Source organism: Stenotrophomonas sp. (genome assembly GCF_032103445.1).
GTDB lineage: Bacteria > Pseudomonadota > Gammaproteobacteria > Xanthomonadales > Xanthomonadaceae > Stenotrophomonas.
In genome coordinates, this window is record NZ_DAMDFR010000031.1 from 1 (window position 1) to 49172 (window position 49172).

Genomic DNA, 49172 nt, shown 5'->3' on the forward strand with positions numbered 1-49172 from the left:
CCGTATCGGCCTGGGCCGGGGTTGGCGCTGCCGCCACCGGGGCCGGAGCGGGAGCCGGGGCCGGCGGCGGAATGTAGCGCTTGGGCGCGCTGCGGTCCGGGCGGTAGTTGCTGACCACGCTGCAGGTCGCTTTTGGCACGCGTTTGCTGACGTAGCTGGGGATGCCGTCGTCGCCAACACACTTGTACAGCGTACCGGCACTGGCCGGCAGAGCGGTCAGCGCAGTCAAGGCCAGCGCAGCGATTGTCCCCACAATCCCCTTCATGGGGCGGAGTGTCCCCGTTTCGCGCCCCGTTAACAAGGGGGTAAACTACCAGGCTACCCCTGCCCGCCCACCCGACTGGAATAAGCGCCATGACCGGGACGCCAGCGTCACCCTCCGAACCCGTCGCCCGCCCCGACCTGATCCCCCTGCCCGGCTCCCGCCCGCAGGTGAATGGCCCGGTGCGCGGCAAGCTGTACATCAAGACCCACGGCTGCCAGATGAACGAGTACGACTCGACCAAGATGGCCGACGTGCTCGCCGCCGAGGAGGGTCTGGAACTCACCGACGACCCGGCCGAAGCCGACGTGCTGCTGATGAACACCTGTTCCATCCGCGAAAAGGCGCAGGAGAAGGTGTTCAGCCAGCTCGGCTACTGGAAGGCGCTGAAGAACAACGGCCGCGGCGTGATCATCGGCGTCGGCGGCTGCGTGGCGTCGCAGGAAGGCGAGGCGATCATCAAGCGCGCCCCGCACGTGGACCTGGTGTTTGGCCCGCAGACCCTGCATCGCCTGCCGGAGCTGATCCGCCAGCGTCGTGAATCGGGCAAGTCGCAGGTCGACATCAGCTTCCCGGAAATCGAGAAGTTCGACCGCCTGCCCGAGCCGCGCGCCGAAGGCGGCTCGGCCTTTGTCTCGATCATGGAAGGCTGCTCCAAGTACTGCTCGTTCTGCGTGGTGCCCTACACCCGTGGCACCGAAGTGAGCCGTCCGTTCGAGGACGTGGTCGTGGAAGTGGCCCAACTCGCCGGCCAGGGCGTGCGCGAAATCAACCTGCTCGGCCAGAACGTCAACGCCTACCGCGGTCCGTATGGCGACGGCGAATTCGCCGACCTCGGCCTGCTGATCCGCACGATCGCGGAGATTGACGGCGTGGACCGCATCCGCTTCACCACCTCGCACCCGCTGGAGTTCAGCGACTCGCTGGTGGACGCTTACCGCGACGTGCCGCAGCTGGCCAATTTCCTGCACCTGCCGGTGCAGGCGGGCAGCGACCGCGTGCTGTCGGCGATGAAGCGCGGCTACACCGCGCTGGAGTTCAAGGCCAAGATCCGCAAGCTGCGCGCGGTGCGCCCGGACATTTCAATCAGTTCGGACTTCATCGTCGGCTTCCCCGGCGAAACCGAGGCCGATTTCGAGAAGACCATGAAGCTGATCGAAGACGTGGGCTTCGACCAGAGCTTCTCCTTCATCTATTCACGTCGTCCCGGCACTCCGGCCGCGGATCTGGAAGACACCATCAGCGATGCGGAAAAGCATGCGCGGCTGTCGCGCCTGCAGGCCCGGATCAACGAGCAGGCGGCGGCGATCTCGCAGGCCATGGTCGGCACCGTGCAGACCGTGCTGGTGGAGGGGCCGTCGCGCAAGGATCCGAACGAGCTGACCGGCAAGACCGAGAACATGCGTTCGGTGAACTTCCCCGGGCAGATGCGCCTGGTAGGCCAGCTGGTGGATGTGGAGATCACCGAGGCGTACAGCAACTCTTTGCGTGGGCGGCTGGTGGTCGCCTGAGTCCGGCATCGCAGCCGCGCATGGCGCGGCTCTACGCGATTGCATCGATATTCGTAGTGCCACGCCATGCGTGGCAGAACGCCCGGACAACCGTCAGTCAAGACGTTTGCGGAACCGCGTGATCGCCACGACCATCATCACCACGATGAAGGCCAGCAGCGCCAGCACCTCCGGCCACAGTTCCCACCAGCGCGCACCACGCAGCATGATGCCGCGCACCAGCCGCAGGAAGTGGGTCAGCGGCAGGATCTCGGCCAGCCACTGCACCACCCGCGGCATGCCGGCGAACGGAAACATGAAGCCTGACAACAGGATCGACGGCAGGAACACGAACATCGTCATCTGCATGGCCTGGAACTGCGACCGGGCCTTGGTGGAAATCAGCAGCCCCAGTGCCAGGTTGGCGAGAATCAACAGCATCGCAACCAGATAGACATCCAGCACGCTGCCGCGCACCGGAACCTGGAACAGCCACAATCCCAGCACCAGCACCAGGCTGGTCTGGATCAGACCGATCACCGCGTATGGCAGCACTTTGCCGATCATCAGCTCGCTGCTGCTCAATGGCGTGGCGATCAGCAGCTCCATGTTGCCGCGCTCGCGTTCGCGCACGATCGCCACGGCGGTGAACATCACCATGGTCATGGTCAGGATGATGCCGATCAGGCCAGGCACGATGTTCACTGCCGAGCGCCGCTGCGGGTTGTAGAACGCCACCACGCTGACCTGCCCCGCCGCCGCCGAGGCACCGGCGCGCAGCGGACGGTCGTTGCGCACCGGCACGCCGTCCAGCGGTACCTGCGCCAGCTGCACCGCCGCACTCTGCACCACCGTATCGCTGCCATCCACCAGCACCTGCACCGCCTCGCGTCCTTCAAAGCGACGTCGCTCGAAGTCGGCCGGCACCACCACCCCGACACTGATCCTGCCCTGCCGCAACGCCTGCATCAGCTCCTCGGGCGTGTCCACGTGCAGGACGGGGTGGATCACGCCGGTCGCCACCATGTCCATCACCAGCGCGCGTGAAGCGCTGGTCCGTGCCTGGTCGGCAATACCCGCGTCCAGGTTGCGCAGGTTGAGGTTGATGGCGTAACCGAACAGCACCAGCTGCATCACCGGAATTCCCACAATCATGCCCAGGGTGATCCGATCGCGGCGCATCTGCCGCAGCTCTTTGATCACCACCGCCCACAACCGGCGCAGGTTCATGCAGCCTCCTCGTCGGCAGGCTCCCGACCACGCGTAGCAGACACGAACACGTCCTCCAGATTGGGGGTGCTGGCGACCACCTCCGCGGGCAACCCGGCGCTGTGCAGTGCCTGCTGCACGGCCGCCTCCCCCCCATCGCCCGCGTCCAGCAGCACGCGCAGGCTGTTACCGATCTGCGCGACGCTCAACACACCCGCCACTTGAGCCAGTGCCCGCTGCGCCTGCCGCGGCTGATCGGCATGCACTTCCAGCGTGCGTCCGCGCAGTCCGCCGGTGAGCTCGGCAGGCGTGCCATCGGCCACCAGCGCGCCCCGATCCAGAATGGCAAGGCGATGGCAGCGCTCGGCTTCATCCATGTAGTGGGTGGACACCAGCAGCGTGGTGCCCGCATCCGCCAGGTCGAACAGCTTTTCCCAGAAGTCGCGCCGCGACTCGGGGTCGACCGCACTGGTGGGCTCGTCAAGGAACAGCAGTTCCGGCTGGTGGATCACCGCGCCGGCCAGGGCCAGGCGCTGCTTCTGTCCCCCGCTCATGGTGCCGGCCAGTTGCTTCTGCCGATCCTGGAAGTGGTAGTGCTCCAGCAGCTCGTCGATGCGCGTGCGCGCCTGCGCGCGCGGCAGGTTCTGCACCGCGGCGAGGAACTCCAGGTTCTCGCGTACGCTGAGGTCCTCGAACAACGAAAACCGCTGGGTCATGTAACCGATGCGCTGGCGCAGCGCTTCGGCCTGCTCGGGAATGCGCAGGCCCAGTACCTCGATCTCCCCTTCGGTGGGGGTGAGCAGCCCGCACAGCATGCGGATAGTGGTGGACTTGCCCGACCCGTTGGGGCCCAGAAAGCCGTACACATTGGCCCGCGGCACCTGCAGATCGACGTGGTCCACCGCCGCCAGCGCGCCAAAGCGCTTGGTCAGTCCGCGCGCCTGGATGGCCAGGTCGTTCAAAACGTGACCCGCACCGGGACGCCGGCCGGGAGATCCGCCAACACGGTCCCGTCATCCGCCGGCTCCAGCTCGATCTCGGCCAGCCAGCTCAAGCGCGACGCGTCATCGCCGCTGAGCGCATAGTACGGATTGAAGCCCGGATCGCTGCGGATGCTGCGCACCCGCGCGCGCAGTGCACCTTCGCGCCCTTGCAGCGTGACCTGGGCGGATTGGCCGACCCTGACCTTCAGTCGCAGCGGCTCAGGCAGATAGACGCGCGCGTAGGGATGATCGCCCACCAGCATGACCACCAGCGGCGCACCGACCGGTGCCTGGTCGCCCTGCCGGTACGGCAGCGCGTCGATGCGGCCGGCGCGCGGGGCCACCAGCCCGAGTTTGTCCAGCGTGACCACCTGTGCCGCCACCTGGGCCTGGGCCGCCTGCAACGCGGCCTGCCCTTGGCCGACCTGTTCGATCCGGGTGCCATGTTCCAGCGCCAGCAGCGCCTGTTCGGCCGCGCGTACGGTTCCCTGCGCATTGCCAGCCGCCGCGCGCGCACGGTCAATGTCGGCAGCGGCCACCAGTTGCTGTCGGCCCAGCGGCTGCAGACGCGCAAGATAGGCGGTGGCATCAGCGGCCTGTGCCCGCGCCGCCGCCAGTGTGGCCCGCGCCTGCTCGATGTCTTCGCGGCGAGGACCGTGCTTGAGCTCGAGCAGCGCCTGCCCGGCCTGGGACGTCTGCGCCTGCAACGCGGCCAGCTGGGCGGCGGTGCGCGTTGTCTCCAGCTGCATCAATGCAGCGCCCGCCTCGACCTGCTGCCCTTCGCGGACCTGGATCGAGGCAATGGTTTCAGCGGCCGGGGCCGGCACGGTGATGCGGTCCCACTCCAGCGTCCCCAGGGCCGTCTCCGGTTCGCGACTGCAGCCAGCCAGCAGCACAAGCGCCACCAGCAGCAGACACTGCCCCGGTCTGACCGCGATCTCCCTCCAACTGCACACTGCGGACATCGGCACGACTCCGTCAGGCAGAACGCGCGGCAGTGCGCGCTGGTCATGAAATGATCACCTACCTGCAGGCACTGCGGCAACTGGCGTGCACGCGGTTATCCACATGTTTCTCCCGCAGCCGCCCACAGTGCATGTGGAAAACCCCACCTGACCTTGACGCTTTTTTGACCACGCCTTCATCTTCATTGCGGCACTAGGGCTGCAGCCGGCTATCCACAGGTTGCTGCACCGCCCCTGCACAACGGCTGTGGAGAACACGCGGCAGCCGGGAAACGCGCTACCCTGTCATTCCTTTCCTGATCCTGCGGCACCGTCACTGCGTGCCGCCGCATGCAATGACCGCACTGGCACACCGCGACTTCACCCTGGCCCCGGAAGACAATGAGCGGCTGGCCAACCTGGCCGGCCCCTTCGATGAGCACCTGCGCCAGATCGAACTCAAGCTCGGCGTCGAAATCGCCAACCGCGGCCACGTGTTCCGCATCAGCGGCCCCAAGGCGGTCGTGGCCGAGGCGCAGAAGCTGATTGAAGCGCTGTACGAAGAAGCGGCCGACACCGTGTTCGACAGCCACGCCATCCACCTGCGTCTGAACCAGGCCAATGTGGAACATGTGGCCGAGCGCGCGTACGAGGCGCAGGAAGTCAGCATCAAGGTCAAGCGCGGCACGGTGCGCGGGCGCGGTGCCAACCAGGCCCGCTACCTGCACCAGATCACCACCCACGACATCAATTTCGGCATCGGTCCGGCCGGTACCGGCAAGACCTTCCTGGCCGTGGCCAGCGCGGTCGAGGCACTCAACGAGTCACGCGTGCAGCGCCTGATCCTGGTGCGCCCGGCCGTGGAAGCCGGCGAAAAGCTGGGCTTCCTGCCCGGCGATCTTACCCAGAAGGTCGACCCCTATCTGCGTCCGCTGTACGACGCCCTGTATGAAATGCTGGGTGTGGAGAAGGTGGTCAAGCTGCTGGAAAAGAACGTCATCGAGATTGCGCCCCTGGCCTACATGCGCGGCCGAACGCTCAACGATGCCTACGTGATCCTGGATGAGGCGCAGAACACCACCATCGAGCAGATGAAGATGTTCCTGACCCGCCTCGGCTTCGGCTCCACCGCCGTGGTCACCGGTGACCTGACCCAGACCGACCTGCCCAAGCACGTGAAGTCCGGCCTGCGCGACGCCATCGAGGTGCTGCGCGACGTGGACGGGGTGAGCTTCACCTTCTTCGAAGCCCGCGACGTGGTGCGCCACCCGCTGGTGGCACGGATCGTCAGTGCGTACGACCGCCGAGACCTTCAGCAGGTCAAACCGGACGCATGATGGCGGCGGCGGGTCGCACGCGCGATACTGTTCCCCTTATTGCAGATACACCGGAAATACCATGACCAAGGGCCCCGTCCGCCTCGATGTCGCCGTCAGCTACGCCCTGCCCCGCACCGGCCTGCCGGCGGCGGTGAGCTTCCGCAAATGGGTGGCGGCGGCGCTGAAAGGCCGCATCCGCGAGGCCGACCTGGCCATCCGCGTGGTCGACGCCAAGGAAGGTCAGTCACTGAACCGGCACTACCGGGGCAAGGACTACGCCACCAATGTGCTCAGCTTCCCCGCCGAAGTGCCCGAAGGCCTGCCCAAGGGGGTGAAGTTCCCGCTGCTGGGCGACCTGGTGATCTGTGCCCCGGTGGTGGCCCGCGAAGCCGACGAACAGTCCAAGACCCTCAACGCCCACTACGCGCACCTGACCGTGCACGGCGTGCTGCACCTGCTGGGCTGGGACCATGAGGACGACAAGGAAGCCGAGGCCATGGAGCAGCTGGAACGCGAGATCCTGGCCGACCTGGGCATTTCCGACCCCTACGCCGGCGAACGCTGAGCCCCGAACGGACCTGCCCGATGACCCTGCTCCGCACCGCCAGCCTGACCCTGACCGGCCTGTTGCCCCTGACCAGCATGGCCGCCCCCGCGCCTGCCCCGCTGGACCTGCCGGCACTGATCGAATGCCGCCAGCGGGTGGCCGACTACGACGCCGTGGCCCCGGTGGTCGCCGATCCGCTCAAGGCCGTGGCCAACGGCCTGCAGCCGCTGGAACAGCGCAACCAGTTCATGGCCGAGTACCGGCTGGCCAGCCCGATCACCGTGTTCGGCCAGCGCGCCGAGTACATCACCGTGTCCGGGGCCAGCATCATGGCCATCCTGGACGTGGCCGACCCGCGCCCGCTGGCCAAAGGCCTGAAGCTGGAGGACGGCGTGGACAATCCGGACAAATTCATGGCCGGCCGCGAGGTGGTGGCCCGCGACGTCACCGACCCGCGCACCGGCGAGCCGATGATCGAGTCGATCATCCTCAGCGTGTCCACGGTCCAGAGCCACCCGGGCAAGACCCTGGCCGGCTGCACCTACAGCCTGGACCTGCCCGCCGAGGACGAGGAGGAGGAGGAGGCGGCACCGGCCCCTGACGCCTCGCTGCCCCCGTCCGTGAATACGCCCGACGGCGGTCACTGACAGCGCCTCACATCCTGCTAGACTGGCCGCAACGCCCGGTTCGCCGGGTGCCTTTTTTCCAGAGATGTCAGAAGACGACAGTAGTGGCTCCCAGACGGAGCAGAACGAAAAGAAGCGCAGCTGGCTGGAACGCCTGACCTCTGCCTTCTCCGGCGAACCCCACACCCGTGACGAACTGGTGGCGGTGTTGCACACCGCGCAGGAAGACGGCCTGATCGCCGCCGACACCCTGCGCATGATGGAAGGGGCCATTTCGGTCGCCGAACTCACCGTGGGCGACGTGATGATTTCGCGTTCGCAGATGGTGTCGCTGCCGGTGCAGGCCCCGTTCCTGGAACTGATGAAGCAGGTGGTCGAGTCCGGCCATTCGCGCTTCCCGGTGCACGGCGAGAACAAAGACGAAATCCTCGGCATCCTGCTGGCCAAGGACCTGCTGCGCGGCGTGGTCGCCGACAACGGGCCGGCCAATGTGCGCGAGCTGCTGCGCCCGGCGGTGCTGATTCCCGAGGCCAAGAAGCTCAACGTGCTGCTGAAGGAATTCCGCCTGTCGCGCAACCACATGGCCATCGTGGTCGACGAGTACGGCGGTGTCGCCGGCCTGGTCACCATCGAGGACGTGCTGGAACAGATCGTCGGTGAGATCGACGACGAGCACGACGAAGCCGAAGACCACACCGCGCAGATCGCCATCCAGGCCGATGGCCAGTACGTGGTCGATGCACTTACCCCGATCGGCGATTTCAATGAACGCTTCGGGGCCAGCTTCGCCGACGACGACTACGACACCATCGGTGGCCTGGTCACTGAAGCGATCGGCCATCTGCCCGAAACCGGCGACGAACTCACCCTGGACCGTTTCGTGTTCCGGGTCGCGCGCGCCGACGCCCGCCGCGTGCAGGCATTCCATGTAACCGTGCTGCCACCTGACAGCACCGACGAAGGTTGAACCACGCCATGCGGCCTCTGCTGATGCGGTGGCCGCTGTGCCGCCTGTTGTTCCTGTTAATGCTGTGTGCCCTGTCCAGCCTGCCGATGGCAGCGCTGGCGCAGGAAACAGCGCCTGCGCCTGCAGCCGAAGCGCCCACCGTCGAGGCCCCTGCCCCGCGCATCGGCATTGTCACCATGCAGCCGGGCGAGATTTTCTTCGAGCGCTTCGGGCATGACGCCATCGTGGTCGAGGACCCGGTCAGCGGACAGGCGATCTCGTACAACTTCGGCTATTTCGATCCAAACGAGCCCGACTTCATCGGCCGCTTCATCCGCGGCGACATGATGTATTACCTGGTGGCGCTGCCACTGGAACAGGACCTGTCGTACTACGCGGAAACCGGGCGCGGGGCCAACCTGCAGTGGCTCGACCTGAGCCCGGAGCAGGCACGCACCCTGGCCGCTTCGCTGGCCGAGCGGGCCAAGCCGGAAAACGCGCGCTACCGCTACGACTACTACACCGCCAACTGCGCCACCATGGTCCGCGACGCCATCGACGAGGCACTGGGCGGCGGGCTGCATGCGCAGTTGTCCGGGCGCTCGCGTGGCAACACCTATCGCAGCGAGTCGGTGCGGCTGGCCTCGCCGGCCCCGTGGATGTGGCTGGGCTTCGACGTCGGCCTGGGGCCGTATGCCGACCAGCCGCTGTCGCGCTGGCAGGAAGCGTTCGTGCCGATGCGTCTGGCCGATGCGCTGCGCCAGGTCAAAAACACCGAAGGACGTCCGCTGGTACAGGCCGAACAGGAGCTGCTGCCGCACCGGATTGCCCCGGAACCGGCCGAGTTCGCCCGGCGCTGGTGGCCGTGGCTGCTGTGCGGGCTGGTGCTGGCGGGCGGCGTGCTCGCACTGCGCCAGCGTCGCCGCCTGCTCGGCGGGCTTGCCCTTCCGCTGTGGCTGCTGTGTGGCATCGCCGGCGGGCTGCTGACCTTCCTGTGGGGCTTCAGCGCACACCATGCTGCCTGGGCCAACCGCAACCTGCTGCAGCTGTCGCCGCTGTGCGTGCTGCTGCTGCCGGGAGCGATCACCCTGCTGCGCGGGCGCACGCCGCGCGCGTGGTTCCGTGTGCTGCTGTGGAGCATCGCGGTGCTGTCCGGCCTGGGGCTGGTGCTGCATTGGCTGACCCTGCAGCCGCAGATCAACCTGCAGTGGATCGTGCTGCTGCTTCCGGTGCACGTTGCGCTGGCTTGGGTGCTGGGCCGCCGTGACCCGTCCGTCACGGCCGGCTGACGCACCATGACCGCCATGGAACATAAAGATTCAAGCAACCCTGCCTGCGTCATCAACTGCGTTCATTACGACGACCAGGGCAAGCGCCACGACATCGCGCTGGATGCGATCAGTGATGTGATCGCCAGCGGCAATGGCTTTGTGTGGGTCGGCCTGTATGACCCGGCTGACGCCGTGCTTCTGAAGCTGCAGGAAGAATTCGGCCTGCACGACCTGGCCATCGACGATGCCCGCAACGCGCACCAGCGCCCCAAGGTGGAGGCGTATGGCAACTCCCTGTTCGTGGTGGTGACTACCGCGCAGAGCGTGCAGGACCGCATCGAGTATGGCGAGACCCATGCCTTCCTCGGCCCTCGTTTTCTGGTCACGGTGCGACACGGTGCGTCGCTGTCCTATGCACCGGTGCGCGCGCGGGTCGAGCGCGAACCGCAGTTGCTGAAGATGGGACCGTCGTACTGCCTGTATGCGGTGATGGACTTCGTGGTGGACAACTACCTGCCGATCACAGTGGGTTACCACGACACGCTCGACGCGCTGGAAAAGGACATCTTCGCCGAGAACTACAAGCGCACCACGATCGTGCGCCTGTACGAACTCAAGCGTGAACTCAACAAGATGCGGATGGCCGTGGCCCCGCTGCAGGACGTCCTGGCGCAGCTGCGTCGCTACCCCGGCGACCTGATTCCCGACGAGGTCAAGCTGTACATCCGTGATGTGCATGACCATGCGGTGCGGATCAGCGATGTGATCGACACCCTGCGCGAGATGCTGGGCACCGCGTTGAGCGTGAACCTGTCGCTGGTCACGCTGGCGCAGGGGGAAACGGTGAAGCGGCTGGGTGCGTGGGCGGCACTCCTGGCCGCGCCTACCTTGATCACCAGCTGGTACGGAATGAACTTCGCGCACATGCCCGAGCTGGACAAGCCGTGGGCGTATCCAGCGATGATTGTCGGTGTGGGCGCGGTATGCGTGGGGTTGTACCGGTTGTTCAAGCGCGCGCGGTGGTTGTAACCGGTAGGTCACGACCGTTGGTCGTGACATCCGTCACGCCACGTAAACCGTTTTGATGTTCATGAACTCATGAATGCCGTGGTCGGCCAGCTCGCGTCCGAACCCTGAGCGCTTGCTGCCCCCGAACGGCAACCGCACATCGCTTTTGACGATGGCATTGACGAACGCCGCGCCGCACTCCAGCCGCTTGGCCATCGCCTCGCCGCGCACCGGGTCGCCTGACCAAACGCTGCCGCCCAGTCCAAACGTGGTGTCATTGGCCACCTGCAGCGCCTCCTCTTCATCGCGCACACGCAGGATCGCCGCCACCGGCCCGAACAGTTCCTCTTCGTAGGCCGGCATGCCCGGCACCACGTGGTCGAGGATGGTGGACGGGTAGCCGGCGTGCGTACCCGGCACCGGCTCACCACCCAGCAGCAGTTTCGCGCCCTTGTCCACGCTGGACTGCACCTGCTTGTGCAGTTCCTCGCGCAGGTCGGCCCGCGCCATCGGAGCCAGCGTGGTCTTCTCGTCCTGCGGGTCGCCATACACACGCTGCGCGGCGGCCGCTACGAACTTTTCGACAAACGCATCGGCAATGGCGTCCACCACGATGAAGCGCTTGGCCGCGATGCAGGTCTGGCCGCTGTTGTCGAAGCGCGACTTCACCGCGGCCGCCACGGCTTTGTCCAGATCGGCGTCGTCCAGCACCACGAAGGCATCGCTGCCACCGAGTTCCATCACGCACTTCTTCAGCTGGTCGCCGGCATTGGCCGCAATCGAGCGCCCTGCCCGCTCGCTGCCGGTGAGCGTGACCGCCTTCACCCGCTTGTCGCGCAGCACCTCGGCGGCCTGCTCGTTGTTGATATGCAACACATCGAACACGCCCTCCGGAAGCCCACCATCACGGCACACGGCCAGGATCAGATCGGCGCACTGTGGCACGTTGCTGGCGTGTTTGAGCACGGCCACGTTGCCGGCCATGAATGCCGGTGCCAGGAAGCGGAACACCTGCCAGATCGGGAAATTCCACGGCATCACCGCGAACACACAGCCGATCGGTTCGTAGCGCACATAGCTGCGCTGGGCTTCGGTGTCGATCAGCTGCGGCTTCAGATAGTCGGCGGCGTGGTCGGCGTAGTACTCGCAGGCCTGGGCGCATTTTTCAACCTCGGCGAGGGCTTCGGTCTTGAGCTTGCCCATTTCGGAGGTCATTGCCTGCTGGAGGTCATCCTTGCGTGCACGCAACTGGGCGGCGATCGCGCGCAGCACGCTGCCGCGTTCCTGCAGCGAGCGTGCCGCCCAGAGCGGGAAGGCGGTGGCGGCTGCGGCCAGGCGCTGCTCGACGTCGGCGGCGGTCAGCAATTCGTGGCGGTAGGTGACCAGGCCGGTGGCGGGGTTGGTGATTTCGACGGTCATTGGCGCATTCCGGAAGGCAGACGTGTAGTGTGCGCCTGCGACTGTGAGCCGGATGTTGCCGGCACATCGTAGAGCCGGGCTTGCCCGGCTGCTCTTTGCGCCGCGAAAGGCAGCCGGGCAAGCCCGGCTCTACGGGTCCACGTCATCGGCGGCCAAACAACACCGTTCCACGGGTCCACGTCATCGGAGGCCTGGCGGCACCGTCCCACGGGTCCACGTCATCGGCGGCCGGGCAGCACCGTCCCACGGGTCCACTTCATCGGCAACCGGGCGGTGCCCGGCGGCCATTTACCCCTTCTGCGCCAGCTGCATGTCGCGCTGGCGGCGCTTCTCGCTGCGCGCGGTGACGAACCAGCCGACCACCGCCGCAATCGACACGGCCAGCACCATCAAGGTGGCCAGCGCGTTGATCTCCGGCTTGATGCCCATGCGCACGGAAGCGAACACCTTCATCGGCAGCGTGGTCGAATTCGGTCCAGCGACGAAGCTGGCAATCACCACGTCATCCAGCGACAAGGTGAACGCCAGCAGCCAGCCGGCCACCAGCGCCGGGGCGATGATCGGCAGGGTGATCTGGAAGAACACCTTCAGCCGGCTCGCCCCCAGGTCCATTGCCGCCTCTTCCAGCGACCGGTCCAGTTCACGCAGCCGCGAGGACACCACCACAGTGACGAACGACAGGGTGAAGGTCACGTGGGCGATCCAGATGCTGCCCACGCCGCGACTCGGAAAGCCGGGTATGCCGCCCATCGCCACCAGCAGGGTCATCAACGAGAAGCCCAGAATCACCTCCGGCATCACCAGCGGCGCGGTGATCAGAGCACCGAACACGGTTTTGCCCGGGAAGCGCTGGAAGCGGGTCATCACCATCGCCGCCATCGTCCCCAGCACGGTGGCCGCAGTCGCCGTCCAGAATGCCACCTTCAGGCTGACCCACAGCGCATCCAGGATCTGCCGGTTGTTGAACAGCTCGCCATACCAGCGCGTGGAAAAGCCCGACCACACCGTGGCCAGCTTGGAGGCATTGAACGAATAGATCATCAGCAACAGGATCGGCAGGTACAGAAAGCCGAAGCCCAGGACCAGCACCGACCACCCCAGCCAGCGGTTGCTGCGCACCATGCTCATGTCAGCTTCCCTTCCAGCTCGCGCTGCTGCACCCGGTTGAACAGCAGAATCGGCACCATCAACAACAGCAGCATGACCACGGCCACCGCGGAAGCCGTGGGCCAGTCACGGTTATTGAAGAACTCGCCCCACAGCACCCTGCCGATCATCAGCGTGTCCGGCCCACCCAGCATTTCCGGAATCACGAATTCACCCACCGCCGGAATCATCACCAGCATGCAGCCGGCGATGATCCCGCCCCGCGACAGCGGCAGCGTGATCTTCAGGAACGCCTGCCAAGGCTTCGCGCCCAGGTCATACGCGGCCTCCAGCAGACGATGATCCAGCTTGACCAGGTTGGCGTACAGCGGCAGTACCATGAACGGCAGATAGCAGTACACGATGCCGATATAGGCGGCCGTTGGGGTGTACAGCAGATTCAGCGGCGCATCGGTGATACCGATCTTCTGCAGCAGCTGGTCCAGCAGGCCGTTGCGGTCCAGGATGCCAATCCAGGCATAGACCCGGATCAGGAACGAGGTCCACGACGGCAGCACCACCAGCATCATCGCCACATTCCGCGCGGCCGGCGACATACGCGAGATCACGTAGGCCATCGGGTAGCCGATCAGCAGGGTCAGCAGCGTGGCGATCACCGCGATCTTGATCGAGCTCAGGTAGGCCAGCACGTACTGGCTGTCCTTCACCAGCGCGACATAACTGCCCAGGTTGAGCTTGAGCGAGAATGCCCCGTCCACGTACTCCAGCAGCCAGGTGTACGGCGGCGAGCCGACCTGGGTGCGGGCGAAGGAGATCATCAGGATGATCGCGAACGGCACCGCGAAGAACAGCAGCAGCCACAGGTAAGGCGCGGCAATCACCGCACTGCGGGTGCCCGGCAGCCAGCGCTTGAGCCCGGTGGCGTTCATGCGGTCAGCACCACGCCGTCATTGTCGCGCCAGTGCACCCACACCGCGTCGCCCCAGGTCAGGCCATCGCTGGCCCAGCGCTGCGAGTTGGCGAAGTTGGACAGCACCTTGGCTCCGCTGGGCAGACGCACGTGATAGACCGAATGGCTGCCGAAATAGGCGATGTCCTCGATCACGCCCTGGGCCTTGTTGGTCGCGCCTTCCGGCTCGTCCTTGCCGATCATCACCTTCTCCGGCCGCAGCGCGAACGCCACTTCCTGCCCTTCATAGCAGGTGATGCCGTGGGCCACGTAGATCGGGGCCGGGAACAGCGGCGTGCGCACGGTGACGTACTCGGGCAGGTCCTCGTCGATCACGCCCTCGAACAGATTCACCGAGCCGATGAAGCCGGCGACGAAGCGGTTGGCCGGCTGCTCGTAGATTTCATCGGGCTTGCCGACCTGCTGGATCCAGCCGGCGTCCATCACCGCGATGCGGGTGGCCATGGTCATGGCCTCTTCCTGGTCGTGGGTGACCATCACGCAGGTCACGCCCGAGTTCTCGATGATCGAGACCAGCTCCAGCTGCATCTGCGAGCGCAGCTTCTTGTCCAGCGCCCCCATCGGTTCGTCCAGCAACAGCAGCTTCGGTCCCTTGGCCAGCGAGCGGGCCAGGGCCACACGCTGCTGCTGGCCGCCGGACAGCTGGTGCGGCTTGCGCTTGGCCAGCTTGCCCAGCTGCACCAGGTCGAGCATTTCGCCAACCCGCTTGCGGATGGCGTCCTTGGCCAAGCCGTCCTGCTTGAGGCCGAAGGCGATGTTCTGCTCCACGGTCATGTGCGGGAACAGCGCATAGGACTGGAACATCATGTTGATCGGCCGCTGGTACGGCGGCAACGCGTTGATGCGTTGCCCGTCCAGGTCGATGCTGCCGGCGGTGGGCGTTTCAAAGCCGCCCAGGCAGCGCAGCAGGGTCGACTTGCCGCTGCCCGACCCGCCCAGCAGGGCGAAGATCTCGCCCTTGCGGACGTCCAGATTGACGTCGTCGAGGGCCAGGAAACCGTCGAATTCCTTGCGCAGCGCGCGAATGGACAGATAACCCGGCTCCAGGACCGGGATGACCTCGCCTTCCGGCTTGGCTTCAAAGGACATGGGCAGCAGCTCCAGACGCGGCTACGGGACGTGGGCAGCCCATTCTAGCGGCCCCGGGCGGCCGGGAGGATGACGGAACCGGGCGGTTGGGCTGGTTGGGCTGGTTGGGCTGGTTGGGCTGGTTGGGCTGGTTGGGCCGGTTGGGCCGGTTGGGCCGCCCGGGACGCCCGGAACACCCGGAATGCCCGGAACACCCGGAATGCCCGGAACACCCGGAATGCCCGGAATGCCCGGAATGCCGGTAGGGTCGCACGACAGTCGACCGCCGATGACGGTCGGTACTTCATTGGGGCATGACCATCGAACGAAGGCTTCGCTCGGTTTATCGGTCATGCGTTGCCGGAAGACGCAGATCCGCACAGAAAGCTACATCCGCCATCGTCTTTCAATTTGACGGAAATGCGCTTGAGAGATCTCAGAAACTCGCCATTCCCGACATCAAAGTTCACCCAACACATTTCAAACTAATACGAAAACCCAGTTATCTGGACGCCAATCACAAAGAAAGATACCTGCGTTTCGCATTCCAAGTAACGGGTCACACATCCAACTTCGGCATGATTGACGCAACAATCTCGCAGATCGAGAGTGGATCATCACCTCATCACCGAGAGAGAAATGAAACACCCAGCAACTGCCTTCTTCATTGCAGCAACAGCACTGTCGTCAAACAATGCGCAGGCCCATGTTTCGGCCAGCGTTCAACAAGACCACACAGAACGTCATGCAGTCGTGGTCACTGTCACATACAAGAACGCGGGGCCACATGACGCCTCCATAAGAGAGGCGGACATGCCGCACAAGATGCGCGACGGAAGACTCTGGAGCAATGCATTCCGCGCCACGTCCAAACAGGGTGATAGCGCGCGATACAAAGGCGTCATCGTCAACCTGACACCAGAAGCGCAAAGCTCCCGCATCACACTTCGCCCCGGAGAGGTGAAGGCGATAAGCGTCAATCTCTCCCAGAACTATGACCTTCACCCATCGACAGAGTACGAAATAACCTTGCGCGGATTTGAGCATTACGACCCTGAAAGCACCCCAACCTTCACCACACCGCATAGCATCAGAGTAAGAACAGGATCAACAAGGGTACAAAGCCAAGGGCAAGCGCAGACAGAACTACCCTATCCCGGCACACTCTGCCCTCCGGAGAAAATGCTGGGAATCCTGCAAGCCCTGCCTGCCGCCTCAACGATGGCGCAAGATGCCAGCGACTACGTGGATGGTCTTTACGAGCGCGTCCATGCACCGGGGGAGATCAAGTACAAGTTCAAGCAAACTCCGCGATACACCACATGGTTCGGAATTCATGGCGATCCAAATGTGGAGAACAAGACCAACACGAGGATTCGCAAAGTACTTTCCGCAACAGCGAATCGTGTCCGCTTCCTGAAACCATCTTGCGAATGCGCCGACGAAGACGCCGAGCGCGTGATCGCATGGGTCGACCCAAATTCAGACCACGTAGTCAACTACTGCCCAAAGTTCTTCAAACTGCCGGTCGGCCCCGGCGTAAGAGGAGGTTCGCGGGCGCGCACGATCTACCATGAAGCAAGTCACTTCAACGATTCTTTTGCCAAAGGCACGGAAGACCATGATGCGTACTTTGCCCTGCCGGAAGATGCGCGAAAGCTGGCCGTTGATGCTCGAGACGTCGCTTCTGATCACGCATACAGCTACGAGTACTTTGTGGACAATCTAGACAATCAGGAGTAGCCGACCTGGCTCCTGATGCCAAATCATGCAATCGAAGGCCCACAGGAGGTGGGCAGTGCATTCCAGCGAGCTGCGGCTACAACGGTGATACCGGAACCGGGCGGTTTGCCGTGCCCGTGCTGCCCGGTTCGGGAGCCTGCTCCCAGCCCAGCCCCAGGCTCTTCTGCAGACCGGCATAACGCACCAGCAGCTGCAGCCGGGCCTGGGCCAACGCGTCCTGCGCCTGCAGACGCTGGCGCTGCACATCAAGCAGGTCGATCTGCGATGCGGCTCCGGCCGCCCGGCGCTGCTGCATCAGCGCGTCGGCGCGTTGCGCCGAGGCCTCCGCCCGGGTGGTCACCATGACCTGCTGCCGGGCGCTGCCGAACTGGGCCAACGCGGTGTTGGCGTCCTGCAGCGCGGCCAGCACGGTGCCTTCATACGCCGCCAGACGGGCCTCGTTGCCGGCGCGGGCCTGCGCCACCTGGGCGCGGGTTTTGCCGAAGTCGAATACCGACCAACGCAGGAACGGGGCCACGACCGTGCTCACGGCGTCACTGTTGAGGTCAGACGGCGAACTGGCCCCCATCCCGACCGCGCCGAGCAGGTTCACCTGCGGAAAGTACGCTGACAGCGCCTGGCCGATCTGCGCCGAGGAGGCCGCCAACTGGCGCTCGGCCTGGCGGATATCCGGGCGGCGCCGGATCACCGCAGCAGCATCGTCGACGGGTACCACCGCGGGCAATGACGGCAAGGGGCGGTCGGTGGCCAGCAGGCTGTCCAGCGCACCGGGCGCGCGACCGGTCATCAGGGCCAGCTGGTCGCGTGCTTCCAGCGCCTGCGCCTGCAGGTCGGGCAGCTGTGCGCGCTGCTGCTCCAGCTGGCCCAGCGCGCGTTCCACCTGCAGGTCGGAATCCGCGCCGCCAGCACGCCGTTGCCGGGTCAAGGCCAGGCTGTGCTCGGCGGCGGCAATGTTGTCTTCGGCCAGCAACTGGCGCTCACGCGTGCTGCGATATCCCAGATACACCTGCGCCACCTCGGCCGCCAGCTGTACCTGCGCATCGGCGAGCTCGGCCAGGCTGGCGTCGGCCTCGGCATTGGCCTGCTCCGCCGCACGTCTGCGGCGCCCGAACAGATCCAGCTCCCAGCTGGCGTCCACGCCGGCGATGTACAGCTCGGTGTCGAGGTTGACGTCACCGAGCTGCTGGCGGATCTGCGCGGCCTCCTGCGGGCGGCCATTCGCTTCGGCCGCCTGGGCCACGCCTTCGCCGATCCCGCGCACGCTGTCGTTCAGCGAATCGGGCATCTGGATGTTGGTATAGGCCGCGACCGCACCCACGCTGGGCAACTGCTCGGCGCGGCGTTGCTTCACCAGCGCGCGCGAAGCCAGCAGGCGCGCCTGCGCAACCCGCAGGTTCGGGCTGTTGCGCAGCGCCTGATCCACCAGGCCATCCAGCACCGGGTCCTGCAATTCCCGCCACCACTGGCTCGGCGGCGCAGCGGCGGTGACGCCGGCATCGGCGGCGCGCGGCAACTGCGGTTGCTCGACGGCGTCCTTTGCCACGTCGGGCCGGACGTAGTCCGGTCCCAGCATGCACGCACCCAGCGCCAGCGGCAGCCCCAGCGCGAACAGCCCACGGATCGGTTTGAAAGGGGTCACGGTCATCAATGCATCGCCATGGGAACGCCCTTGGGCAAGGGCTTGAGGAGGAACACCAGCGGGAAGGTCAACACCACGATCCCGCCGAAGATCCAGAACAGGTCGTTGTAGGCCATCACCAGCGCCTGCTGCTGCACTTCCTGGCCCAGCACCGCCATCACCTGGGCTCCATCGCCCAGCTGCTGGCCATATTGCTGCAGCGCATCCTGCGCGATCGGCGAGTTCGCGGTCACACTGCTGCCGATGGCATCCACATGCAGCGTCATGCGCCGCTCCTGGAAGGTGGAGATGATGGCCAGGCCAATGGAGCCACCGAGGTTGCGCGCCGCGTTGAACAGCCCGGAGGCGTCGCTGGTGTACTCGCGCGGCACCGAGGTGATCGCTGCCTGGTTGAGCGCCATCATCGCCAGCGCCAACCCGCAGCCCTGCAGCAGCTGGCCCACCACGAAATGCGGTCCGATGCTGTCCGGGGTCAGGCCCAGATTGACGAAACAGGCGGCGGCAAAACACAGCATGCCGGCAAATACCATGATGCGCACATCCACTGTTTCCAGCATCTTCGGCATCAACGGCATCAGCAGGATGGTGGGCAACCCGGCCAACAGCAACACGTAACCGGCCTGCTCGGTGTTGTAGCCGGCGATCACTGCCAGGAACTGCGGAATCATGTACATGACCCCGAACAGGATCATGCCCACCGCCATCACCATCACAAACACCGCGCCAAAGCTGCGCTGGAACAGGATACCCAGGCGTATCACCGGTTCGCGGCTGGTGAACTGCGCCAGTGCAAGCAAGGCAAAGCCCATGATCGAGACGAAACTGAGCACGATGATCAGCGTGGACTCGAACCAGCGCTCGCGCTGCCCGTCCTCCAGCACCACGGTCAGCGCCGACAGGCCCGCGGTCATGCCCAGGATGCCCAGCCAGTCGGCGCGCAGCAGGCCGCCCCAGTCCGACTTTTCGTGTGGCAGGCCGAGCAGCAGCAAGGCGACCAGGCCGGCACAGATCGGAACGTTGATGAAGAAGGCGTAGTGCCAGCTCACGTTCTCGGTCAGCCAACCGCCCAGCAACGGGCCGATCACCGGCCCCAGGATCACCGTCATGCCGAACAGCGCGGTGCCCAGCGGCTGCTGTGCCGGTGGCAACCGCGTGCCGACAATGGTCAGGGCGGTGGGAATGAGCGCACCGCCGGCAAAGCCCTGGCCGATCCGCCCGGCGATCATCATCGCCAGCGAGTCGGCCAGGCCGCACATCACCGAAAATGCGGTGAACAGCGTCGCGCAGATCAGCAGGAAGGTACGCAGGCCGAGCGTGCGTACGAACCAGCCGGTCAGCGGAATCATCACGATTTCCGAGACCAGGAAGGCCGTGGAGATCCACGTACCTTCGGTGCCGCTGGCCCCGACCTCGCCCTGGATGGTTGGCAGTGCGGCGTTGACGATGGAGATATCCAGCGTTGCCATGAACGAGCCGATGGTGCCTGCCGCCACCGCCAGCCAGGCACTCGCGTCGGCTTTTTCAGCAGCGGCGCTGGGGGCAGTTGCGCTCACTTCGCCGCCCTTTCCTCGGCTTCCTGCTCGGTGCGCTCGCGCGCGTCACGTGCGTTGCGGGTATCCACGGTGACCTCGACCGACATGCCGGGTACCAGCACCTTGCGAGCTTCCTCGCCGGCATCCACGCGGATACGCACCGGCACACGCTGCACCACCTTGGTGAAGTTGCCGGTCGCGTTCTGCGGGGGCAGCAGGGCGAACTGCGCCCCCGTGCCCGGCGAGATGCTTTCCACCGTGCCGTGCAACGTGGTTCCCGGCAGTGCGTCGACCTTGATCTCGGCCGGCTGGCCCGGGCGCATCAGCCCCACCTGGGTTTCCTTGAAGTTCGCACTCAGGTACAGCGAGGCCACCGGCACCACGGTCATGGTGCGGGTGCCGGCGGAAACAAACTGGCCGACCTGCACGGTCTTGTTGCCGATGCGGCCATCAATGCGTGCGGTCAGCTCGGTGTCTTCGAATGCCACCCGTGCCTGGTCCGCGTCGGCCTGGGCCTGCTTCAATCCGGCCTGGGCCTGTTCCAGCTGCGCGGTGCTGGCCTCGATCTGGCTCTGCGCTCCGCTGATCTGCGCCTGCGCCGCGTCAAACTGGGCCTGGGCACGTTGCAGGTCGTGGCGCAGGCTCTCGATGTGTTCATGGGTATCCGCGCCGGAGGCAGCGAGCGGCGCGAAGCGCGCCACCTCGGCCTTCGCAAACGTCAGGCTGGCAGCCGCGGCGGTCTTCTGGGTGCGGGCCTGCTGCAGTGACGCGCCCTGCCCCTGCACGTTCGCCTGGGCTGCGGCGATGTCCGCTTCGCGGACCGCGATCACTGCCTCGGCCTGGTCCAGCGTGGCCCGGTAGGTACGCGGATCGATCCGCAGCAGCGGTTCGCCGGCCTTGACCCATTGGTTGTCCTGCACCAGCACTTCGGTGACGTAGCCGTTGATGCGTGGCGCGACCGCGACCGCATCGGCCTGCAGATAGGCGTTGTTGGTGTCCTGCAGATAGCGACCCACCAGCAGGTGGTACACCAGCCACGCCAGCAGCCCGATCAGCACCAGCACGCCGAGAATGATCAGCGTCCAGCGCACCTTGGGGTTTTTCAATGGCGACGGCTTCTTCTCGCTGTCCGCCTTCTCATCGTCGGGAGTCTGTTCGGGATCGGCGTCGTGCCGTGGGGGCTTGTCGCTCATCGTCTCGTCGCGGCTGGGGTCGTGGGAGGCGAGGCGCGCAAGCGCCCCATACGCAACGGTAGGGGAGCGGGTGCAGACAACAGGTGAAAAGCGACATCCAGTGGGTTCCCCACAAGAAAAAACCGCCGGCGTGGCAGCCGGCGGTTCATTTCATCTACACATTGGATCCCTGTCTCAACGCCCGGTCTTTACCTCGGTCCACAGGCGGGTGTACAGCTTGTCCACGTCCGGCGGATTGACCGAATAGGTGAACATCTTCGCGGCCACGTCAGCCGGCGGGTAGATGGTGGGATCGTTACGGATCGCTTCGTCCACCAGCGGCGTGGCCGCACTCACCGGGTTGGCGTAATGGATGAAGTCGGTGTTGGCCGCAGCGACCTTCGGGTCGAGCAGGTAGTTGATGAACGCATACGCCGCTTCCGGGTGCTTGGCATCCTTCGGAATGGCCAGCATGTCGAACCACTGCGGTGCGCCTTCCTTCGGGATCGAGTAGGCCACGGTCACGCCGTTGTCGGCTTCCTCGGCGCGGTCACGGGCCTGGATGACGTCGCCCGACCAGCCCACCACCAGGCAGGTACCACCGTTGGCCAGCGAGCCCACGTACTGCGAGGAGTGGAATTGCTGCACGTACGGGCGGATGCTCTTGAGCAGGTCGGCCGCCTTCTGGATCACTGCCGGGTCGTGGCTGTGCGGATCTTCGCCCAGGTAATGCAGCGCGATCGGAATCATGTCCGCCGGGGTGTCGAGGATGGTGATCCCGCAGTCCTTCATCTTGGCGATGTTTTCAGGCTTGAAGATCAGATCCCAGCTGTTGGCGATCTCGGTGCTGCCGCCGAAGCGCTCCTTCAGCATGTCCACGTTGTAGCCGATGCCGGTGGTGCCGATCATGTACGGCACGCCATACTTGTTGTCCGGATCCTGCTGCGCGATGCGCTTCATCATTTCCGGATCAAGATTGGCCAGGTTTGGAATCTTGCTCTTGTCCAGCGGCAGGAACACGCCGGCCTGGATCTGGCGACCGAAGAAGTTCAGCGTCGGCACGACCACGTCGTACCCGCTGTCGCCGGCCAGCAGCTTGGTTTCCACCATCTCGTCGCTGTCGAACACGTCGTAGGTCACCTTGATGCCGGTGGCCTTCTCGAAGTTCGGAATGGTGTCTTCGGCGATGTAATCGCTGTAGTTGTAGACGTTGAGCACCTTGCTGTCCTCCTGTTTGGCACCGCCACCGCAGGCGCTGAGCAGGGAAACGGCAATGCCGAGGGTCAGGATTCGCAGCTTCATCGGGGTCTCCACGGGTCGAAGCAAAGTGGGGGAACCGGGTGGACCGGCAGGAACGGGGTCAGCCTAACGGCCAGGTACGCATTTTCCCAGCCCGGACGGCCGGCGGCTACACATTCAGCAGCAGAAACTCGCGCTCCCAGGAGCTGATCACCCGGAAGAAGGTCTCGTATTCCTTGCGCTTGACCGACACATAGGCGCGGCAGAAGCGTTCGCCCAGCATCTGCTGCAGGGCGGGACAGCCTTCCAGCCCGTCCAGCGCCTCGCCCAGCGAGCGTGGCAGGTCGTAGCCCAGCTCCTTGGCGCTGCCGCTGACCGGTGCGGTCGGCGCGCCCTGCTCACGAATGCCGAGCAGGCCTGCGGCCAGCGTGGCGGCCATGGCCAGGTACGGGTTGGCGTCGGAACCGGCGAAGCGGCTTTCCACGCGCATGTTTTCCTGGGTATCCATGGGCACGCGCAGGCCGCAGGTGCGGTTGTCGAAGCCCCAGTGCACGTTGCTCGGCGAGACCTCTCCGAACACCAGGCGACGGTACGAGTTCACGTTCGGCGCGAAGAAGGCCATCGCCATCGGCACGTACTTCTGCAGGCCGGCCAGATAGTGTCCGAAGATCGGGCTGAACTCCTCGCCCCCCACATCACCACTGAACACGTTGTGCCCGTCGCTGATCCGCAGCAGGCTCTGGTGAATGTGCATGGCGCTGCCCGGCTCGGTCTCCATCGGCTTGGCCAGGAAGGTCGCGTACACGCCGTGACGCATCGCCGCCTCGCGCATGGTGCGCTTGAACAGGAACACCTGGTCCGCGAGGTCCATTGCATTGGCGTGGGTGAAATTCACTTCCAGCTGCGCCGCGCCGGATTCGTGGATCAACGTATCCACGTCCAGTTTCATCGCGTCGCAATAGTCGTACATCAGGTCGAGGATCGGGTCGAACTCGTTGACCGCATCGATGGAGTACGACTGCCGTGCGGTTTCCGGACGCCCGGAGCGCCCGGCCGGGGGCAGCAGCGGGAAATCCGGGTCGGTGTTCTTCTGCACCAGGAAGAACTCCAGCTCCGGCGCGACCACCGGGCGCAGGCCCAGTTCGGCGTAGGCATCCAATACCCGCCGCAGTACGTTGCGCGGAGCCAGCTCGTGCGGCTCGCCGTGTTTGGTGTAGCAGTCGTGGATGACCTGGGCGGTCGGGTCAGTCGCCCACGGCACCATGCGCACGGTATCCGGGTCCGGGCGCAGGATCATGTCCGAATCCGACGGTGAGGTCAGCTCGTAGTAATCGTCCGGGAATTCACCGGTGACGGTGGTGGCGAAAATGCCCTCAGGCAGCCGCGTGCCGTAATCGTGCGAGAACTTGTCGGCCGGAATGATCTTGCCACGAGCGTTGCCGGTGATATCCGGTACCAGGCACTCCACCTCGGTGATCCGACGCTCCTTGAGCCAGCGCAGCAGCGCGCTCTCTTCCGGTGCCGGCGAGGCGGCGGCGGTCCTGCGCGCTGTAGTGGCGGGTTTTCGCGGGCGCGGTCGGCTGGTCATGTCCGGCACGGTAACCCCGCCCGGGCGAGCCAGGCAAGCATCGCCGCGCTGACCTCCCCTTCGCGTCAGTTGCTGGCATGCTGTCGGCATGAGCCGCCCCCCCGCCCCTGCTGCATGACCCTGGCACGTCCTGCCGGGCAGCCGCATGCGCCCAGCTGGTACGCCGCCAGCGTGCCGGACGTACCTTTGCGTCCTGCCCTGCGCGGCGACACCCAGGCCGATGTGTGCGTGCTCGGGGCGGGCTATACCGGCCTTTCCGCGGCGCTGTCGCTGGCCGAGCGCGGCTACCGGGTGACCGTGCTGGAAGCGCAGCGCGTGGGCTGGGGAGCGTCCGGGCGCAATGGCGGCCAGGCCATCGTGGGGTTTGGCTGTGAGGTGGACACGCTGGAACGGCTGGTCGGCAAGATCAGCGCGCGTGCATTGTTCGATTACTCGCGCGAAGGCATGGCCCTGCTGCGCCGGCGCCTGCAGCATTACCAGATCGCCTGCGACTGGCGTGACGGGCATGCCAGCGTGCCGATCAATGCCCGCCAGGAGCGCGAGCTGCGGCGCGGCATGCAGCGGCTGGTAGAGCACTACGATTACCCGCTGCAGTGGTGGGGCCAGGCGCAGCTGCGCGAGCAACTGGACAGCCCGCGCTATCGCGGGGCGATGTTCGATGTCGCCAGCGGTCATCTGCATCCGCTCGCCTACGCTCAAGGCCTGGCCCGGGCCGCTGAAAGTCTCGGCGTCGTCATCCACGAAGCGAGCCCGGTGCAGCAGCTGCTGCGTGAAGCCCGACCGCAACTGCGCACCCCGGAAGGCAGGGTCCGTGCCGACCACGTCGTGATTGCCGGCAATGCGCTGCTGGCTGGCATTGCTCCGGAACTGGAATCGCGGATCATGCCGGTGGGCACCTATATCGGAGCTACGCCGTTGCTGGGCGAAGAACGCGCGCGCAGCCTGATCAACAACGACATGGCGGTGGCCGATGTCAGCTGGGCGCTGGACTACTTCAAACTCAGTGCCGACCACCGGCTGCTGTTCGGTGGCCGCGCCAGCTATTCCGCCCTGCCCCCGCCCGGCCTGCGCGGGGTGATGACCCGGCGCATGCAGCACGTGTTCCCGCAGCTGCGCGACGTGGGGTTGGAACAGGTCTGGGGTGGCTTCGTCGACATCACCCGCAACCGCGCCCCGCATTGGGGGCGACTGACCCCCAACGTGTACTTCGCACAGGGTTTTTCAGGGCACGGCGTGGCCGCGACCGGACTGGCAGGCGACGTCATCGCCGCGGCCATTGCCGGGCAGAATGAGCGGCTGGATGCCTTCGCACGGATTCCGCACCGTCGCTTCCCGGGTGGCCCGCTGCTGCGCACGCCCCTGCTGGTGGCGGCGATGTCCTGGTACAAGCTGCGTGATCTGCTGTGGTGACGCCGCCATTGCGCACGCCGAATATCAGAATCGTTTCAAAGCCGTCAGCCACACGCGGGATTAGCCTTTATTTCACGCGACAAGCACGGCTCCCGTGCAGCGCGGACATTCAGAGGCCCCGTGGAGGCAGCCGGCGTGACGGTGGACGACTTACGTGTGTGCGGGTTCCAGAGCGATGAAATCGCGTACTACCAGGTCAAGGACGCTACCGGCCGGGTGATCGTTCACTTCGCCAATGCCGGCCATCTGTTCTGGGCCATTCCCGCAGGCGCGGTTTCTGCGCGCACGTCGCTGCCGTCATGGCGGCTGAAGACGTCACCAGAAGCTGTGCCGATCGTCATCTATCGCAACCCACGCTTTTCGCTGGTGCTGTACGACGACGGCAAGGTACCCGTCTGGTCAGTCGAACTGCCGGAGCAGTTGTAGAGCCACGCCATGCGTGGCTGCGAGTCGCCCGGTGCTACGTCCCGGGACGGGCATGGCCCGTCCCTACGCGTCATCCAGAATGCCAGTCTGCGTGACACATTAGGTGAGGCTTCGTGAGAAATGTGAAAGCCTCCGCAGATTCAGAATTTGCCCCTAAAGTCCCCCGCTGGCTGGCCGCTACCAAACCTGAACCACCCGGAATCGAGCGAACCAAACATGCCGGCACTGTTGCAGGGCGCTTTTGACAGCAGCCCCGGTGATGCACTTCCCCAGCGCATTCTGCTGGTGGAAAACTCGCGCACGTTCACCACCATGTTGAAGGAAGCCATCGAGCAGCGACTGGAGCTGCCCGTGTCGGTGGCCACCAGCCTGGCCGAAGCCGGACGCCTGCTGGATGACGAGAGCGGCTGGTTCCTGGTTCTCACCGGCCTGGTGCTGGCCGACGGTGACCGCGACCAGGTAGTGGACTACTTCCTGTCGCGCGGGCTGCGCACCGTGGTGGTCAGCGGCGTGTACGACGAAGACCTGCGCAAGCGCGTGCTGCAGCAGCAGATCATCGACTACGTGCTGAAGAACACCCCCGGCAGCGTGGACTACCTGGTGTGGCTGGTGCAGCGCCTGGAACGCAACCGCCGCATCGCCGCGCTGGTGGTGGACGACTCGATGTCCGCCCGCATGTACGCGGCCTCGTTGCTGCGCATGTATGGTCACGACGTCTACGAAGCGGCCGACGGAGCCGAAGGCCTGAAGGCCATCGAGGCGCATCCGGCCATTCGTCTGGCCGTGGTGGACCAGGAAATGCCGGGCATGGAGGGTGTGGAATTCACCCGCCGCCTGCGCACCCTGCGCTCGCGCGACAAGGTGGCGGTGATCGGCATTTCCGGCAACACCGACCAGACCCTGATTCCTCGCTTCCTGAAGAACGGCGCGAATGACTTCCTGCGCAAGCCGTTCTCGCGCGAGGAGTTCTTCTGCCGTGTCTCGCAGAACGTCGATCAGCTGGAACTGATCGGCACCCTGCAGGACCTGGCCACGCGCGACTTCCTGACCGGCCTGCCGAACCGCCGCTCCTTCCTGGAGCAGAGCCAGCGCCAGTTGCCGGCGCTGCAGCACAGCGGCGACAAGGTAGCCGTGGCGATGATCGACATCGACCACTTCAAGCACATCAACGACACCTACGGCCATGAAGCAGGCGACGACGCGCTGCGCGCGGTCGCCGCTACCGTGGCCGACCATGCGCGCGACCAGGACCTGACCGCCCGCTTTGGTGGCGAGGAATTCTGCCTGCTGGTGCCGGGGCTGGAAGAAGACGAAGCGCTGGGTTACTTCGAACTCCTGCGCCAGCGCATCGCCTCGCTGCAGGTGCATCTGGGCCCGACCATCCTGCGCATGACGGTCAGCATCGGCGTGTGCTGCCTGACGCCGCAGCGCGATTCGCTGCACCTGCTGATCTCCGAAGCCGACCGCCAGCTCTATCTGGCCAAGGCCGGCGGCCGCAACCGGGTCAGCAGCAGCAACAGCGCCACTCCGGCCCGGGTTGCCGAAGCGCTGCCTTGATCCAGATCAACGCGGGGGCACCGGCCCCTGCCTAGAGTGGCTCCCAAAGGCAATCGCACAGGGAGCGCGACATGGCAGTTCTGGTCTGGCAGGACGATCTCAACACCGGGATCGACGTCATCGATCACCAGCATATGCGGATCGTGGAGATGCTCAACCATCTGCACGCGGCGCAGACCAGCATGCATCGACTGGCGGTGGCGGAAGTAATCGATGAACTGATCGACTACACCATGTCGCACTTCGCGTTCGAGGAAGAGCTGATGGAGGAAGCCGGCTATCCGTTCTGCGCGGCGCACAAGCGCGTGCACGAGATTTTCGGCAAGCGCGTACTCGAGTACCGCATGCGCTTCCAGGCCGGCGAAGATGTCACCGATGAACTGCGCAACATGCTGTCACGCTGGCTGTTCAACCACATCCGCGGCGACGACCAGGCCTATGCGCCAGCGGTGAAGGCCCATCTGAACAAGTTCGCCCGCGAACACGAACAGGGCGGCTGGCTCAGCCGTACGGTCAAGCGGTTGTTTGGCTGAGCGCAGCGCGTCGGCTCATGGCCAGCAGCGCCAGCAAGGTGACCAGCGCGGTCAGGCACAGGTAATAGCCTACCGCCAGCAGGCCGAAGCGTTCGGCCAGCCAGGTGGCCACATACGGGGCCGGTGCGGCACCCAGAATGCCGGCGATGTTGAACGACAGCGAGGCCCCGGTGTAGCGCACCTGCACCGGGTATATCTCGGCCAGGAACGTGCCGCAGGGGCCGTAGGTGAGCCCCATCAGGAACAGGCCCAGCGACAGGAAGCCGATCACCATCCACGGGCTGCCGGCCTGGAACAGCGGTGCGAACACCACACCGAACCCCAAAATCAGGCCACTCGCCACGATCATGGTGCGGCGTGTGCCCCAGCGGTCACCGTACATCGCCGACAGCGGAATGCCGGCGGCGAAGAACAGGATGCCGACCATCTGCATCAGCAGGAACTGCTCACGACTGTAATGCAGCACCGTGGTGCCGTAGCCCAGGGTGAACACGGTCATCAGGTAGAACAGCACAAACGTCGCAAACGCGCCCAGCGTGCCCAGCAGCAGGGTCAGCGGATGATGGCGCAGCACCGTCCACATCGGCAGGCGCACGCGCTCGTTGCGGTCCAGCGCGGCCTGGAACTGCGGCGTCTCGTGAATGTTCAGGCGTACCCACAGCCCCACCGCGACCAGCAGCGAACTGGCCAGGAACGGCACACGCCAGCCCCACTGCAGGAAATCGGCATCGCTCATCAAGCGCCCCAGCAGCAGGAAGATGCCGGCCGAGAGCAGGAAGCCCAGCGGCGCGCCCAGCTGCGGGAACATGCCATACCAGGCGCGCTTGCCCGGCGGTGCGTTCTCGGTGGCCAGCAGCACCGCACCGCCCCACTCCCCGCCCAGCCCCAGGCCCTGGCCGAACCGGCACAGCGCCAGCAGCGCGGGGGCGGCAAGCCCGATGCTGGCGTGGGTGGGCAGCAGGCCGATCGCCACGGTGGACACTCCCATGGTCAGCAGCGCGGCCACCAGCGTGGCCTTGCGACCAATGCGGTCGCCGTAATGACCGAACACCGCCGAGCCGACCGGGCGCGCGATGAAAGCCACCGCGAACGTCGCCAGCGACTGCAGCAGGGCGGCCCCTTCACTGCTCTGCGGGAAGAACAGGTGCGGGAACACCAGCACCGCCGCGGTGGCGTAGATGTAGAAGTCGAAGAACTCGATGGTGGTGCCGATCAGGCTGGCAGCCAGCACACGGCGGGGCGAATTGACGGGCGTTGCGGCGGCGGTGGTCGACATCGGGCACACGAAGAAAGGCAGCTGCCGGATTCTGCCACGCAGGTTGCTGAACGCGGAGGGATGGTTGCACGCGCAACCGTAGCGCCGGGCTTGCCCGGCTTGGCAGATCGTGCAACGTCGTAGCGCCGGGCTTGCCCGGCTGCCGTTGATGGCGCGAAGTGCAGCCGGGCAAGCCCGGCTCTACGCACGGTGTATCGAGTGACGCGAAGTGCAACCGGGCATCGATGTTCAGGTCCCCAGATGAATCCAGGTCGCCTTCAACTCGGTGTACTTGTCGAACGCATGCAGCGACTTGTCGCGGCCGATCCCGGACTGCTTGTACCCCCCAAACGGCGCAGTCATGTCGCCACCGTCCCACTGGTTGACCCACACGCTGCCGGCACGCAACTGCCGCGCCACCCGGTGCGCGCGACCGAGGTCGCGTGTCCACACCCCGGCGGCCAGCCCGTACACCGAATCATTGGCCAGCCGAAGCGCCTCTTCCTCGCGGTCGAAACCCTGCACCGCCAGCACCGGCCCGAACACCTCCTCGCGCGCCAGCGTATGGCGGGCATCCACTTCATCGAACACGGTCGGCTGCACATAGCTGCCGCCGGCCACCACCTCGACACGCTTGCCACCCAGCAGCAGTCGCCCGCCCTCGGCCTGGCCGCGGGCGATGTAGTCCAGCACGCGTCCCGCATGCGCGGCGTCCACAAGCGCACCCATCGACGCCTGCGGGTCCAGCGGATGCCCCGGCTGCATGTGCTCGGCATGGGCCAGCACGCGGTGCACGAACTCGGCCTGCACCGAGCGCTGCACCAGCAGTCGGGACGCGGCCGTGCAGACTTCGCCCTGGTTGTAGAAGATGCCGGTTGCGGTCGCCTTGGCCGCCGCATCCAGATCGGGCGCGTCGGCGAAAACAAGATTCGGGCTTTTCCCGCCGCACTCCAGCCAGACCCGTTTGAGGTTGGAACGCCCCGCGCATTGCAGCAGGGTGCGACCGACCGCCGTGGAGCCGGTGAACGCCAGCGCGTCCACATCCATGTGCAGGGCCAGCGGCTCGCCGGTGCGCTGCCCGTGCCCCGGCAGCACATTGAACACCCCATCCGGAATGCCCGCTTCGGCCGCCAACGCGGCCAGCCGCACCGCGCTTAACGGCGAGCGCTCCGACGGCTTCAGAATGACCGAGTTGCCTGCGGCCAGCGCGGGGGCAATTTTCCAGGCCGCCATCAGCAGCGGAAAATTCCACGGCACGATCGCCGCCACCACGCCGACCGGCTCGCGGCTGATCAGGCCCAGCGTGTCCACGCCGGTCGGGGCGATCTCGCCATACACCTTGTCGACCGCTTCGGCGGTCCAGCGCAGGCAGCGCACGGCCCCGGGCAGATCATCATTGCGGGCGTCACGCACCGGCTTGCCCATGTCCAGGGTCTCCAGCAGCGCCAGTTCGTCCGTATGCTGCTCGACCAGGTCGGCCAGCCGCAGCAGTACCCGCTTGCGCTGTACGGGCGATGTCCGCGACCAGTGCCCGGCTTCAAAACTGCGGCGCGCCGCGACCACGGCACGATCCACATCCGCTGCACCACAGTCGGTGACCTGGGCCAGCACACGTCCATCAACCGGGCTGATGCAGTCGAAACGCGCGCCGTCGGCGGCATCCACGTAGCGCCCGTCGATAAACGCCTGGCCCTGCGGGCGCAGCGCGTCGGCGTGCTGCTGCCATTCGGCGCGGCTGCGCGCAGCCCGTTCATGCAGAATGCTCATCTGCCCTCCACGTGGACAATCTGGCCCCGTTATACCGGTTCCGTCACGGTACGCCGTGATGCAGCTGCGATAGAGTCGTGAGCACCCGTTCAAGTCCGGAGTGACCGATGGCGTCCGCGCAGACCCCGCTGTCCACGTTGTCCCGGCAGCGCCCCGATTCACTGGAGGCGTTCTGGATGCCGTTCACCGCCAACCGCCAGTTCAAGGCTGCACCGCGCCTGCTGGTCCGTGCCGAAGGGATGTACTACCACGACGTCGACGACCGCCCGATTCTGGATGGCGCGGCCGGGCTGTGGTGCTGCAATGCCGGCCACGCCCGCCCGCGCATCGTGCAGGCGATCCAGGAGCAGGCCGCCCAGCTGGACTTCGCCCCGCCGTTCCAGATGGGCACGCCGCTACCGTTCGTGCTGGCGCAGCGGCTGGCGGCACTGGCCCCGGCCTCGTTGAACCATGTGTTCTTCACCAATTCCGGCTCCGAAGCGGTGGATACCGCGATGAAGATCGCGCTGGGCTACCACCGCCTGCGTGGCGAGGGCCAGCGCACCCGTTTCATCGGCCGTGAGAAGGCGTATCACGGGGTCGGTTTCGGCGGCCTGTCGATCGGCGGCCTGCCCAACAACCGCAAGGCGTTTGGTCCCCTGCTGGCAAGCACTGACTTCCTGCGCCACACCCTCGACCTGTCGCGCAACGCGTTCAGCCCCGGCCTGCCCCGCCACGGTGCCGAGCTGGCCGAGGACCTGGAGCGGCTGATCGCGCTGCATGACGCCTCGACCATCGCTGCGGTGTTCGTCGAACCCATCGCCGGCTCGGCCGGCGTGATCCTGCCGGCCCCGGGCTACCTGCAGCGGCTGCGTGAGATCTGCGACCAGCACGGCATTCTGCTGGTGTTCGACGAGGTGATCACCGGCTTCGGCCGGGTCGGCAACGTCTTCGCGGCGCAGCGCTTCGGGGTCACCCCGGACCTGCTGACCATGGCCAAGGGGCTGACCAACGGCGCGGTGCCGATGGGCGCGGTACTGGTCTCCGACGCCATCCACAGCGCCCACATGCAGGGACCACCTGGAGCCATCGAACTGTTCCATGGCTATACCTATTCGGCCCATCCACTGGCCTGTGCGGCAGCGCTGGCGGCGCTGGACACCTACGCCGCCGAGGGCCTGTTCGATCGTGCCATCGAGCTGGGCGAGTACTGGCAGACCCGGCTGCACAGCCTGCGCGGGCTGCCCAACGTGATCGACATCCGTAACTTCGGGCTGATCGGCGCGGTCGAGCTGGCCGCGCGCAAGGACGCCCCCGGCAGCCGCGGCTATGAGGTGTTCGAGCGCTGCTTCCGCGACGGCCAGCTGCTGGTGCGCTGCACCGGCGATGTGATCGCGCTGTCGCCGCCGCTGATCATCGATACCGACCAGATCGACCGGATCGTGGACGTGCTGGGCGAGATGATCCGGGCCACCGGGTGACCGGTACAATGGTGGGTCACGTCCCGCCCGCGTACCGGATTGCATGGAAATCGTCGTCAAAGAAGAACTCAAGGCCTACATCGACCCGCTGACCGCGGACGAGCACGAGGCGCTCGAACGCAGCATCCTGGCCGAGGGCTGCCGCGATGCGCTGGTGCTGTGGAACGACGTGCTGGTGGACGGTCACAATCGCTACGGCATCTGCCAGAAGCACGGCCTGCCGTTCCAGACCGTGCAGAACACCCGTTTCCAGTCGATGGACGACGTGCATCTGTGGATGATCGAGCAGCACCTGGGCCGGCGCAGCGTGTCCGACTTCCAGCGCGGCGTGCTGGCGCTGCGCAAGCGCGACATCCTGGCCGAGCGCCATCGCGCCGAACAGGCGCTGCTGCAGCAGGAAAGCGACGGTGAGATCGCCGAAGCGCCGGGCACGGGCGACGAAGACAGCCCGCCCTGGGCACCCGCGCCCAAGGTCAGCCGCGCCGACATGGCCCGCGAGGCCCGCCTGAGCAGCAGCCAGGTCGGCATGATCGAGCGCATCCACAAGCAGGCCGCGCCGGAGCTGGTGGAAGCGGTGAAGACCGGCGTGATCTCGATCAGCGCTGCCGCCGCGGTGGCCGACCTGCCCGAGGAGGAACAGCGCGCGGCTGCACAGGCCGGCAAGGATGAGCTCAAGCAGGCGGCCAAGCGCGTGCGCGAGGCCAAGCGCAAGCCGCGCAAGCCGGTGCAGGAAGTGCTGGCCACGGCCGAGGCCGATTTCGAAGCCGACCCCAGCCGTGAGGCGGAGATTGCCGAGGCGCTGGAGGCACTGGGCGAAGGTCCGGCCGAGCTGCGCCAGCGGGTGATTGCGTTGACGCTGGAGAACGATGCGCTGCGCAGACAGCTGGCGGAACTGCGCGCCGCCAACGGCTGACGGCGGAAAATAACACGTAGAGCCGGGCTTGCCCGGCTGCGCGTCATCGCGCGCGGTGACAGCAGCCGGGCAAGCCCGGCTCTACGAAAAGCCGCATCGCCCTGCCCGTAGCCGCATCCCCCAGCCCCGTGCAGGGCGCGATCATCCGGGGGCCGATAGACTGGCCGCATGAATTCCCTTTCCCAACCCGACCCGCGCCGCGCCCAGCTGCGCCGCCTCAAAGCCATCGCGCTGTTGATGCTGCTGGCGATGCTGGCCGGCTTCATCATCAGCCATCTCAACGGCGAGCGCGGCATCTGGGCGTGGGTCTCGGCCTTCTGCGAAGCCGCCGCGGTCGGCGCGCTGGCCGACTGGTTCGCGGTGGTGGCGCTGTTCCGCCGGCCGCTGGGCCTGCCGATTCCGCATACCGCGATCATCCCGCGCAGCAAGGACCGCATTGCCGACAGCCTGGCGGTGTTCGTGCGCGACCAGTTCCTGGAACCGCAGGCATTGCTGGCCCGGCTGCAGGTGTTCGACCCGGCCAGCCGGCTGGGCAGCTGGCTGGCCGATCCGGTGCGTGCGCGGATGTTGGCCGACATGGCACGCGGCTGGGCACTGCAGGCGCTGGATTTCCTGGATGAAACCGCGGTCCGCCGCAGCATCCAGAGCTTCGCGATCCAGCAGTTGCGGCACTGGAATGCGGCCGCCACCGCCGGTGAACTGCTGGGCCTGCTTACGGCTGACAACCGCCACCAGCGGGTGCTTGATGAAGGGCTGACCCGGGTCAGCGAATGGCTCGACAGGCCGGCGGTGAAAGAACGCGCGTCCGAGTTGATCGTGCGCTACATCCAGCGCGAATGGCCGAAGCTGGCCAGTACGGTGAACTGGGTGAAACCGATCGACGAGATCGGCGACAGCCTCGCCGAGCGCCTGGCCCACGCGATTCTCGGTGAGCTGCAGCAGATTCTGGCCGAGCCCGAGCATCCGCTGCGGCGCGATTACGAAACCTGGCTGGCCGACTACATCCGCCGTCTGCGCGAGGATCCTGCACTGGCCGCGCAGATCGATCAGATCAAGCAGCGCGTGATCGACCACCCGGCCGTGCAGGACTACGTGCAGGGCTTGTGGGCGCGCATCCACGCTGCGCTCCGGGCAGACCTGTCCAGCGAGGATTCCGCGCTGGCTGGCCATCTGCGGCGCAGCCTGAGTGGCGTGGGCGAAGCGCTGCAGAATGACCCGGCACTGCGGGAAGCGCTGAACCAGCATCTGATGGACGGGGCCGAGCGCCTGACCAGCCGGCTGCGCGAGGGGGTCACCACCCACATCGCGCAGACCGTGAAGGGCTGGGATGAGCGACATCTGGTGGAGCAGCTGGAGCTCAGTGTGGGCCGCGACCTGCAGTTCATCCGCTTCAACGGCACCCTGGTGGGTGGTCTGATCGGGCTGGCGCTGCATGCGCTGACCGTTTGGCTGCACTGGTGACCGTCGGTTGACACTTTGACCGGGTGTTTTTGTGATGGGGTTCGCGTATTCTGCCGCCCATTCAGGAACACACAGGCTCACAGGGGGCCGCCATGAAACGGACCATCATGATGCTGGCGCTGTGCGCGCTGGCGGGCAGCGCCCACGCCCAGCGCGTGTACAAATGCGCCAACAAGGGCCAGACCATCTACCAGACCGTGCCCTGCCCGCCCGAGCAGGACACCGGCGTCACCCGGCCGATCACCCGCGATCCGAATCTGACCTGGGAAGACCGCACCCGCGCCGAACGCAATCTGTACGACGCACGCCGTCAGCAGCAGGTCGCCGCCGGCCGTTACCAGGAACCGGTGCGCGGTACCGTCATTGACGGTTCGATGGATCCGGAGAAGTGCGAAGACCTCAAGACCCGCTCCGAGATCGCCGAGATCTTCGGCCGCAAAACCCCGGACAGCGTCCAGGCCGACATGAGCAAGGCCTGCGCGAAGCGCTGACGCTTTCGCCAATCGACAATTGATCATCACTTGCGCATTGTATCCATATGGATACAATGCACTCCAAGTCATCGATACAGGCGACTGATACGTTTGATCGTTGGATGCGTCGGCTACGGGATACCCGAGCGCGAGCACTCATCGCCGAGCGCATACAACGGTTGGTCAATGGCGGGCCTACCGACGTCAAATCAGTGGGCTGCAGCGTCAGCGAACTGAGAGTTCACGTCGGACCGGGCTATCGCGTCTACTTCACCCGTCGAGGCCAGCAGTTGATCATCCTGTTGTGCGCCGGTGACAAGGACAGTCAGGCGTCGGACATCCAGAAGGCCCAGCGGATGGCAGCCGAACTGTCATGTGCGCCGCGATAGCGTTCCATTGCCATAGAGGTTCTTTCTCATGACCAAGCACACCCTACGTCCCTTCGACCCCGCGGATTACCTTACCGACGATGACAGCATCGCCGTGTATCTGACCGAAGCCCTTGCTTCGCAGAATGCCACGCACTTCCAGGACGCGCTGCAAGTGGTTGCCCGTGCGCGCGGCATGACCCAGATCGCCGAAAGCAGCGGCTTGGGCCGCGAGAGTTTGTACAAGGCGCTCAAGCCGGGCGCGCATCCGCGCTTCGATACGGTACAGCGCGTCCTCACCGCACTGGGCGTGCGGCTGACCGTCGAACCACTCAGTCAGCCGCACACCGCGTAACACCTACCCCGCTACCGCGCGGATCGCGGCCACCAGCGCGTCCATCTGCGCGGGCGTGCTGAAAATGCCCGGCGTCGCGCGCAGGCAGGCACCGGAGGCCAGGCCATCGCGGGGGACGACGAACACGCCGGACTGCTTGACCATGCGCTCGGCTGTGGCGGCATTCGCGGCCATGCCGGTCTGGCCGCGCAGGCGGAAGCCGGCAATGGCACTGGCCAGGCGCTCGTCCGGCGAGGCCAGCAGCTGGACCCGTTCGTCGCCACGCAGTGCATCCAGCCAGCGGCTGCGCAGGTGCAACAGGCGCGCCCGCTTGTTGGCCACGCCAATGCGCTGGTGCAGGTCCAACGCCGCCGGCAACGCCATCACCGCAGCAAAATTGACCGTGCCGGTATGCACGCGGGTGCGCAGGTCGTCGCCGTCCGCTTCGCCCATGTAGGGATCAAGATCGCGCACCCTGCCCCGCTTTACGTACACAGCGCCCAATCCCACGGGCGCACCGATCCACTTGTGCAGGTTGATACCGACAAAATCCGCGCCGAGCTCGCGCAGCGGGGTGTCGACCTGGCCGATGCCGTGCGCGGCATCCAGCACCACGTCCACGCCGGCGGCGCGGGCCATCGCACTGATCTGCGCCACCGGTAGCAACATGCCATTGCGGTGGTTGACCTGGGTGAGCAGCAGCAGGCGCGTACGCGGATGCTGCGCCAGCGCCTGCCGGTAGGTTTCCACGATGCCATCGTGATCGAACGGCTCGGGCAAGGCGATGCGCACTGGAACCACGCCACGACGCACCTGCAGCCATTGCATGGCGTCGATCATGCTGTCGTAGTCGGTATCGGCGTACAGCACCGTGTCGCCGGGTTGCAGCCGACGGTAGCCGCCGATCAACACCTGCATGGCTTCGGTGGCACCGCGGGTCAGCACCAGTTCGTCCGCATCCACCGCCAGCACCTCGGCCAACCGCAGGCGCGCCTGCTCGAACAGCGGCGGGAACGCCCGCCGTCCGAACCAGGCATTGCCGGCATTCACCGTGGCGGTGGCGTGCTGGTAGGCCTGCAACACGGGGCGCGCCATCGCGCCCCAGTAGCCGTTGTCGAGCATGACGACCTCGTCGGTGAGGTCGTACAGCGCGCGCACCTGGCCCCACCAGCCCTCGTCTCCGGCCAACTGCGCCGGGGTGCGTCCGTTCACTGCGGGCAGCACCGCCGGCTCAGTCGACATGGCGTTGCCCGCCAGGCCGGCCGCCAGCGGCAGGGCCAGCGCCCCGCGCAGCAGGTGACGTCGTTGCCGGTCCATCAGTAACGGATCCGGTATTCGGCGTAGACGTTGCGGCCATCGGTGTCATACGGCGCGTTCCGCGAGTAGATCAGGCCGCGGCTGGCCTGGAACGTGGCTTCGTCGGGATAGCGGTCGAACAGGTTGTCCGCGCCGATGCGCAGGGTCTGCTGATCGGTGACCTTGTAGCTGAGCGCCAGGTCGAAGAAGCTCATCGCACCAAAGCGCTGGAAGATGTCGCCGGTGGCATTGCCGGAAGAGTCGGTCCATGCCCCGTAGTATCGCAGCTTGCCGAGCACACTCCAGCGCCCGATCTCATACTGGCTGCTCAGCGTGGCCTTGTGCTCGGGCAGGCGCTCTTCAAAGATGCGGCGCTGGCTGTCATTGGTCGCCACGCCGGTGCGGCCGCTGTCGACGGTGGTCTGGTTGTAGTTGTAGCCCAGCGTGGTGTTCAAGCGCCCTGCGCCGAGACCGGTGACGTAGCTGCCGACCACGTCCACACCGCGTGTGGTGGTGTCGAAATCGTTGGTATAGAAACTCACCGAAGTGAAGCGCAGCGGGTTCGGCGTGCCGGCCGGCACGGCGTACGCGGCGGACTGGCTGAAGCGATCGGTGACCTTGATGTCATACACGTCCACCGAGCCGGAGAAACCGGCGTCGGTCTTCCAGGTCAGGCCGAGCGACGCGGTACGCGATTGTTCGGGCTTGAGGGGTTGTGCGCCCAGCTGCACGGCGAGCGGATCGCTGGGCGACAGGCGGCCGGTGGTGAACACCTGCAGGGTCACCGTATCCAGGCCCTGCTGGGTGCTCTGGGTGTATAGCTGGCCCGGGGTCGGTGCGCGGAAGCCGGTCGACACCGAACCGCGGATCGCGACATCCGGGGTGAAGGCAAAGCGGGTGGACAGCTTGCCGTCGATGCTCTCGCCAAAGGCTGAGAAGTGCTCGTAGCGGGTTGCTGCACCCACCGTCCAGCGCGCGGTGATCGGTGCTTCCACGTCGATGTAGGCGGCGCGGCTGCGCTGGCTCCAGCTGCCGGCATTGGTGTCGCTGAAGCCGGGCGCGCCGTTGGCACCGCCGGCCAGACCCGTCGCTGCACCGGGGCCGATCGCATACGAGGCCGGATCACCGGCCTTCACCGCATAGGTCTCTTCACGCGCCTCGGCACCGAAGGCGATGTTGATCGGACCTTCCAGCGCGGACACGGGCAGCGAATAGACCACGTCGGCGTTGACGTTCTTTTCGGTCTGCGACAGCCGCCCCAGATAGAACGAGGTCGGGCTGTCGGGCCCCAGCGACGCATTGATCGCATTGTCCAGGGTGTAATCAATCTCGTTGCGACCGTATGAAGCGCTCACGTCCCAGCGCCAACGCTCGCCGATGTACCCGCGCAGGCCAAGCACGGCCTGCAAGTCGTCCTGCTCGTTGCCGTACTGCGGGCTGAAGCCGGTGGGATACAGCGAACGTGCGTCCCAGCCCGGGAACACGCTGCTGGGGTTGTAGACCGAGGCGGTGCCGTCCGGATTGCGCCAGTTGAAGTCGCTCATGCCTTCGCTGTGCCCGAACAGGCCGAACCCGTACAGGTCGAGGCTGTCGTTGAGCGCCAGGTTGAGATTGAAACCCGCATGCCGGTTTTCCAGGTCCGGCTGGCCCCAGCGCTGCACGGGATCGGGCACATCCAGTTCCGGATGCGCGTTCTGGAAGGCGATCGCATCGGCGCGCTGACGGCTGCGCGAGGTGGCGTCGGACTTGTCCCAGTCGGCGAACAGCGACAGGCTGCCGTCGTCGCCCAGCGCGAAACCGTGGCGGGCACCGACCTTGCGGCCGCGACCGTCGCCTTCGCTGTACTCCGACAGCCCCAGGGAGACCTCACCGCCAACACGATCATCGAGGATGATGTTGATCACGCCGGCAATGGCGTCCGAGCCGTACTGCGCCGAGGCACCGTCGCGGAGCACCTCGATACGCTGGATGGCGTGGACCGGAATCTGTGCCAGGTCCGGGCCCTGCGCGCCGCGCGCGCCGAGCAACGCCTAGCGATGGAAGCGCCGACCGTTGACCAGCACCAGGGTCTGGTCGGGCGACAGCCCGCGCAAGGTGGCCGGACGCACGAACACCAGGCCGTCGTTCATCGGCATGCGCTGCACCACGAACGACGGAACCAGCTGCGCCAGCACGTCATTGAGGTCGCTCGACTCGATCGCCTGGATCTCTTCCTGCGAGAACACGTCCACCGGAGCCAAGGTGTCGAACTGGGTGCGGTTGCTGCCGCGCGTGCCGGTGACGACCATCGTGTCCAGGTTGGTGGGAGCCGCGGCAGTCCCAGCCGGGGCGGTCTGGGCATGCCCTTCGGCAGCCATGACGAGAGAAACAACGGACACAACGGCAACTGCCAACGCACAACGCTTCACCAGCAACTCCAGATCAACACGAAAGGGATGCGTCCGGACCTCCCGCTCCGTCGCGGGGCGCAGTCTGTTCAGGTGGCGTGTCGTGAAGATGACGCTGCGCCGCACTTCCGATGACAACGCGGTGCGGCGACTTGAAGTACGAAATGATAATGACTATCATTCGCCGCGATCCGACGTGTCGAATACGACATAACGGGACAAGCTCCAGGGATACCGCTGCGCCAAACAGTGGCTGGGCCAAGGATGGCCTCTCTTGCTGCCTGCTGCGCCCCGCAGTGGGCAATTGCCGTTGGAACTTCGACTTTGCAGGACCTTGTGGACAGCACGCCTGACGCACATTGGCTCGCCCCTGTGGGCCGTTTCTTCGCCCGCCCCTGGCTGGGCGTGCTCTCACGCAGTCTGGCGGCGATCTTCGGCGGTTACGCGCTGGCCGCCACCTGTTCGATGTTCTTCGCCGTGGCCCAGCCCGGCGCGCGCTCGCAGGCGGTGCTGACCGGCATGCTGGTCGGTATCGTGTTGTGCGCCTGTGCGGCGCTGTGGGCGTTTGCCACCCGCACCGCGCTGCGCGCCTGGATCGGCATCGCCCTGCCCACCGCCCTGTTCTGGCTGTGCACGCTGCTGCTGGAGGGGCGCGCATGAAGAACGGCTTCCGCCAGTCGATGGCCTGGCTGCACACCTGGACCGGCCTGCTGGTTGGCTGGTTGCTGCTGCTGATCTTCATGGCCGGCACCGCCAGCTACTACCGCGACGAAATCAGCCGCTGGATGCGCCCGGAGCTGCCGCGCAGCACGGTCAGCAGCGACGTGGCCGCGCAGCGCGCGCTCACCTTCCTGCAGCACAAGGCTCCGCAGGCTGAAAGCTGGAACGTCACCCTGCCCAGCCCGCGCAATCCGGCCATGCGCATGTTCTGGCGCAACCCCGAGTCGATGGTGAAACCGCCGGCCGAGGGCGAAAAGCGCCGACGCGGCGGCGGTCGCTTCGGCGACGCCACCGTGGATCCGAACACCGGCAACGAAGTGAGCGCACGCGAGACCCGTGGCGGCGATTTCTTCTACCGCCTGCATTTCGACCTGCACTACATTCCGGTGCTGTGGGCGCGCTACCTGGTCGGCTTCTGCGCGATGTTCATGCTGGTGGCGATCATCACCGGGGTGATCACCCACAAGAAGATCTTCAAGGACTTCTTCACCTTCCGCCCGGACAAGGGTCTGCGTTCGTGGCTGGACTTCCACAACGTCAGCGCGGTGATGGCCCTGCCCTACCACGCCATGATCACCTACACCGGCATCGTCACCCTGATGTTCATGTACCTGCCGTGGGGCATGAACAAGGCCTACCCGAACGATGAAGCGGCGTTCTACAGCGAAGCCTTTGCACGCATGGCCGACGTGGAAGGGCCTGGCGAAGGCAGCGCCACGCCGGTGCCGATCCAGCAGCTGCTCGACACCGCGCGGCGCGAATGGAAGGGCGCGGATGTCGGCAGCTTCGTGGTGTCGCGCCCCGGTGCGGCCAATGCGGTGGTCGACGTGTACCAGCGTGATGGCCGTCGCCTGTCCAGCGATGCGCCTTCGTTGCGCTTCAATGCGGTCAGCGGCGAGCTGCTGCAGGCCAGCCCGGTCCCGGGCGGTGCCACCCAGACCCGTGGCGTGATGTACGGCCTGCACCTGGCCCACTTTGCCGACTGGGGTCTGCGTGCGCTGTTCTTCCTGTCCGGCCTGGTCGGCTGCCTGATGGTGGCCAGCGGCGTGGTGCTGTGGGCGGTGAAGGAGCGGCCCAAGCATGCCAAGTCAGGCCGCATCGGCTTCGGTCTGCGCCTGGTCGACGCGCTCAACATCGGCGCGGTAGCCGGCCTGCCGATCGCGTTTGCCGCCTACTTCTGGGGCAACCGCTTGCTGCCGCTCGAGCTGGCGGAGCGCCCGGCCGCTGAAGCCAATGTGTTCTTCTATGCCTGGGGCGCGGCCCTGCTGGCGGCCTTCCTGTGGCCGAAGCGGCTGATGTGGGCAGCGCAGCTGTACGTGGGCGCTGCACTGTTCGCGCTGATTCCGGTGGTGAATGCACTGACCACGCACGCGCATCTTGGCGTGACCTTGCTGGCCGGCGACTGGGTACTGGCTGGGTTCGACCTGATGATGATGGCGTTCGGCGCGATGCTGGCCTACTGCGGCCTGCGCATGCAGCGCTGGCAGCCGGCACTGAGCGCGGCAGAGAAGAAGAAGCGTCAGGCGGCTGCAGCCGCGACGAAACCGCAGTTACCGGCGGAGGCCAGCGCATGATGCTGCTTGCCGTGACCTTGAGTTTCGCCGCGTTTACCGCACTGTCGCTGGCGATGGAGAAGCATCAGCTGGACCTGCACGGGAAGGCGGCGGCAACGGCCACCGTGCGTACGCGCTGGCGCGTGCTGGGGTGGGCGCTGTTGTGTGTATCGTTCGCGCTGAGCGTGGCGGACCATGGCTGGGCTGCGGGCCCGGTGCTGTGGCTGGGCACGTTGACGATTGCCGGGCTGCCGATTGCGTTCGGGCTGTATCCGTGGCGGCAGCGGTGGTTGAAGCCGCTGGCATGTGGGTTGCCGGTGCTGGGGTTGGTGGCCGCGGTGCTGTAACCGGCGGCACGACCAACATCACGCGCCGTAACGGCGCAACTCCCACGCGCGGTGGATGCGCGGATTACGCTGGAAATCCTCGTCGATGGTATCGGCGGTGATCTCCTTGCACTGCGCGAACTCCTTCACCGCCTCTTCGTCCAGCTTGAAACGACGGAAGTTGTTCGAGAAGTACAGCACGCCCTCCGGGGTCAGACGGTTGACCGCCGCACGCAGCAGGCGCACATGTTCGCGCTGCACGTCGAAGTCGTCGGCACGGGCCGAGTTCGAGAACGTCGGCGGGTCGCAGAAAATCACATCGAAACGATGACGCTCGGCTTCCAGCCAGGCCAACGCATCGGCCTGCACCAGGGTGTGCTGGCTGCCACCCTTGCCATTCAACGCCAGGTTGTCGGCACACCACTGCAGGTAGGTGCCCGACAGATCCACGCTGGTGGTAGACGCGGCACCGGCCACGGCGGCCTGCACAGTGGCCACGCCGGTGTAGCAGAACAGGTTGAGGAAGCGCTGGCCCTCGGCCACCTGGCCCATGTGCCAACGCAGCGGGCGGTGGTCAAGGAAGAGGCCGGTGTCGAGGTAGTCAAACAGGTTCACGCGCAGCAGCGCGTCGTTCTCGCGCACCATGATGAACTCGCCACGCTGCTCGAAGCGGCCGTACTTGCTGCCGCCCTTGCCGCGCTCACGCGACTTCAATGCGACCTGCTCAGCCGGCACCTGGAACACCTCGCGCGCCGCCGACAGCAGCTCGTTGCGGCGACGGCGCACGTCTACGTCGGGAATGGTGGCCGGCGCGGCGTATTCCTGCACATGCAGGAAGGTGCGACCGGCACCGCCGTCTTCCTGGTAGACGTCGATGGCGGCGGCGTACTCGGGCAGATCCGCGTCGTAGACGCGGTAGCAGGTGACCTGGGCCTTGCTGCGCCAGGTCTTGTACTTGCGGATGTTCTTGCGCAGGCGGTTGGCCACCATCTGCGCACCTTCGCTGAGCTCGCGCGGCGCGCCGCTGTTCTCGCGCTGCGGAACCGCGATCGGGTCGCAGACGATCAGCGCACATTCGATGGCACCGTTGAACAGCTGGTACTTCTTGCTGGCGCGCAGGCCGGTGGCGAAGGCCAGGTCGGCACTGCCGCACAGCAGGCTGGCGCGCCACTGTGGCACCGCGCGCTTGAGCGCATCGCCAATGCGACGGTACAGCACTGCGTCAGCGGCCAAGCGCTCGTCGTAAGGCGGATTGCAGACCACGCAGCCGGTTTCCTGCGGCGGCACCTGCACATCGGCCACATCACGCACGCCGAACCAGATCGCCTCGGAAACACCGGCGACTTCGGCATTTTCCTTGGCTGCACGGATCGCCAGTGGATCGATGTCGCTGCCGTGGATCACCTGCTTGAGTGCGGCGCGCCCGACCTGCTCGCGTTCGCGGGCTTCGGTCAGCAGCGCCTTCCAGCTGTCACGGTCGAAGCCGAGCCAGCGGCTGGGCGGAATGCTGCCGTGGCGCTGCAGGCCTGGGGCCACGTCGGCCGCCATCAGCGCGCCTTCGATCAGCAGCGTGCCGCTGCCGCACATCGGGTCGAGCAGGCCGCCGCCTTCGGCGTGGATCTTCGGCCAGTTGGCGCGCAGCAGTACCGCAGCGGCCAGGTTTTCCTTCAACGGCGCGTCGTTCTGCGCCATGCGCCAGCCGCGGCGGTGCATGGGGCCGCCGCCGAGGTCGATGGAGATCGTGGCGCGGCCCTTGCGCAGCGACAGGTTCAGGCGCACGTCCGGGAACTCCACGTTCACCGACGGCCGCTCCAGCCCCTGCGCACGCAGGCTGTCGACGACGCCGTCCTTGACCCGCTGGGCGGCGAAGCGCGCGTGGGTGATCTCGGTGCCGGAGACGTGGGCGTCCACGGCCAGGGTCAGTTCCGGGGCGATGTGCTGCTCCCAGGGCATGGCACTGACGCCCTGGTACAGGGAGGCTTCGTCGGGGCAGTCGAACTCGGCGATGGGCCACAGCACGCGGCTGGCCAGCCGCGACCACAGCACCACCCGCTGCGCCTGCGCCAGCTCGCCCTCGGCGTTCACGCCGGAAATGGTGGCGGTGGCCTTGGGCAGGCCGAGCGCCAGCAGTTCGTCGGCGAGCAGATACTCCAGGCCTTTGGCGCAGGAAACAAAGAATTTCACGGGGGCGGGTACACAGGTCAGCGGACCGCGCATTGTACGTGACCGGGCGGCAAGCGCCCGGCAACGCGCGGGGTTGGACCGCTGAAGCCTTACCGGCGGCCCATCCCCGTAGAGCGGGGCTTGCCCCGCTGAAGCCTTACCGGTACGTCCCAGCCGGGCAAGCCCGGCTCTACGTTGGCGTTACAGTCCCGTCAGCAGCTCTTCGAAGGCGCGGGCGGACGCCTCCACGTGGCGCTCCAGGCGGTGCCCGTCCTGCACCAGCAGCAGCCGCGCCGAGCGCGCCTGGGCCCAGGCGATCACATCCGCCGCGGGAATCAGCTCGTCCTGCCAGGCATGCACCACGCTGGTCGGCACCGGGGCCGCGTCCAGCGCCGGCATCGGCCCCATGCGGGTCGGCGGCACCATCAGGAACAGGGCCTGGGTCGGCACCTGCAGCGAGGCAATGCCTGAAATGTAGGCTCCCAGGCTGGAGCCGGCCAGCACCACCGGTCCACGGGCGGCCGCGGCGGCGGCCAGGCCGACCAGCCGCTGCAGGCGGGCCGGCACGTCGCCGACGTTGCTCACCTCGCGGCGGGCATCCAGGTCGGTGTAATCCGGTCGCTCATGGGTGAAGCCCAGGCGGTCGGCGACCTCGGCCAGCGCGGTGACCTTGGTGGCATCGGGGCCGCTTTCAAAGCCGTGCGACAGAATGCAGTGACCGCGGCTCATGCCGGAACCACGCGGGAAAAAACGGGGGCAGTGTTGGTTGCGCTCATGGCCTGAATGCTAGCATCGCCGCATGCCCCACCGTGCCCTGCCCGCCATCGAACTTCAGCCGCTGCCCTACGTGGCCAAGCTGGCCGAACGGCCGCGCGAGGACGTCGACCTGGTGGTGATCCACTGCACCGAGCTGCCGGATCTGGCGATGGCCCGCGAGTACGGTGAGCGCGTGCTGTATGACAGCGGCAGCGGCAACAGCGGGCACTATTACATCGACCGCGATGGCTGCATCGTGGAGTACGTTCCGGTGGAGCGGATGGCCCACCACGTGAGCGGTTTCAATCCGCGCTCGATCGGCATCGAGCTGGTCAACACCGGGCGTTACCCGCACTGGCTGGACTCGCGCCACCAGGCGATGGAAGAGCCTTACCCCGATGCGCAGATCGCGGCGTTGATCGACCTGCTGCAGCACCTGTGCGACACCCTGCCCGGGCTGCAGTTCATTGCCGGCCATGAAGCACTGGACACACGGCAGGTTGAAGCCAGCGACGATGCCGAGCGCCAGGTGCCGCGCAAGCGCGACCCCGGTCCGCTGTTCCCGTGGCCGCGGGTGATGGCGGCGGTGCGGTTGCAGACGCTGGTGGTTTGACCCGGCACTACGCTTTGCCGGGCAAGCCCGGCACTACGGGCCGGTGGCGACCGGGCGGCTGGAATCGCTGACCCAGCCGCTCCACGAGCCAGGGTAGACGCGCGCGCCGGTGAGCCCGGCCACTTCCATCGCCAGCAGCAGATGGCACGCGGTAACACCGGAGCCGCACATCAGCACGACCTGTTGTGGATCGTGCGTGCCGATCAGCGGTTGCAGCGCGGCGCGCAGGTCGGCGGCCGGACGCAGGCGTCCCTCGTGGACGTTCAGGGCGAACGGGCGGTTGACCGCACCGGGCACGTGCCCGGCCACCGGATCCAGCGGCTCCACTTCGCCACGGAAACGCTCGCCGGCGCGCGCGTCCAGCAGCCAACCCGGGGCATGCTTGAGGCGGGCGGAAATTTCGTCCACCGAGGCGATCTGGTCGCGGTCGAAGCGGCCGGGATAGGGTTGCCCTTCGGGTAACGCGGGCACTTCCGTGGTCAGCGGGTAGCCGGCGGCCTGCCAGGCCGCCAGACCGCCATCCAGCACGGCAGCACGGGTATGGCCGATCAGGCGCAGCATCCACCACGCGCGCGCCGCGGCCATGCTGCCGTCGCCGGCGTCATAGACCACCACCGGGGTGTCCGGGCCGATGCCCCAACGGCCGAGCTGGGCGGCAAACGCCTCACTGTCGGGCAACGGGTGACGTCCCTCGCCGACCTTATCGAGGTCGGCCAGATCACGATTGAGGTCGGCGTGGACCGCACCTGCGATATGCCCTTGGGCGTACGCGGCGGCCCCGGACTGCGGATCGGCGAGCGAGAAGCGGGCATCCAGCACGCGCGGCGCACTGGCGGTGGCGCGCGCATCGAGCAGGCGCGGCGTGTCCTGGCCGAGCATCGCCGCCAGCGTCGCAGCATCGATCAACGGGGTGAAGTTGGCAGAGAGGGTCATGCAAGCTGCTCCAGTCGGCGACGCAGGTTGTACAGCATGGCGGCGGTGGCTCCCCAGATGCGCTGGCCGGGCCAGCCGTACTCCAGCACGTGGCGGATGCGTCCGCGGTGTTCGATTTCCACCTGATGCAGATTGGCGGGGTCGAGCAGATAATCCAGCGGTACTTCGAAGACCTCGGCCACTTCGGCCGGCTGCGGCACGGCGACGAAGTCCGGGTCGATCACGGCCACCACCGGCATCACGCGATACCCGGTGATGGTGACGAACGGGTCGAGATAGCCCAGCGGCTGCACGCGATCGAACGGCAACGCGATTTCCTCGTTGCTTTCGCGCAGGGCGGCGGCCACCGCATCTCGGTCATCGGGTTCGGTGCGCCCGCCGGGAAAGCCAACCTGGCCGCCGTGCTGGCGCAGGGTTTCGGTGCGCCGGGTCAGAATGACCTGGGCACCGCTGGCGCGCGGCACGATGCCGGCCAGCACCGCCGCTTCCACCGGTGGCCCGGGCGGCAGCAGGTCGATCAGCTCACTGCGGTTCCAGCCATCACCAGACGGCGGCGCATCCAGCGGATGCAGCGCGCGCAGCAGACGTTCGTGGTCGGCCAGCGAACCGTGCAAGGACTGCCGCAGCTGCTCGCGCAGCCGCAGCGTGTGCTGCATGGCGTGATGCTGTTGTTCGCGACTCATGTCACGCCACCCTGCAATCTCGTCCATCGTGCGCAGGCAGCCCGTACACAGCCCGGCGCGATCCAGCGCGCAGATGCCGATGCAGGGAGTGGGTATGGCATGAGCGAGGTCTTCCATGGTCGTGCAGTCTGTAACAGTAGCGCATTGGGGTTCCGCGAACAGCGGCGTTTCAGTTGTTCCGTGCTGGGAGGGGGCCGGACGCCCTCGCTCCGGGACACGCCGCAAGTACGTCCATGTAGGCTACTCCACGGCATCCATGCCGTGGAGTGTCCCTCCGGAGGACATCCGGCCCCCTCCCTCGATGGATCGCGTGATGCGGATCGGAGAGCAACAGCCGCGTGCGTTGTTGATTTCCTGTGGCCACCGACCTTCTGTCGGGGGCCGGTCGGGGTGGGTTTGCGGGACCGTAGAAAACATGGATGTTTTCTACGAGCCCCCATGGATGGGTTCACGGCGTGTCCCGCAAACCTACCCCGACCGGCCCAAACACGGGAACCGACGACTGCGGGCTGTTCGCACGAATCCAACAGCAGCCGGGCAAGCCCGGCTCTACGCAAAGCAAACAAAAACGCGCCGATGTTTCCATCGGCGCGTTGGGTGTTTCCGTAGCTGATTACTTGACGCTGACCAGCTTGATTTCGAACTGGACGGCGACGTTCGGCGGGAACGGGGTGCGCGGGTCGGCACCGTAGGCCTGTTCCGGCGGCAGGGTGACTTCCCACTTCGAGCCGGCCGGCATCTGCAGCAGGGTCTCGCGCATGGCCTTCATTTCGACTTCGCTGACCTTGATCGACGGAATCTGCTGGGCCGGGCGGGCTTCCTGCGGACGGTTGCCGTACGGGAACGGACCGGCCACTTCCAGCTGCACGGTGCTGGCCTGGGTCGGCTTGGCACCCTTGCCGGCTTCGATCACGCGGTACTGCACGCCGCTCGGCAGCGCCTGCACGCCGGCCTTGGCCTTGTTCGCGGTCAGGAACTGGGTGCTCTTGGTCTTGTTCTCAGCAGCGGCCTTGTCGTACTCGGCCTTGGCGGCCTGCGCACGACCCTGCTCGCGCTTCTGGAAGGCTTCAACCGCCGGCTTCAGCTGCTCGGCGGTGATCGCCGGCTGCTTCTTGGCGTAGGCGTCCTGCAGACCCTTCACCACCGAGTTGATATCCAACTGTTCACCACGCGCGGTCAGCTCGGCCAGGTTGTTGCCGTAGTCGTAACCGAAGTAATAGCTCAGCTTGCCCTTTTCGGACGAGGTGTCCTGGGCGAAGGCATTGCCCGTCAGGGCCAGGGCCGCGACGGCGACCGCGATAGCACGCAACTTCATCAAACATTTCTCCAGGGGTGGTAACTCAGGACGAATTTGGTCGCCCTGAGGCGACGGGTTAGGATAGCCGCCGCAACGTTGAATCGCCACTAACGACGCAGGCTCTGACCCGTCTGGGTTTCAAGAGTTCAATATCACTTTTTTTTAACGTTTTCCGGGTGGTTTTCGTGGTTCACCTTCCCCTGCCCGTTCAGCTGCTGCAGCAGGTGTTGGCCGATAACCTCGACGCCGCGCTGGAGGCCGGGCTGATGGATTATGTGCCCGCTCCCGGCGATGAGCGCCTGCTGCCGGACCACCCCGACCTGCCCGCCCGGCTGTTGGCAGCGCAGCAGCAGCTGCGCCGTGCCTGGGACGCCCGCGACCGCTACCGCCAGCGTGCGGTGCGGCT

At 66.2% G+C, this 49172-nt stretch carries 42 protein-coding genes and 3 pseudogenes; 23 read left to right on the top strand and 22 right to left on the bottom strand.

Annotation, left to right across the window (positions count from 1 at the left end; translation table 11 throughout):
• A pseudogene (locus RT551_RS12350) lies at positions 1-265 on the bottom strand (lytic transglycosylase domain-containing protein); the annotation flags it as partial.
• An 89-nt stretch (positions 266-354) separates the two neighbouring features.
• Between RT551_RS12350 and miaB the strand changes: the two are divergent.
• Entirely contained in the window at positions 355-1773 is a 1419-nt protein-coding gene (gene miaB, locus RT551_RS12355; RefSeq protein ID WP_313459078.1) for a tRNA (N6-isopentenyl adenosine(37)-C2)-methylthiotransferase MiaB, read from the top strand.
• 93 nt (positions 1774-1866) lie between these two features.
• On the opposite strand, the gene RT551_RS12360 is transcribed toward miaB, so the two are convergent.
• Genes RT551_RS12360 through RT551_RS12370 form a run of 3 tightly spaced genes read right to left on the bottom strand, consistent with a single transcriptional unit; the run spans position 1867 to position 4909 of the window.
• Complete coding sequence (locus tag RT551_RS12360; RefSeq protein ID WP_313459080.1) at positions 1867-2982, bottom strand: ABC transporter permease; 1116 nt, start codon at positions 2980-2982, stop codon at positions 1867-1869.
• Positions 2979-3908, bottom strand: a complete 930-nt coding sequence (locus RT551_RS12365) for an ABC transporter ATP-binding protein (RefSeq protein WP_313459166.1) — start codon at positions 3906-3908, stop codon at positions 2979-2981. The genes RT551_RS12360 and RT551_RS12365 overlap by 4 nt, the downstream gene beginning before the upstream one ends.
• A gap of 11 nt (positions 3909-3919) precedes the next feature.
• On the bottom strand, positions 3920-4909 hold the full coding sequence (locus RT551_RS12370) for an HlyD family efflux transporter periplasmic adaptor subunit (protein ID WP_313459081.1): 990 nt from the start codon (positions 4907-4909) through the stop codon (positions 3920-3922).
• A 335-nt stretch (positions 4910-5244) separates the two neighbouring features.
• Between RT551_RS12370 and RT551_RS12375 the strand changes: the two genes are divergently transcribed.
• The 6 genes from RT551_RS12375 to RT551_RS12400 all read left to right on the top strand — a co-directional run bounded on the left by RT551_RS12375 (position 5245) and on the right by RT551_RS12400 (position 10626).
• Complete coding sequence (locus RT551_RS12375; RefSeq protein WP_313459084.1) at positions 5245-6225, top strand: PhoH family protein; 981 nt, start codon at positions 5245-5247, stop codon at positions 6223-6225.
• Positions 6226-6286: 61 nt separating this feature from the next.
• Positions 6287-6772: an rRNA maturation RNase YbeY gene (gene ybeY / locus RT551_RS12380; protein WP_313459086.1), complete on the top strand. Its 486-nt coding sequence runs from the start codon at positions 6287-6289 to the stop codon at positions 6770-6772.
• A 20-nt stretch (positions 6773-6792) separates the two neighbouring features.
• A complete protein-coding gene (locus RT551_RS12385) occupies positions 6793-7401 on the top strand; it encodes a hypothetical protein (RefSeq protein WP_313459088.1) in 609 nt (202 codons plus the stop codon).
• Between the two features lie 64 nt (positions 7402-7465).
• Complete coding sequence (locus RT551_RS12390; RefSeq protein ID WP_313459091.1) at positions 7466-8347, top strand: transporter associated domain-containing protein; 882 nt, start codon at positions 7466-7468, stop codon at positions 8345-8347.
• 23 nt (positions 8348-8370) lie between these two features.
• On the top strand, positions 8371-9615 hold the full coding sequence (locus RT551_RS12395; RefSeq protein ID WP_313459169.1) for a DUF4105 domain-containing protein: 1245 nt from the start codon (positions 8371-8373) through the stop codon (positions 9613-9615).
• Between the two features lie 15 nt (positions 9616-9630).
• A complete protein-coding gene (locus RT551_RS12400) occupies positions 9631-10626 on the top strand; it encodes a magnesium and cobalt transport protein CorA (protein WP_313459093.1) in 996 nt (331 codons plus the stop codon).
• Between the two features lie 33 nt (positions 10627-10659).
• Here RT551_RS12400 and RT551_RS12405 read toward each other — a convergent pair whose 3' ends face one another.
• The 4 genes from RT551_RS12405 to potA form a co-directional block, all read right to left on the bottom strand.
• The gene (locus tag RT551_RS12405; protein ID WP_313459094.1) at positions 10660-12024 is read right to left on the bottom strand and encodes an NAD-dependent succinate-semialdehyde dehydrogenase; all 1365 of its coding nucleotides are present in this window, start codon (positions 12022-12024) and stop codon (positions 10660-10662) included.
• A gap of 288 nt (positions 12025-12312) precedes the next feature.
• Entirely contained in the window at positions 12313-13152 is an 840-nt protein-coding gene (locus RT551_RS12410; protein ID WP_313459096.1) for an ABC transporter permease subunit, read from the bottom strand.
• Positions 13149-14060: an ABC transporter permease subunit gene (locus RT551_RS12415; RefSeq protein ID WP_313459099.1), complete on the bottom strand. Its 912-nt coding sequence runs from the start codon at positions 14058-14060 to the stop codon at positions 13149-13151. The genes RT551_RS12410 and RT551_RS12415 overlap by 4 nt, the downstream gene beginning before the upstream one ends.
• A complete protein-coding gene (gene potA / locus RT551_RS12420) occupies positions 14057-15190 on the bottom strand; it encodes a polyamine ABC transporter ATP-binding protein (protein WP_313459101.1) in 1134 nt (377 codons plus the stop codon). Before potA ends, RT551_RS12415 begins: the two co-directional genes overlap by 4 nt.
• A gap of 588 nt (positions 15191-15778) precedes the next feature.
• Here potA and RT551_RS12425 point away from each other — a divergent pair.
• Complete coding sequence (locus RT551_RS12425) at positions 15779-16912, top strand: M35 family metallo-endopeptidase (RefSeq protein WP_313459104.1); 1134 nt, start codon at positions 15779-15781, stop codon at positions 16910-16912.
• Between the two features lie 76 nt (positions 16913-16988).
• Here RT551_RS12425 and RT551_RS12430 read toward each other — a convergent pair whose 3' ends face one another.
• From RT551_RS12430 to RT551_RS12450, 5 genes are all read right to left on the bottom strand, one after another.
• Positions 16989-18557: an efflux transporter outer membrane subunit gene (locus RT551_RS12430; RefSeq protein ID WP_313459106.1), complete on the bottom strand. Its 1569-nt coding sequence runs from the start codon at positions 18555-18557 to the stop codon at positions 16989-16991.
• On the bottom strand, positions 18557-20104 hold the full coding sequence (locus RT551_RS12435; RefSeq protein WP_313459107.1) for a DHA2 family efflux MFS transporter permease subunit: 1548 nt from the start codon (positions 20102-20104) through the stop codon (positions 18557-18559). Before RT551_RS12435 ends, RT551_RS12430 begins: the two co-directional genes overlap by 1 nt.
• Positions 20101-21276, bottom strand: a complete 1176-nt coding sequence (locus RT551_RS12440; protein ID WP_313459108.1) for an HlyD family secretion protein — start codon at positions 21274-21276, stop codon at positions 20101-20103. Before RT551_RS12440 ends, RT551_RS12435 begins: the two co-directional genes overlap by 4 nt.
• A gap of 174 nt (positions 21277-21450) precedes the next feature.
• Positions 21451-22557, bottom strand: a complete 1107-nt coding sequence (locus RT551_RS12445; RefSeq protein ID WP_313459110.1) for a polyamine ABC transporter substrate-binding protein — start codon at positions 22555-22557, stop codon at positions 21451-21453.
• Between the two features lie 106 nt (positions 22558-22663).
• Positions 22664-24082 (bottom strand): glutamine synthetase family protein, encoded by a 1419-nt coding sequence (locus tag RT551_RS12450; RefSeq protein ID WP_313459112.1) that lies wholly within the window; start codon positions 24080-24082, stop codon positions 22664-22666.
• Positions 24083-24196: 114 nt separating this feature from the next.
• Between RT551_RS12450 and RT551_RS12455 the strand changes: the two genes are divergently transcribed.
• The 4 genes from RT551_RS12455 (at position 24197) to RT551_RS12470 (ending at position 28008) form a co-directional block, all read left to right on the top strand.
• Positions 24197-25492: an FAD-binding oxidoreductase gene (locus RT551_RS12455; RefSeq protein WP_313459114.1), complete on the top strand. Its 1296-nt coding sequence runs from the start codon at positions 24197-24199 to the stop codon at positions 25490-25492.
• A 135-nt stretch (positions 25493-25627) separates the two neighbouring features.
• Positions 25628-25918: a hypothetical protein gene (locus tag RT551_RS12460; RefSeq protein ID WP_313459116.1), complete on the top strand. Its 291-nt coding sequence runs from the start codon at positions 25628-25630 to the stop codon at positions 25916-25918.
• A 216-nt stretch (positions 25919-26134) separates the two neighbouring features.
• Complete coding sequence (locus RT551_RS12465) at positions 26135-27475, top strand: diguanylate cyclase (protein WP_313459118.1); 1341 nt, start codon at positions 26135-26137, stop codon at positions 27473-27475.
• Between the two features lie 71 nt (positions 27476-27546).
• Complete coding sequence (locus RT551_RS12470) at positions 27547-28008, top strand: bacteriohemerythrin (RefSeq protein WP_125359441.1); 462 nt, start codon at positions 27547-27549, stop codon at positions 28006-28008.
• Here the strand turns inward: RT551_RS12470 and RT551_RS12475 are convergent.
• Both RT551_RS12475 and RT551_RS12480 read right to left on the bottom strand, forming a co-directional pair.
• Positions 27989-29284: an MFS transporter gene (locus RT551_RS12475; RefSeq protein ID WP_313459121.1), complete on the bottom strand. Its 1296-nt coding sequence runs from the start codon at positions 29282-29284 to the stop codon at positions 27989-27991. The genes RT551_RS12470 and RT551_RS12475 overlap by 20 nt on opposite strands.
• Positions 29285-29512: 228 nt before the next feature.
• Positions 29513-31030 carry an aldehyde dehydrogenase gene (locus RT551_RS12480; protein WP_313459124.1) on the bottom strand — a complete coding sequence of 506 codons (1518 nt, stop codon included), beginning with the start codon at positions 31028-31030 and terminating at the stop codon, positions 29513-29515.
• A 107-nt stretch (positions 31031-31137) separates the two neighbouring features.
• Between RT551_RS12480 and RT551_RS12485 the strand changes: the two genes are divergently transcribed.
• The 6 genes from RT551_RS12485 to RT551_RS12510 all read left to right on the top strand — a co-directional run bounded on the left by RT551_RS12485 (position 31138) and on the right by RT551_RS12510 (position 36060).
• Positions 31138-32490: an aspartate aminotransferase family protein gene (locus RT551_RS12485; RefSeq protein ID WP_313459127.1), complete on the top strand. Its 1353-nt coding sequence runs from the start codon at positions 31138-31140 to the stop codon at positions 32488-32490.
• A 43-nt stretch (positions 32491-32533) separates the two neighbouring features.
• On the top strand, positions 32534-33403 hold the full coding sequence (locus RT551_RS12490; protein ID WP_313459129.1) for a plasmid replication/partition related protein: 870 nt from the start codon (positions 32534-32536) through the stop codon (positions 33401-33403).
• Between the two features lie 168 nt (positions 33404-33571).
• Entirely contained in the window at positions 33572-34864 is a 1293-nt protein-coding gene (locus RT551_RS12495) for a DUF445 family protein (RefSeq protein WP_313459131.1), read from the top strand.
• 92 nt (positions 34865-34956) lie between these two features.
• Positions 34957-35355, top strand: coding sequence for a DUF4124 domain-containing protein (locus RT551_RS12500; protein WP_313459133.1), 399 nt, complete (start codon positions 34957-34959; stop codon positions 35353-35355).
• A 56-nt stretch (positions 35356-35411) separates the two neighbouring features.
• Entirely contained in the window at positions 35412-35726 is a 315-nt protein-coding gene (locus tag RT551_RS12505) for a type II toxin-antitoxin system RelE/ParE family toxin (protein ID WP_313459136.1), read from the top strand.
• Between the two features lie 28 nt (positions 35727-35754).
• Positions 35755-36060 (top strand): addiction module antidote protein, encoded by a 306-nt coding sequence (locus tag RT551_RS12510; RefSeq protein WP_125359434.1) that lies wholly within the window; start codon positions 35755-35757, stop codon positions 36058-36060.
• A 3-nt stretch (positions 36061-36063) separates the two neighbouring features.
• Here the strand turns inward: RT551_RS12510 and RT551_RS12515 are convergent, their stop codons facing one another.
• Complete coding sequence (locus tag RT551_RS12515) at positions 36064-37356, bottom strand: aminotransferase class V-fold PLP-dependent enzyme (protein WP_313459140.1); 1293 nt, start codon at positions 37354-37356, stop codon at positions 36064-36066.
• Positions 37356-39692, bottom strand: a pseudogene (locus RT551_RS12520) (TonB-dependent receptor). Before RT551_RS12520 ends, RT551_RS12515 begins: the two are co-directional and overlap by 1 nt.
• Before the next feature lie 354 nt (positions 39693-40046).
• Here RT551_RS12520 and RT551_RS12525 point away from each other — a divergent pair.
• From RT551_RS12525 to RT551_RS12535, 3 genes are read left to right on the top strand one after another with little or no spacing between them, the layout of a single operon-like run.
• Positions 40047-40382 (top strand): DUF3649 domain-containing protein, encoded by a 336-nt coding sequence (locus RT551_RS12525; protein ID WP_313459142.1) that lies wholly within the window; start codon positions 40047-40049, stop codon positions 40380-40382.
• Entirely contained in the window at positions 40379-42016 is a 1638-nt protein-coding gene (locus tag RT551_RS12530) for a PepSY-associated TM helix domain-containing protein (RefSeq protein ID WP_313459145.1), read from the top strand. The genes RT551_RS12525 and RT551_RS12530 overlap by 4 nt, the downstream gene beginning before the upstream one ends.
• Positions 42013-42342 (top strand): DUF3325 domain-containing protein, encoded by a 330-nt coding sequence (locus RT551_RS12535; RefSeq protein WP_313459148.1) that lies wholly within the window; start codon positions 42013-42015, stop codon positions 42340-42342. The genes RT551_RS12530 and RT551_RS12535 overlap by 4 nt, the downstream gene beginning before the upstream one ends.
• Positions 42343-42360: 18 nt before the next feature.
• On the opposite strand, the gene rlmKL is transcribed toward RT551_RS12535, so the two are convergent.
• On the bottom strand, positions 42361-44505 hold the full coding sequence (gene rlmKL / locus RT551_RS12540; protein ID WP_313459151.1) for a bifunctional 23S rRNA (guanine(2069)-N(7))-methyltransferase RlmK/23S rRNA (guanine(2445)-N(2))-methyltransferase RlmL: 2145 nt from the start codon (positions 44503-44505) through the stop codon (positions 42361-42363).
• 180 nt (positions 44506-44685) lie between these two features.
• Positions 44686-45213 (bottom strand): hypothetical protein, encoded by a 528-nt coding sequence (locus tag RT551_RS12545; protein WP_313459154.1) that lies wholly within the window; start codon positions 45211-45213, stop codon positions 44686-44688.
• A gap of 70 nt (positions 45214-45283) precedes the next feature.
• On the opposite strand from RT551_RS12545, the gene RT551_RS12550 reads away from it, so the two are divergent.
• On the top strand, positions 45284-45853 hold the full coding sequence (locus RT551_RS12550; protein ID WP_313459157.1) for an N-acetylmuramoyl-L-alanine amidase: 570 nt from the start codon (positions 45284-45286) through the stop codon (positions 45851-45853).
• A gap of 33 nt (positions 45854-45886) precedes the next feature.
• Here the strand turns inward: RT551_RS12550 and RT551_RS12555 are convergent, their stop codons facing one another.
• The 3 genes from RT551_RS12555 to RT551_RS12565 all read right to left on the bottom strand — a co-directional run bounded on the left by RT551_RS12555 (position 45887) and on the right by RT551_RS12565 (position 48784).
• Complete coding sequence (locus RT551_RS12555) at positions 45887-46786, bottom strand: sulfurtransferase (protein ID WP_313459159.1); 900 nt, start codon at positions 46784-46786, stop codon at positions 45887-45889.
• Positions 46783-47586, bottom strand: coding sequence for a CoA pyrophosphatase (locus tag RT551_RS12560; RefSeq protein WP_313459162.1), 804 nt, complete (start codon positions 47584-47586; stop codon positions 46783-46785). Before RT551_RS12560 ends, RT551_RS12555 begins: the two co-directional genes overlap by 4 nt.
• A gap of 496 nt (positions 47587-48082) precedes the next feature.
• Positions 48083-48784, bottom strand: coding sequence for an FKBP-type peptidyl-prolyl cis-trans isomerase (locus RT551_RS12565; RefSeq protein WP_125362399.1), 702 nt, complete (start codon positions 48782-48784; stop codon positions 48083-48085).
• A gap of 167 nt (positions 48785-48951) precedes the next feature.
• Here RT551_RS12565 and RT551_RS12570 point away from each other — a divergent pair.
• Positions 48952-49172 (top strand): annotated as a pseudogene (locus tag RT551_RS12570) (hypothetical protein); the annotation flags it as partial.

Bases quoted from the DNA above. Each gene is read 5' to 3' on its own strand.
- miaB (WP_313459078.1), top strand. From the start codon at position 355: ATGACCGGGACGCCAGCGTCACCCTCCGAACCCGTCGCCCGCCCCGAC.
- RT551_RS12360 (WP_313459080.1), bottom strand. From the start codon at position 2,982: ATGAACCTGCGCCGGTTGTGGGCGGTGGTGATCAAAGAGCTGCGGCAG.
- RT551_RS12370 (WP_313459081.1), bottom strand. From the start codon at position 4,909: ATGTCCGCAGTGTGCAGTTGGAGGGAGATCGCGGTCAGACCGGGGCAG.
- RT551_RS12375 (WP_313459084.1), top strand. From the start codon at position 5,245: ATGACCGCACTGGCACACCGCGACTTCACCCTGGCCCCGGAAGACAAT.
- ybeY (WP_313459086.1), top strand. From the start codon at position 6,287: ATGACCAAGGGCCCCGTCCGCCTCGATGTCGCCGTCAGCTACGCCCTG.
- RT551_RS12385 (WP_313459088.1), top strand. From the start codon at position 6,793: ATGACCCTGCTCCGCACCGCCAGCCTGACCCTGACCGGCCTGTTGCCC.
- RT551_RS12390 (WP_313459091.1), top strand. From the start codon at position 7,466: ATGTCAGAAGACGACAGTAGTGGCTCCCAGACGGAGCAGAACGAAAAG.
- RT551_RS12395 (WP_313459169.1), top strand. From the start codon at position 8,371: ATGCGGTGGCCGCTGTGCCGCCTGTTGTTCCTGTTAATGCTGTGTGCC.
- RT551_RS12400 (WP_313459093.1), top strand. From the start codon at position 9,631: ATGGAACATAAAGATTCAAGCAACCCTGCCTGCGTCATCAACTGCGTT.
- RT551_RS12405 (WP_313459094.1), bottom strand. From the start codon at position 12,024: ATGACCGTCGAAATCACCAACCCCGCCACCGGCCTGGTCACCTACCGC.
- RT551_RS12410 (WP_313459096.1), bottom strand. From the start codon at position 13,152: ATGAGCATGGTGCGCAGCAACCGCTGGCTGGGGTGGTCGGTGCTGGTC.
- RT551_RS12415 (WP_313459099.1), bottom strand. From the start codon at position 14,060: ATGAACGCCACCGGGCTCAAGCGCTGGCTGCCGGGCACCCGCAGTGCG.
- potA (WP_313459101.1), bottom strand. From the start codon at position 15,190: ATGTCCTTTGAAGCCAAGCCGGAAGGCGAGGTCATCCCGGTCCTGGAG.
- RT551_RS12430 (WP_313459106.1), bottom strand. From the start codon at position 18,557: ATGACCGTGACCCCTTTCAAACCGATCCGTGGGCTGTTCGCGCTGGGG.
- RT551_RS12440 (WP_313459108.1), bottom strand. From the start codon at position 21,276: ATGAGCGACAAGCCCCCACGGCACGACGCCGATCCCGAACAGACTCCC.
- RT551_RS12445 (WP_313459110.1), bottom strand. From the start codon at position 22,557: ATGAAGCTGCGAATCCTGACCCTCGGCATTGCCGTTTCCCTGCTCAGC.
- RT551_RS12450 (WP_313459112.1), bottom strand. From the start codon at position 24,082: ATGACCAGCCGACCGCGCCCGCGAAAACCCGCCACTACAGCGCGCAGG.
- RT551_RS12455 (WP_313459114.1), top strand. From the start codon at position 24,197: ATGACCCTGGCACGTCCTGCCGGGCAGCCGCATGCGCCCAGCTGGTAC.
- RT551_RS12465 (WP_313459118.1), top strand. From the start codon at position 26,135: ATGCCGGCACTGTTGCAGGGCGCTTTTGACAGCAGCCCCGGTGATGCA.
- RT551_RS12470 (WP_125359441.1), top strand. From the start codon at position 27,547: ATGGCAGTTCTGGTCTGGCAGGACGATCTCAACACCGGGATCGACGTC.
- RT551_RS12475 (WP_313459121.1), bottom strand. From the start codon at position 29,284: ATGTCGACCACCGCCGCCGCAACGCCCGTCAATTCGCCCCGCCGTGTG.
- RT551_RS12480 (WP_313459124.1), bottom strand. From the start codon at position 31,030: ATGAGCATTCTGCATGAACGGGCTGCGCGCAGCCGCGCCGAATGGCAG.
- RT551_RS12485 (WP_313459127.1), top strand. From the start codon at position 31,138: ATGGCGTCCGCGCAGACCCCGCTGTCCACGTTGTCCCGGCAGCGCCCC.
- RT551_RS12490 (WP_313459129.1), top strand. From the start codon at position 32,534: ATGGAAATCGTCGTCAAAGAAGAACTCAAGGCCTACATCGACCCGCTG.
- RT551_RS12495 (WP_313459131.1), top strand. From the start codon at position 33,572: ATGAATTCCCTTTCCCAACCCGACCCGCGCCGCGCCCAGCTGCGCCGC.
- RT551_RS12500 (WP_313459133.1), top strand. From the start codon at position 34,957: ATGAAACGGACCATCATGATGCTGGCGCTGTGCGCGCTGGCGGGCAGC.
- RT551_RS12505 (WP_313459136.1), top strand. From the start codon at position 35,412: ATGCACTCCAAGTCATCGATACAGGCGACTGATACGTTTGATCGTTGG.
- RT551_RS12510 (WP_125359434.1), top strand. From the start codon at position 35,755: ATGACCAAGCACACCCTACGTCCCTTCGACCCCGCGGATTACCTTACC.
- RT551_RS12515 (WP_313459140.1), bottom strand. From the start codon at position 37,356: ATGGACCGGCAACGACGTCACCTGCTGCGCGGGGCGCTGGCCCTGCCG.
- RT551_RS12530 (WP_313459145.1), top strand. From the start codon at position 40,379: ATGAAGAACGGCTTCCGCCAGTCGATGGCCTGGCTGCACACCTGGACC.
- RT551_RS12535 (WP_313459148.1), top strand. From the start codon at position 42,013: ATGATGCTGCTTGCCGTGACCTTGAGTTTCGCCGCGTTTACCGCACTG.
- RT551_RS12545 (WP_313459154.1), bottom strand. From the start codon at position 45,213: ATGAGCCGCGGTCACTGCATTCTGTCGCACGGCTTTGAAAGCGGCCCC.
- RT551_RS12550 (WP_313459157.1), top strand. From the start codon at position 45,284: ATGCCCCACCGTGCCCTGCCCGCCATCGAACTTCAGCCGCTGCCCTAC.
- RT551_RS12555 (WP_313459159.1), bottom strand. From the start codon at position 46,786: ATGACCCTCTCTGCCAACTTCACCCCGTTGATCGATGCTGCGACGCTG.
- RT551_RS12560 (WP_313459162.1), bottom strand. From the start codon at position 47,586: ATGGAAGACCTCGCTCATGCCATACCCACTCCCTGCATCGGCATCTGC.
- RT551_RS12565 (WP_125362399.1), bottom strand. From the start codon at position 48,784: ATGAAGTTGCGTGCTATCGCGGTCGCCGTCGCGGCCCTGGCCCTGACG.